The organism is Streptomyces sp. NRRL F-5630 (assembly GCF_000719475.1).
Lineage (GTDB): Bacteria > Actinomycetota > Actinomycetes > Streptomycetales > Streptomycetaceae > Streptomyces.
Genome location: NZ_JOGO01000051.1, coordinates 1 through 44,678 on the forward strand (window position 1 = coordinate 1; position 44,678 = coordinate 44,678).

Annotated in this window: 44 protein-coding genes; 17 read left to right on the forward strand and 27 right to left on the reverse strand. The window is 73.0% G+C overall.

Annotation, left to right across the window (positions count from 1 at the left end; translation table 11 throughout):
* Positions 1-498: 498 nt before the first annotated feature.
* Positions 499-1,374 (reverse strand): GntR family transcriptional regulator, encoded by an 876-nt coding sequence (locus IF99_RS0121770; RefSeq protein ID WP_030998361.1) that lies wholly within the window; start codon positions 1,372-1,374, stop codon positions 499-501.
* A 465-nt stretch (positions 1,375-1,839) separates the two neighbouring features.
* On the opposite strand from IF99_RS0121770, the gene mshD reads away from it, so the two are divergent.
* Positions 1,840-2,790 (forward strand): mycothiol synthase, encoded by a 951-nt coding sequence (gene mshD / locus IF99_RS0121775; RefSeq protein WP_030998362.1) that lies wholly within the window; start codon positions 1,840-1,842, stop codon positions 2,788-2,790.
* Positions 2,791-2,840: 50 nt separating this feature from the next.
* Here the strand turns inward: mshD and IF99_RS0121780 are convergent, their stop codons facing one another.
* Both IF99_RS0121780 and IF99_RS0121785 read right to left on the reverse strand, forming a co-directional pair.
* The gene (locus IF99_RS0121780; protein ID WP_030998365.1) at positions 2,841-3,365 is read right to left on the reverse strand and encodes a DUF7144 family membrane protein; all 525 of its coding nucleotides are present in this window, start codon (positions 3,363-3,365) and stop codon (positions 2,841-2,843) included.
* Positions 3,366-3,581: 216 nt separating this feature from the next.
* A complete protein-coding gene (locus IF99_RS0121785) occupies positions 3,582-4,631 on the reverse strand; it encodes a zinc-binding dehydrogenase (protein WP_030998367.1) in 1,050 nt (349 codons plus the stop codon).
* 196 nt (positions 4,632-4,827) lie between these two features.
* Here IF99_RS0121785 and IF99_RS0121790 point away from each other — a divergent pair, with 196 nt between their 5' ends.
* The 5 genes from IF99_RS0121790 to IF99_RS0121810 all read left to right on the forward strand — a co-directional run bounded on the left by IF99_RS0121790 (position 4,828) and on the right by IF99_RS0121810 (position 10,797).
* Positions 4,828-5,364, forward strand: coding sequence for a TetR/AcrR family transcriptional regulator (locus IF99_RS0121790; RefSeq protein WP_234340802.1), 537 nt, complete (start codon positions 4,828-4,830; stop codon positions 5,362-5,364).
* Positions 5,365-5,858: 494 nt separating this feature from the next.
* The gene (locus IF99_RS0121795) at positions 5,859-8,156 is read left to right on the forward strand and encodes an RNA degradosome polyphosphate kinase (protein WP_030998371.1); all 2,298 of its coding nucleotides are present in this window, start codon (positions 5,859-5,861) and stop codon (positions 8,154-8,156) included.
* Complete coding sequence (locus IF99_RS0121800; RefSeq protein ID WP_030998373.1) at positions 8,137-9,231, forward strand: CHAD domain-containing protein; 1,095 nt, start codon at positions 8,137-8,139, stop codon at positions 9,229-9,231. Before IF99_RS0121795 ends, IF99_RS0121800 begins: the two co-directional genes overlap by 20 nt.
* Entirely contained in the window at positions 9,228-9,641 is a 414-nt protein-coding gene (locus tag IF99_RS0121805) for an NUDIX hydrolase (protein ID WP_030998375.1), read from the forward strand. The genes IF99_RS0121800 and IF99_RS0121805 overlap by 4 nt, the downstream gene beginning before the upstream one ends.
* Before the next feature lie 220 nt (positions 9,642-9,861).
* Complete coding sequence (locus tag IF99_RS0121810) at positions 9,862-10,797, forward strand: serine/threonine dehydratase (protein ID WP_030998377.1); 936 nt, start codon at positions 9,862-9,864, stop codon at positions 10,795-10,797.
* 12 nt (positions 10,798-10,809) lie between these two features.
* On the opposite strand, the gene IF99_RS0121815 is transcribed toward IF99_RS0121810, so the two are convergent.
* The 5 genes from IF99_RS0121815 to IF99_RS0121840 form a co-directional block, all read right to left on the reverse strand.
* Positions 10,810-11,436: a hypothetical protein gene (locus IF99_RS0121815; protein WP_078655201.1), complete on the reverse strand. Its 627-nt coding sequence runs from the start codon at positions 11,434-11,436 to the stop codon at positions 10,810-10,812.
* 161 nt (positions 11,437-11,597) lie between these two features.
* Positions 11,598-12,299, reverse strand: a complete 702-nt coding sequence (locus IF99_RS0121820) for a hypothetical protein (protein WP_051703613.1) — start codon at positions 12,297-12,299, stop codon at positions 11,598-11,600.
* A 373-nt stretch (positions 12,300-12,672) separates the two neighbouring features.
* Entirely contained in the window at positions 12,673-13,122 is a 450-nt protein-coding gene (locus tag IF99_RS0121830) for a hypothetical protein (protein WP_234340799.1), read from the reverse strand.
* Positions 13,123-13,335: 213 nt separating this feature from the next.
* Positions 13,336-15,330, reverse strand: coding sequence for a DUF6571 family protein (locus IF99_RS0121835; protein ID WP_051703615.1), 1,995 nt, complete (start codon positions 15,328-15,330; stop codon positions 13,336-13,338).
* 71 nt (positions 15,331-15,401) lie between these two features.
* Positions 15,402-15,734 (reverse strand): hypothetical protein, encoded by a 333-nt coding sequence (locus IF99_RS0121840; protein WP_030998388.1) that lies wholly within the window; start codon positions 15,732-15,734, stop codon positions 15,402-15,404.
* A 419-nt stretch (positions 15,735-16,153) separates the two neighbouring features.
* Between IF99_RS0121840 and IF99_RS0121845 the strand changes: the two genes are divergently transcribed.
* The gene (locus IF99_RS0121845; protein ID WP_030998390.1) at positions 16,154-16,588 is read left to right on the forward strand and encodes a VOC family protein; all 435 of its coding nucleotides are present in this window, start codon (positions 16,154-16,156) and stop codon (positions 16,586-16,588) included.
* 18 nt (positions 16,589-16,606) lie between these two features.
* On the opposite strand, the gene IF99_RS0121850 is transcribed toward IF99_RS0121845, so the two are convergent.
* From IF99_RS0121850 to IF99_RS0121865, 4 genes are all read right to left on the reverse strand, one after another.
* Positions 16,607-17,533 (reverse strand): hypothetical protein, encoded by a 927-nt coding sequence (locus IF99_RS0121850; protein WP_078655200.1) that lies wholly within the window; start codon positions 17,531-17,533, stop codon positions 16,607-16,609.
* A 749-nt stretch (positions 17,534-18,282) separates the two neighbouring features.
* Positions 18,283-18,528: a DUF397 domain-containing protein gene (locus tag IF99_RS0121855; RefSeq protein WP_030998395.1), complete on the reverse strand. Its 246-nt coding sequence runs from the start codon at positions 18,526-18,528 to the stop codon at positions 18,283-18,285.
* 179 nt (positions 18,529-18,707) lie between these two features.
* A complete protein-coding gene (locus IF99_RS0121860; RefSeq protein ID WP_234340800.1) occupies positions 18,708-18,923 on the reverse strand; it encodes a DUF397 domain-containing protein in 216 nt (71 codons plus the stop codon).
* Positions 18,920-19,801 (reverse strand): helix-turn-helix domain-containing protein, encoded by an 882-nt coding sequence (locus IF99_RS0121865; protein ID WP_030998400.1) that lies wholly within the window; start codon positions 19,799-19,801, stop codon positions 18,920-18,922. Before IF99_RS0121865 ends, IF99_RS0121860 begins: the two co-directional genes overlap by 4 nt.
* A gap of 394 nt (positions 19,802-20,195) precedes the next feature.
* Between IF99_RS0121865 and IF99_RS0121870 the strand changes: the two genes are divergently transcribed.
* Positions 20,196-20,654, forward strand: a complete 459-nt coding sequence (locus tag IF99_RS0121870; protein ID WP_030998401.1) for an ATP-binding protein — start codon at positions 20,196-20,198, stop codon at positions 20,652-20,654.
* A 375-nt stretch (positions 20,655-21,029) separates the two neighbouring features.
* Positions 21,030-21,755: a dienelactone hydrolase family protein gene (locus IF99_RS0121880; RefSeq protein WP_030998404.1), complete on the forward strand. Its 726-nt coding sequence runs from the start codon at positions 21,030-21,032 to the stop codon at positions 21,753-21,755.
* Between the two features lie 123 nt (positions 21,756-21,878).
* Here IF99_RS0121880 and IF99_RS0121885 read toward each other — a convergent pair whose 3' ends face one another.
* The 4 genes from IF99_RS0121885 to IF99_RS0121900 form a co-directional block, all read right to left on the reverse strand.
* Complete coding sequence (locus IF99_RS0121885) at positions 21,879-23,735, reverse strand: bifunctional metallophosphatase/5'-nucleotidase (RefSeq protein WP_030998405.1); 1,857 nt, start codon at positions 23,733-23,735, stop codon at positions 21,879-21,881.
* Positions 23,736-23,874: 139 nt separating this feature from the next.
* Positions 23,875-25,101: a GNAT family N-acetyltransferase gene (locus tag IF99_RS0121890; protein ID WP_030998406.1), complete on the reverse strand. Its 1,227-nt coding sequence runs from the start codon at positions 25,099-25,101 to the stop codon at positions 23,875-23,877.
* Between the two features lie 53 nt (positions 25,102-25,154).
* Positions 25,155-26,120: an asparaginase gene (locus IF99_RS0121895; RefSeq protein ID WP_030998408.1), complete on the reverse strand. Its 966-nt coding sequence runs from the start codon at positions 26,118-26,120 to the stop codon at positions 25,155-25,157.
* A 98-nt stretch (positions 26,121-26,218) separates the two neighbouring features.
* Positions 26,219-26,938, reverse strand: a complete 720-nt coding sequence (locus IF99_RS0121900) for an ABC transporter substrate-binding protein (protein WP_234340801.1) — start codon at positions 26,936-26,938, stop codon at positions 26,219-26,221.
* A 306-nt stretch (positions 26,939-27,244) separates the two neighbouring features.
* Between IF99_RS0121900 and dtd the strand changes: the two genes are divergently transcribed.
* Positions 27,245-27,670, forward strand: a complete 426-nt coding sequence (gene dtd, locus IF99_RS0121905) for a D-aminoacyl-tRNA deacylase (RefSeq protein ID WP_030998412.1) — start codon at positions 27,245-27,247, stop codon at positions 27,668-27,670.
* Positions 27,671-27,853: 183 nt separating this feature from the next.
* On the opposite strand, the gene IF99_RS0121910 is transcribed toward dtd, so the two are convergent.
* The 3 genes from IF99_RS0121910 to IF99_RS0121920 all read right to left on the reverse strand — a co-directional run bounded on the left by IF99_RS0121910 (position 27,854) and on the right by IF99_RS0121920 (position 30,053).
* On the reverse strand, positions 27,854-28,834 hold the full coding sequence (locus IF99_RS0121910) for a YgfZ/GcvT domain-containing protein (protein WP_030998414.1): 981 nt from the start codon (positions 28,832-28,834) through the stop codon (positions 27,854-27,856).
* 34 nt (positions 28,835-28,868) lie between these two features.
* Positions 28,869-29,396, reverse strand: a complete 528-nt coding sequence (locus tag IF99_RS0121915; protein WP_030998416.1) for a Fur family transcriptional regulator — start codon at positions 29,394-29,396, stop codon at positions 28,869-28,871.
* Positions 29,397-29,480: 84 nt separating this feature from the next.
* Positions 29,481-30,053 (reverse strand): FABP family protein, encoded by a 573-nt coding sequence (locus IF99_RS0121920; RefSeq protein WP_030998418.1) that lies wholly within the window; start codon positions 30,051-30,053, stop codon positions 29,481-29,483.
* Between the two features lie 525 nt (positions 30,054-30,578).
* On the opposite strand from IF99_RS0121920, the gene IF99_RS0121930 reads away from it, so the two are divergent.
* Complete coding sequence (locus IF99_RS0121930; protein ID WP_030998420.1) at positions 30,579-30,941, forward strand: DsrE family protein; 363 nt, start codon at positions 30,579-30,581, stop codon at positions 30,939-30,941.
* 53 nt (positions 30,942-30,994) lie between these two features.
* Here IF99_RS0121930 and IF99_RS0121935 read toward each other — a convergent pair whose 3' ends face one another.
* The 8 genes from IF99_RS0121935 to IF99_RS0121965 all read right to left on the reverse strand — a co-directional run bounded on the left by IF99_RS0121935 (position 30,995) and on the right by IF99_RS0121965 (position 36,858).
* Positions 30,995-31,282 (reverse strand): DUF3099 domain-containing protein, encoded by a 288-nt coding sequence (locus IF99_RS0121935; protein ID WP_030998422.1) that lies wholly within the window; start codon positions 31,280-31,282, stop codon positions 30,995-30,997.
* Positions 31,283-31,525: 243 nt separating this feature from the next.
* Entirely contained in the window at positions 31,526-31,813 is a 288-nt protein-coding gene (locus IF99_RS0121940) for a DUF1416 domain-containing protein (protein ID WP_030998424.1), read from the reverse strand.
* Between the two features lie 68 nt (positions 31,814-31,881).
* Complete coding sequence (locus tag IF99_RS0121945) at positions 31,882-32,727, reverse strand: sulfurtransferase (RefSeq protein WP_030998426.1); 846 nt, start codon at positions 32,725-32,727, stop codon at positions 31,882-31,884.
* A 190-nt stretch (positions 32,728-32,917) separates the two neighbouring features.
* The gene (locus IF99_RS35800; protein ID WP_356236317.1) at positions 32,918-32,998 is read right to left on the reverse strand and encodes an Ms5788A family Cys-rich leader peptide; all 81 of its coding nucleotides are present in this window, start codon (positions 32,996-32,998) and stop codon (positions 32,918-32,920) included.
* An 87-nt stretch (positions 32,999-33,085) separates the two neighbouring features.
* Positions 33,086-33,820, reverse strand: a complete 735-nt coding sequence (locus tag IF99_RS0121950; RefSeq protein ID WP_030998428.1) for a DUF2993 domain-containing protein — start codon at positions 33,818-33,820, stop codon at positions 33,086-33,088.
* Between the two features lie 158 nt (positions 33,821-33,978).
* Positions 33,979-35,391 carry a hypothetical protein gene (locus IF99_RS0121955; RefSeq protein ID WP_030998430.1) on the reverse strand — a complete coding sequence of 471 codons (1,413 nt, stop codon included), beginning with the start codon at positions 35,389-35,391 and terminating at the stop codon, positions 33,979-33,981.
* A 10-nt stretch (positions 35,392-35,401) separates the two neighbouring features.
* On the reverse strand, positions 35,402-35,656 hold the full coding sequence (locus tag IF99_RS0121960; protein ID WP_030998432.1) for a MoaD/ThiS family protein: 255 nt from the start codon (positions 35,654-35,656) through the stop codon (positions 35,402-35,404).
* Positions 35,657-35,700: 44 nt separating this feature from the next.
* A complete protein-coding gene (locus tag IF99_RS0121965) occupies positions 35,701-36,858 on the reverse strand; it encodes an alpha/beta hydrolase (RefSeq protein WP_030998434.1) in 1,158 nt (385 codons plus the stop codon).
* A 287-nt stretch (positions 36,859-37,145) separates the two neighbouring features.
* On the opposite strand from IF99_RS0121965, the gene IF99_RS0121970 reads away from it, so the two are divergent.
* The 6 genes from IF99_RS0121970 to IF99_RS0121995 all read left to right on the forward strand — a co-directional run bounded on the left by IF99_RS0121970 (position 37,146) and on the right by IF99_RS0121995 (position 44,530).
* Positions 37,146-37,946 (forward strand): response regulator transcription factor, encoded by an 801-nt coding sequence (locus tag IF99_RS0121970; RefSeq protein ID WP_030998436.1) that lies wholly within the window; start codon positions 37,146-37,148, stop codon positions 37,944-37,946.
* A gap of 145 nt (positions 37,947-38,091) precedes the next feature.
* Entirely contained in the window at positions 38,092-39,114 is a 1,023-nt protein-coding gene (locus IF99_RS0121975) for a LacI family DNA-binding transcriptional regulator (RefSeq protein WP_030998438.1), read from the forward strand.
* Between the two features lie 497 nt (positions 39,115-39,611).
* Positions 39,612-40,664, forward strand: coding sequence for a S1C family serine protease (locus tag IF99_RS0121980; RefSeq protein ID WP_030998439.1), 1,053 nt, complete (start codon positions 39,612-39,614; stop codon positions 40,662-40,664).
* A gap of 122 nt (positions 40,665-40,786) precedes the next feature.
* Complete coding sequence (locus IF99_RS0121985) at positions 40,787-41,521, forward strand: response regulator transcription factor (protein ID WP_030998441.1); 735 nt, start codon at positions 40,787-40,789, stop codon at positions 41,519-41,521.
* The gene (locus IF99_RS0121990; RefSeq protein WP_030998443.1) at positions 41,518-42,972 is read left to right on the forward strand and encodes a HAMP domain-containing sensor histidine kinase; all 1,455 of its coding nucleotides are present in this window, start codon (positions 41,518-41,520) and stop codon (positions 42,970-42,972) included. The genes IF99_RS0121985 and IF99_RS0121990 overlap by 4 nt, the downstream gene beginning before the upstream one ends.
* A 196-nt stretch (positions 42,973-43,168) precedes the next feature.
* Positions 43,169-44,530: a DUF2993 domain-containing protein gene (locus IF99_RS0121995; protein ID WP_030998445.1), complete on the forward strand. Its 1,362-nt coding sequence runs from the start codon at positions 43,169-43,171 to the stop codon at positions 44,528-44,530.
* The last annotated feature ends 148 nt before the right edge of the window (positions 44,531-44,678 follow it).

The following is a 44,678-nucleotide window of genomic DNA, read 5'->3' on the forward strand; positions in this document are numbered from 1 at the left end:
GGGTCCCCGGACGGTAAGGACGGGGGAGGCGGGATCGGCGCGGGGGCGGGGGCGGGCCCAGGTGCCGACGCGGGCTCGGCCCCGGGTGCGGGCCCATGTTTCGGCGCCGGTTCCGGCGCGGCGGAGGGGCCCTCGGCGGCCCGGCCGGGGCTCGGGGCCGGCCCCGGGGACGCGACAGGGTTCTCCTCGCTCACATCATCACCGTACAACTTCATGCCACCTCACGGGAGTTGTCGGCAGATGAGCGGAAAGCGCGGGCCAACGGCCCACAGCCAGGACCTTCTTTCCGCCAACTCCACCTTCCACACCCGCTCCCGGCACTCGGTCACGCCCGCTCCCCACGACGGTCACGTCCACTCCCGGCATCCGGCCACACCCGCTGCTGGTGCCCGGCTCCCGCACCCTTCCCGCCACTTGCCGCCGCGCCCCCGTACCGCCGCCTCACGCCGCCCCCGTACCGCCGCCCGCCCCCGCGCCCCTGCGACTCGCCCCCACCGCTCACGTGAGCCGCAAGGGCGCGCTGATCGTGTTCCACAGCCCGTCGAACCAGGCGGCGGACTGGCTGACGAAGGCGGCGTCGCGCGGGCCCGCGTCCCGCTCGAACGCGAAGAGCGTCGCCTCCGTGCCCTCGGCGTCGAAGGTCTCGACGTGCGCGGCCCCGTAGTCGGCACCGCGCCGCGCGAGCGTGTAGTACGCGAAAAGGGCCTCCTCCTCGTTGAGGAGGTAGAGCTTCACGGGCGGTGTGAAGGGTATGGCGCGGTACTCGACGTGGACGTCCATGCCGTGCGAGGAGCGCAGGGCGAGGAGGTGGTGGGCGAGGACCTTGCCCTGGGCGTTGCGCTGCGCGAGCCAGTGGCGGTGCACGAGGTCGTGGTCCCGTGCGGCGGTCCCCGCCGGGGCGCCCGCACCCCGCTCCGCCGCGACCGGCTCCACCGCGGCCGGGAAGGCGAGTCCTATGTCGCGGTCGGGAAGGAGCACGCGCAGGTCGACGCGCTCCGGTTTCAGCTCGCCCGCGTGGATCTGGCGCAGGGGCTCGCCCATGGCGAGGGTGAGCGAGACGGAGGTGAGGCAGAGCGCGCGGATCTCGACGTGCGGCTGTTCGAAGGCGGTGGCGATACGAGGGCCGAGCGCCGCGGTCGTGGAGCGCGGCAGCGCGCCGGGACCGCCGGGCCCGCGCGCCGCGTGGTCGGCGACGGCCGGGGGCGCGCCCTTGGTGGCGTGGGTGAGGAGGCGCTCGGCGCGCAGGACGCGCAGGGCCTCGCGCACGGTGCCGCGCTCGACGCCGAACTCCGCGGCGAGCCGGGCCTGCGTGGGCATCCGGTCGCCAGGGAGCAGCGCCCCGGACCTGATCCGGGCGCGCAGTTCGTCGGCCACCTCGCGGTGACTCGGCCGCGGCCGGGTGCCCCCGTGCGGAGCGCTCGCGCCGTGGGCACGGTCCGTACTCACAAGCTCACCCTACAACTTCACGCCAAGTTGAGGGAGTTGCCGGTTCGCTGGTCACTGCACGCGACCAAGCGGGGAGAAGTGGGCGCGCTTGGTCGCCAAGTGGGCGGTTGGTCGGACGCGGAGTCACCGCCGACGCGGCGAGCGCTGGGACGGGCGTGGCGAGGGGGAGGGGACACACGGCGTGGGGTGGAGGGGCCAAGGCGTGGGGTGGCCCGGACACGGCCTCGGGTGGCCCGGGCACGGCGGGGGACAGCCCGGACACGGCGAGGGACGGTCCGGCGCCGTGAGAGAGGGCGCGAGCGCCCCCGGGGGACGGTCCGGCCGCGTGACGGCTGGTCCCGACGCGGTGAGGGGCGGCGGCGTGGGGCCGCCTCGTCCTCGTACGCTCGCAGCATGAGCAGCGAAACGAACACCCCCACCGGGCCCGCCACCCCCGTACCCGCGCGCCGGATCGAGGTCTTCGACGTCCTCGACGAGGAGCAGGCCGCCGCCGTCGGCGAGCTGATCGCCGCGGGCGTGCGCGAGGACGGGCAGTACGCCGTCTCCGAGCAGGGGCGGCTGCATCTGCGCGGCGGCGAGCGTCCCGGCGTACGGCACGTCCTGCTGCGCCTGCCGGACGGCGCCCTCGCCGGGTACGCGCAGCTCGACGGCTCAGACCCCGTCGAGTCGCCGGCCGCCGAACTCCTCGTCGCGCCCGGACTGCGGGCGCGGGGCCACGGCCGGGCGCTCGGCCAGGAATTGCTGCGGCTCACCGGGCGGCGGCTGCGGATCTGGGCGCACGGCGGACATCCCGCGGCGCGGCGCCTCGCGCGCGGGCTCGGCCTGCACCTCTTCCGCGAGCTGCGCCAGCTGCGCCGCCCGCTCACCGGGCTCGACCTGCCGGAGCCGGTGTGGCCGGAGGGGATCGCGGTGCGCACGTTCGTGCCGGGGCGGGACGAGGAGGCGTGGCTGGAGCTCAACGCCGCCGCGTTCGCGCACCACCCCGAGCAGGGCGGCATGACGTCGCGCGACCTCGCCGACCGCGAGGCGGAGCCGTGGTTCGACCCGGAGGGCTTCTTCCTCGCGGTGCGCGAGGACGACGGCGAGCTGGTCGGCTTCCACTGGACGAAGGTGCACGCGGAGGAGGAACTCGGCGAGGTCTACGTGGTCGGGGTCCGCCCCGGCGCCCAGGGCGGCGGCCTCGGCCGCGCCCTCACCACGACGGGCCTGCGCCACCTCGCGCGCCGCGGCCTGCCGACCGGGATGCTCTACGTGGACGCGGACAACGTCCCCGCGGTGACGGTCTACGAACGCCTGGGCTTCACGACGTACGAGACGGACCTGATGTACCGCACGGAGAACTGAGCCGGGGGCCGCGGGAACCCGTCCCGCGGCCCTCCACCTGTCCCCTCCTTTTACCGTCCCCCGACCCGGTGCGCCGTCAGCGCCCAGATCACCCAGGCGTCGATCGCGATCACGACGAGGGCCCAGACCGGGAAGTACGGGAGCCACAGGAAGTGGGCGACGATGCTCAGCGAGGCGAGGAAGACGCCGACCACCCGGGCCCACAGGGCGTCGCGGAAGAGTCCGAGACCGACGAGGACCGCGACAGCGCCCATGATCAGCAGCGTCCAGCCCCAGCCCGTCGACGTCCAGCGGAAGACGTAGTCGTTGACGTGCGTGTAGACGTCGTCCTTGGCGATGCCGCTGATGCCCCGGAGGATGTCGAGCACCCCGTTGACGAGCAGCAGCACCGCGGCGAAGACCGTGCCGCCCACCGCCCAGCCGCTCTCGGCACGCCCACGCCGCCGGTGCGCGGTGCCGTCACCCGGCGCGTTGCCGCCCGGTCCGTGGCCGCCCGGCGTGTTGCCGCCCGGTCCGGCGGGCCGGCCGGTGGCCGGGCCGGTGTCCCGGCCGGGCGTCTGATCGGGGTACGACATGGTGGCCTCCTCCGTCCCCCGGTACGCGAGAACCTCTCCGACCCATCCACCATCGGCCCGCTCCCCGCCCCTCGCCACTCGGCGCCACGGCGGCGGGAGCCCGCGAAGAGGGGCGGGCCCCCGAAGAGGCGCGGAACCCCGAAGAGGGGAGCGGCGGCAATCGGCGGCCGGGCACAGGAACCGCCCGCACCCCGCGCCCCTCCCCGTGCCGCGCGCCTACGGCCGCAGTACCAGCTTCCCCACGTGCCCCCGCCGCTCCAGCTCCTCCTGCGCCCGCGCCGCGTCCTCCAGCCCGTACGAGGCCGCGATCACGGGCCGCACCGCGCCCTCGCGCGCCAGGTCCATCAGGCGCGCGAAGTGCGTGCGCGTGTGCATCGCGGAGCCGATGACCTGCGCGTTGTGCAGGTACAGGCGGCGCACGTCGAGCGTGATGCCCCAGCCCCCGAGGGCCCCGGCGACCACCCAGCGGCCACCCTCGCGCAGCAGCGGCAGGCTGTCGCCGAGCAGTTCGCCCGCGACGACGTCGAGCGCCACGTCGATGCCCTCGGGCGCCGCTTCGCGCAGCAGCGCGGGCACGTCCCCCGCACGGTCCACGACCACGTCGGCCCCCGCCTCCCGCACCGCCGCGAGCTTCGCCCCGCTGCTCAGCGCGATCACCCGCGCGCCCCGTGCCCGCGCGAGCTGCACCGCCGCGAGGCCGACGCCGCCCGAGGCCCCCGTGACGAGGACCGTCTCGCCCCCGGCGAGCCGGCCGCGCTCGATCATGCCGAGCGCCGTGCCGTACGCGGTCGGCAGGCTCGCGAGCTGGGCGTCGTCGAGCGGCGCGTCGGTCACGTCGTGGAGCTGGGCGGCAGGGGCTGTCACGTACTCGGCGTAGCCGCCGTCCCGTTCGCTCCCCATGAGCCCCACGGGGTGCGCCTGGGGCCCCTCGCCGTCGTAGAGCGCCGGGTCCACGACCACGCGCCGCCCGAGCAGCCCCGCGTCCACCCCCGCGCCGACCGCCGCGACCCGTCCCGCGACATCGGCGCCCTGGATGCGCGGGAAGTCGATCGGCCCGCGCCACCCGGAGAGCGCCCCGGGGTCCTCGGGCGTGCCGTAGGCGCCCTGCCGCGTCCACAGGTCGGTGTTGTTGAGCGCCACCGCGCTCACCTCCACGAGCACCTCGTCCGCCCCGGGCACGGGGACGGGCACCTCGGCGAGCCGCATGACCTCCGGCCCGCCGTGCCCGGTGATCCGTACCGCGCGCATCGTCTTCGCCGCAGCCATCGTGCCGCCCTCCTCGCGGGTATACTGATCTGTGTACTCGCGCCACCGTACACCGATCAGTGAAGGAGTGCGCGTGCCGGACAACCCGCATCCCGCGACGGAGCCCGCGCCGTCGCCACGTGAGCCCGTCTCACCCGGGGATGTCTCCGCGCCCCCGCCGGAACCGGAGCGTCCCCTCTCCCCCGCCGGGCGCCGGATCGTCGCGGCGGCCGAGGAGCTGTTCTACGCGCAGGGCATCACGGCGGTCGGCGTCGACCTCATAGCCGAACGCTCCGGTGTCACCAAGCGCACGCTGTACAACCAGTTCGGCTCGAAGGACCGGCTCGTCACCGCCTACCTTTCCGCCCGCGACGCCCGCTGGCGCACGCTCGTGCGCGCCGAGGTCGAGGCCGTACGCGGCACGGACCCCGTCGCCGCCGTCACGGCGCCCTTCACCGCGCTCCGCGTGTGGAGCCGCGCGGACGCGGAACGGGGCTGCGCCTTCATCAACGCCCTCGCCGAACTCCCCGACCCCGCCCACCCCGCGCACCGCGTCGCCGCCGGGCAGAAGCTGTGGCTGCGCACCCTCTTCGCCGAGCTCGCCACCGAGGCCGGCTGCCGCGCGCCCGCCGCCCTCGCGACCCGCCTCCTCGTCCTCCACGAAGGCGCCCTCGCCACCCAGCCCCTCCCCCTCGCCACCCTCACGGAGACGACGGAACTGGCCCGGGAGCTGGTCAGCGCGGCAGCGAGCTGACCACGGGGCGAGGCAGGCGGGCGGTGCGGAGGGCGAGGGCGTACGGAGGCGAGCGCGCGCAGGGCGGATACGCGGACGGGGCAGGCGGCCGCCCACGGGTCGCGCGCGGGCTCCCCGTGAGCCCGTCCCCGTACCGACCCCCCTCCCCGCACGCCCGCCGCCCGCCCCCCGCAAACTCCGCGCCACGTGCACGTAACCCCGCATTCAGCGAGCCTTGCGACGCTCGCCGAATGCAGCCGCCCGCCCCGGAGCCCGGCTCCTCCGGCACGCCCCCCACACCGCCCGCGCCCGTCCCGGCCGAGAGCGCCGAGGCCCGCGCGGTCGCCGACGACTCCCCCGCCGCTCCCCGCACCCGTGGCACCCGCGCCAACGGCCACGGTCCGCGCCCCGGCCCCCTCCGTCCCGCACCCGTGCCCGCGCCCGGCGCGCCCTCTGCCCCAGGAACCTCCCCGCTCCACGCGCCACGACCGCCTTCCAAGCGGAAGAATGGCTCCATGACGCAGCCGAGCAGCAGCCCCCGCGACCCGGTCCCCGCCTCCCCCGACTCCGGCCGCGCCCCCGCCGGGACCGCCGGCACCGGCCGGTCCACCGTCGCCTCGCTGTCCGGCCACCGCCCCACCCCCTCCGGGCAGACCCCGCACGCCGGCACGGCGGGCGCCGGTTCCGCACTCGAACCCGACCTCGACGCCGACCTCGACGCCTACGAGGACCCCGAGGGCATCGAACTGCCCGCCGACCGCTTCCTGGACCGCGAGCGCTCCTGGCTCGCCTTCAACGAGCGCGTGCTCGAACTCGCCGAGGACCCGCGCACCCCGCTGCTCGAACGTGCCAACTTCCTGGCGATCTTCGCGAGCAACCTGGACGAGTTCTTCATGGTCCGGGTCGCGGGCCTGAAGCGGCGCATCGCGACAGGTGTGGCGACACGTTCGGCGTCCGGGCTGCTGCCGCGCGAGGTCCTGGAGCTGATCTGGACGCGCTCGCGCGAGCTCATGGCGCGCCACGCCGCGTGCTTCCAGCAGGACGTCCTGCCCGCGCTCGCCGACGAAGGCGTGCAGCTCGTGCGCTGGGCCGAGCTGAGCGAGACCGAGCAGGCGCGGCTCTTCACGCTCTTCCGGCAGCGGATCTTCCCCGTCCTCACCCCCCTCGCGGTGGACCCCGCGCACCCCTTCCCGTACATCTCGGGGCTGAGCCTCAACCTCGCGGTGGTGGTGCGCAATCCGGTGAGCGGGCACCGTCACTTCGCGCGCGTCAAGGTCCCGCCGCTGCTGAGCCGCTTCCTGGAGGCCGCGCCCGACCGGTACGTCCCCATCGAGGACGTCATCGCGGCGCACCTGGAGGAGCTGTTCCCCGGCATGGAGGTGCTCGCGCACCACAGCTTCCGCCTCACCCGCAACGAGGACCTGGAAGTCGAGGAGGACGACGCGGAGAACCTGCTCCAGGCGCTGGAGAAGGAGTTGATGCGCCGCAGGTTCGGGCCGCCCGTCCGCCTGGAGGTGGAGGAGTCGATCGACCCGTACATCCTCGACCTCCTCGTGCGCGAGCTGAAGATCTCGGACGTCGAGGTGTACCCGCTGCCCGGTCCGCTCGACCTCACGGGCCTCTTCGGGATCGCCTCGCTCGACCGCCCGGAGCTGAAGTACCCGAAGTTCATCGCGGGCACGCACCGCGATCTCGCCGAGGTCGAGTCCGCGTCCGCGCCGGACATCTTCGCTGCGGTACGGGAACGGGACGTGCTCCTGCACCACCCGTACGACTCCTTCTCGACCTCCGTGCAGGCGTTCCTCGAACAGGCCGCCGCCGACCCGGACGTGCTCGCCATCAAGCAGACGCTGTACCGCACGTCGGGCGACTCTCCGATAGTGGACGCGCTCATCGACGCGGCCGAGTCGGGCAAGCAGGTGCTCGTCCTCGTCGAGATCAAGGCGCGCTTCGACGAGCAGGCGAACATCAAGTGGGCCCGCAAGCTCGAAGAGGCGGGCTGCCACGTGGTCTACGGGCTCGTCGGCCTCAAGACCCACTGCAAGCTCTCGCTCGTCGTGCGCCAGGAGGGCGAGACGCTGCGCCGCTACTCCCATGTGGGAACGGGGAATTACCACCCGAAGACGGCCAGGCTCTACGAGGACCTCGGCCTGCTCACCGCCGATCCGCAGGTGGGCGCGGACCTCTCCGACCTCTTCAACCGGCTCTCGGGGTACTCGCGGCGCGAGACGTACCGCCGCCTCCTCGTCGCCCCGCGCTCGCTGCGCGACGGCCTGATCGAGCGCATCGAGAACGAGGTGCGCCACCACCGCGCCGGCCGTCCCGCGCACGTGCACTTCAAGGTCAACTCGATGGTCGACGAGGCGATCATCGACGCCTGCTACCGCGCCTCCATGGCGGGCGTCCCGGTCGACGTGTGGGTGCGCGGCATCTGCGCGATCCGCCCCGGCGTCCCCGGGCTCTCCGAGAACATCCGCGTCCGCTCGGTCCTCGGCCGGTTCCTGGAGCACTCGCGGGTCTTCGCCTTCGGCAACGGCGGCGAGCCGGAGGTGTGGTTCGGCAGCGCGGACATGATGCACCGCAACCTGGACCGCCGCATCGAGGCGCTGGTAAGGGTCTCGGACCCCGCCCACCGCGCGGCGCTCGCGCGCGTCCTGGAGACCGGCATGTCGGACTCGACGGCCTCGTGGCACCTCGGCCCCGACGGCGAGTGGAACCGGCACTCGACCGACCCCGACGGACAGCAACTTCCCAACGTGCAGGAACTGTTGATCGACGCGCGGAGGCGGAGGCGTGGCACCTCGACCCCCTGAGCAGACGGCACGGGCGCAGGGCGCACCGGTCCGCGCCCCCGGGGCCTCCGGCACCACGGTCCCGGGCACCACGGGCCCTGGCGCGGCGGCCCCCGGCGCCACGGCCCCCCGCTCCCCCGGCGACCCCGTCACCGCCTACCTCCAGGAGCAGGCCGGCGCCTTCCTCCGCGCGCTGCGCGCCCGCCGCGAGTCGGGCACCTCGGCGCCCGAGACGGAGGCGGCGGTCCACGCCCTGCGCGGCGCCGCACAGCGCGTCGAGGCGACCCTGCACACCTTCCGCCCGCTCCTGGAGGCCGAGTGGGCGGAGCGCCTGCACGGCGAACTCGGCTGGCTCTCCGCCGTATTGGGCAGCGAGTACGCGTGCGCGCACCGGCTGGGGCGGCTCCTCGGCGCGCTGCGGAGGTTGCGGGACGAGGAGGGGGCACGGTCCGCCGCCGTGCCCGCCCAGGGGCCTCCGGAGGGGCCGCTCCCCATGGGAGCGGCGCGTGCGGGCGCGCTCCTCGACCGGCAGCTCACCCTCGCCCGCAACCGCGCGCACTCGGCCGCGCTCGACGCGCTCGGCTCGGCACGCTTCCACGCGGTCGCGGACGCCGTCGCGCTCCTGGCGAGCGAGGTCCCCTACCGTCGCGGCGCGTCCCCGCGCGACCCCGAAGTCGTCGGCGCGCTGGCCTCGTTGACCTCGCACCGGCTCGCCGACGCGATCGCCGCGCTCCCGCTCGACCGGGCGGGCGCCCCGTACAACGCGGAGGCCGCGGCGCTCGGCAGCGCGGCTCCCGGCGGGGAGCCGCAGGACGCGCCGTGGCACCGGGTGCGGAGCCTGCTGCGGCTGCGGGTGTACGCGGCGGAGGCGCTGGGCGCCGCGCCGGAGGCCCGTACCGCCCCGGGCGCCCGCGCCCTGGACCGGCACCGGGAGGCGGCGGACGCGGCGACGGCCGCGGCGGCGGCTGCCCGTACCCCGCGCATCGCCCCGCCGACCGCCTACGCGCTCGGCGTCCTGCACGCGGTCCAGCGCCAGGAGGTGGAGGCGGCGCGCCACACCTTCCAGCGCGTGTGGCGGGAGGCGGTACGCGTATGAGCGCCCCGGTCCGCGCGGCGGGCTGCGTCCTGTGGCGCCGCTCGCCCGCGCGCGGCGTCGAGTTCTGCCTCGTCCACCGCCCGAAATGGCGTGACTGGTCCTGGGCGAAGGGCAAACTCAAGCACGGCGAGACGGAGTTGGCGGCGGCCCTCCGCGAGGTCGAGGAGGAGACGGGCCGCACCTGCCACCCCACGACGCGCCTCCCACGCGTCCACTACCGGACCCACGACGGTCGCCGCAAGACGGTCGACTACTGGCTCGCGGAGGAGACGGGCGGCGCGTTCGTACCGAACGCCGAGATCGACGAGATCCGCTGGCTGCCACCCGAAGCGGCGGCCGAACTGCTCACGGAGGCCCGGGACCGGGCACTGCTCGCCCAGGCACTGCGGGAGTTGGCGAACGGCGGCTGAACGAGGACCTGTCGGCGCGGCCGCAGTCGGCGCTCGGCAGTCGGCGCTCCGCGTCCGGGGCTTCGCAGCCGGCGCTCCGCGTCTCGCACTCCGCGTCCGGCGTTGCGCGTCCGGCGTTCCGCGCCCCGCCCGGGGCGCGCGGGGGGCGTGCGCCGGGTGGTACCTGCACGGCAGACTGGCCGCGTACCACCCCGTTCGCCGCCCGCCCTTCAGGAGAACCATGCCCCCGCTGACGTACGACGAGATCAAGACGGCGCGCGACAGGATCGCGGGGCACGTGCGCCCCGCCGTCGTCGCGCCCTTCGCGCCCGGCGTGTGGAACGCCCTGGAGTTCACGCAGCACACGGGGAGCTTCAAGGCGCGCGGGGCGTGGAACTTCGTCGCGGCGCACCGCGAGGCGGGCACGCTCCCGGAGGCCGGGGTGACGATCGCCTCGGGCGGGAACGCGGGGCTCGCGTGCGCGTGGGCGGCGCGCGAGGCGGGCGTGCGCGCGACGGTGTTCCTGCCGCAGAACGCGCCACGCGTGAAGGTGGAGAGGCTCGCGGAGTACGGGGCGCGGGTGCGCCTGGTGGGCAGGGAGTACGCGGAGGCGGCGGCGTCCTGCGCGGAGTTCGCCGCCGACTCGGGCGCGCTGCTCTCGCACGCGTATGACAACCCGCTGATCGCGGCCGGTGCGGGCACGCTGCTCGACGAAATCCTGGAGCAGGTCCCCGGCCTGGACACGGTCGTGGTGGCGGTGGGCGGGGGCGGCCTGTTCGCCGGGGTGGCGACGGCGGCGCACCACCACGGCATCCGCGCGGTGGGCGTGGAGCCGGCGCACTGCGCGGCACTGGGGGAGGCGCTGAAGGCGGGCGAAGCGGTCGACGTGGTCCCGGACTCGGTGGCGGCGGACTCCCTGGGGGCGCGCAGGGCGACAGAGTTGGCCCTCCACGCCGCCCGGAACCCCCTGTCCACCCTCCTCACCGTCCCCGACGAGGCGATCATCCGCGCCCGCCGCGACCTCTGGGACCACCACCGCCTGGCAGTGGAACACGCGGCGGCGACAGCCCTGTCCGCCCTGACCACCTCCGTCTACGCCCCCGCCCCGGAGGAACGCGTCGCGGTCATCCTCTGCGGAGCCAACACCGACCCGGCCACCCTCTCGGACAACAGGTGAGCCCCTCGCCCCTCACCCCTCGGGCAGCCGCGAAGGCACCTCGCACCGGGCGTCCTTGTGCGCCTGCCGGGCGAAGTCGACGACAAGTTCCTTCAGCACCGCCCTGGACTCGGCGTCACGGGCTTCGAGCGGTGTGTGGGCGGTGACCGACACCACCAGCCGGTTCATTTCCGGCTCCTTCATGGTCTTCTCGCGACACGTCACCCCGACGACCGCCATCCGCGGCCCCGCCCACGCCTGCTCGCCCGCCTCGAACGGTGCACGTCCCACACCCCACTGGCTCTCGAAGACGTCACCGTCCAGCGCCTCGTCCCAACCCAGCGCGGTGGGGTGCGCCCAGAAGCTCAGCAGCAATTCCCGTTGGGGGCGCTTACCCCCGTAGACATCACACCAGCTCGCGAACAGATCCCGCCCAGGCTCCACCTTCGACGAAAAGGAATACACCGAGTATCGGGGCAGGACGGACCGGAAGGCCTCGGCCGCCCGTTCCCGAGCCGGAACCGTCCGGCAAACCTCACCAGCGGCGATCTCCCCGCGCCCCTCATCGAAGGCACCCTGCCAAGCGGCGACCCCGAGCCCCCCTCCCACGAGCACGGCCGCAAGAACCACACCGAGCAGAATCTTCAACTTCGCGCTCATTGCCGACAGTTTCATCACTTCCCATTTCCTCCCGGTCAACCAGATTCCTCAAGCGAACTCGCGTCGAACCCGCTGACCAGGCCCCCACTCCCCCGCCGGACCCCACCACGGACTGGTCCGCAACCCTCCACGCCCGTCGGTATCCGGCCCCCTCAGCCGCCTCATCCCTCCGGCAACCTCGCAGGCACCTCGCACTCGGCGTCCTTGTGCACCTGCCGGGCGAAGTCGACGACAAGTTCCTTCAGCACCGCCGTCGACTTGGCCTCACTGGCGTCGAGCGGCGTCTTCGCGATGACGGTCACCACCATGCGATTCATCTCCGGCTCCTTCGTCGTCTTCTCCCGACACGTCATCCCGACAAAGGCCATTCGCGGTCCCGCCCACGCCTCGTCCCCGGCCCGGAACGGCTCGAATCCCTTGCCGTACTCCCCCCGGACAACCTCACCATCACGCGCTTCCGTCCAGCCCAGCGCCGTGGGGTGCGCGTAGAAATTCAGCAGATATTTCCGGTCCTTCAACTTGCCGCCGTAGACGTCACACCCACTCGCGAAAAAATCTCTCCCCGGCTCCACCAGCGGTGCGAACGAGTAAGAAGAATCCTCAGGCAGCACAGACCGAAAAATCGCAGCCGCACGTTCCCGATGCGGAACATTCGGGCAGACATCCCCGGCAGCGATATCCCCCCTCCCCTCAGCGAAGGCACCCTGCCACGCAGCGATCCCCAAGCCCCCCGCGACAAGCACGGCCGCAAGGACCACGCTCATCACGATTTTCGATCTAGTGGTCATTGCCGAAAACCTTGCCACTTCCCCACCATCCTGGTCGATCCCGGAGTCATCCCCCGACATGGCGTCCGGGTCCATGCGCTTCCCCTCCCTCTCAGCACCTTTTCAGCGCATCCTCCGGTTGCGGATCATGGCGGGCGCCCCGCCCCGAGTCACCTGCGCGGACAAGGAGTTGATGTACCGCTCTACGTCTTCCAGTACGACATCGATGCGCTTACGCACCTGCTCGCGGTGACCCGCCACATCACCGCGCCACCACTCGGCCCTGCCGCCACGCCGGCCGCCGTGCCGTCACCTTTCCTCGCCGCCGACTCGAAGGCATGCCGACGAGGGGGCAACGAAGGCCCTTCAACGGCTTCGACCACCCGAGGAGTCGAACGCGGTCGGAACTGCCGTCCTGCGGAGTGGTGGCAAACTCCACCCCGCGGGCCACCGGCCCGCTTCGGCCGCCTCACCCCTCCGGCAACCTCGCAGGCACCTCGCACTCGGCGTCCTTGTGCACCTGCCGGGCGAAATCGACAACAAGCTCCTTCAGTACCGCCGTCGACTTGGCCTCACTCGCACCGAGCGGCGTCTTCGCGATGGCGGTCACCGCCAAGCGATTCATCTCCGGCTCCTTCGTCGTCTTCTCCCGACACGTCATCCCGACAAAAGCCACTCGCGGCCCCGCCCACGCCTCGTCCCCGGCCCGGAACGGCTCGAATTCCTCGCCGTGGCCCCACCGAAAGGCCTCATCCTCTCGCGCCTCGATCCCGCCCCGCACCGTGCTGTGCCCGAAAAATTCCACCAGATGATTTTGATCCTGCGGCTTGCCGCCGTAGACGGTACAGAGGCTCATGAAGAGCTCATGCCCGGGTTTCACATCCGACGAGAAAACATACGAAGAGTAATCGGGCAGCACGGATCGAAATATCTCGGCCACACGTTCCCGATGCGAAACATTCGCGCAAACATCCCCGGCGGCTATATCCCCCCTCTCGTCAGCGAAGGCACCCTGCCACGCAGCGATCCCCACACCTCCCGCAAGAAGCACGGCCGCAAGGACCACGCTCATCACGATTTTCGATCTAGCGGTCATTGCCGAAAAACTTGCCACTCTCACACCCCCTCCCGCTCAATCTTCTTCCTCCGGAGAGGCGTTCTCGAACCCACTGACCAAAGTCTTCGCGTCAGCGAGCCCTTCTCCCGCCTGCCTTCCCGAAATTGAAACGGCTGACGAGTCTCCTGTCGCCGCCTTTACAGCCCGTTGCACGGTATAGGTGGCGTCGGATTTGGCTTTGGCATCATGTGCGAAATCCTTGTACACCTGCGTTTTCTCCTTCCCCTCGTCCTCCCCGAACCCCTCAACAATCCCGTTGAACATCTCATCTGCGGCGGTTCCCGCCAACTCACCCACCAGATCGGCTCCGGGGCCGGTGTAACGCGAAGACGCGAGGCCGGTGACAGCACCCACGAGCGGGCCTCCCCACGTGGTCACGGCCTCCTTCCAGCCCTCACTCCTGGCCGCCTCCTCGGCATGCCCCTGCGCAATTTCGGCATTCTTGGCACCGATGATGATCCCTTGGAAGTACCCGGAGTCATAGGCGAGCTGATCGATCGTCTCCTTGAGATTTCCCGGGTAATGACCCATATCAGCACCATCATTGAACGCCTGCATGAGCTGTGCGGAGTAGGCATGTTCGCCTATGTTCAGCCTGTCGAACCCCTCCTTGTTCTTCCCCACCGTGTACAGGAAGAGGGCGGCATCGGGTTCGTCCTGCTTGAGCGGAGCTCGCGCCCCCGCCACCGCGTAGAGCTCCTCGGCGAAATGGTGGTCATTACTGATCGCTGCCTTGAGTTCCGGCATGTATTCAGCCGCCATGTTCGCCATGCTGTCCGACAGGAAGCCGCGATCCAGCAGGAGGTCGCGGTCGTGCGCGACCGAACTCACGATGCTCCCGAACAAGTCCGCCTGCGCCTTCGAGTGCTTCAAGTGGTCCGCCGTCGCGACTTCCCCCGGCCGGTGTCCGGTTGTCGCCGCCTCCAAGGCGTGGCCCATGGAGTTGGGGCCTGTGACGCTTTCCTCGCCCGGGGCGCTGTCGTCGGGCCATTTCCGGGTCTCGAAGAGGTACGTGAAATTGGACTGCTTCTTGTCCTTGGCGTCCCTGCCCTCGGCCGTGAAGAATTTCGTGGCCGCATCCGGGCTGTTGGCCAGGGCCTTCATGAAGCCGGTCATGGGGTCGTTGCCCCGGTCATTGCCGACGTGGTTGGAGACGCCGCCACCCATCGCCGCGCCGTGGTAGCCGAGTCCCCGGCTGAACTGGGTCTCGCGGTCCTTCTTCACGAGCGCCGTGCCGTAGTCCGTCAGGAAGGCATCGTCGAAGTCGCCGTAGCGCATGAGGTTGCTCATGACGACGAACCCGTCCGGCCCGGCGCCGGCCACCGTGTCCCCCTCGCGTATCGGACTGCCGCCCAGCGCGATGATGTCTCTCTTCCACGCCTTCATGACAGGCGTGTCGGAGTTCGTGGCGGCGGCGAGAGTGAGGCTCAGGTTCCGCTGGAAGTCGCCCAGCCGTTCCTTTCTCGCCGCGATCCCCTCGCCCCCGCCGCGCGTGGGCGTCCCCGCGTTGGACACCCCGTCCCAGAACAGCAGCGTCCCCTTCGCGCCCAACGCCGTCACGAACGTCTCGGCGAAGGGGTATTCGTCGCGGTTGTCCGCCAGCAGGGCGTTCAGTTCGTCGAATTCGGTCGCGCTGAGGTCGTTCGGGTCCTTCTTCGCGAGGGCGGCGGCGAGCTTGGCCGCCTTCCTCGCCTCCTTCACTGCCGCCGGGTTCACCAACGCCTCGTTGACGCGCACCATGCCCTCGTGCCCGGCGAATCCCGGTGCGCCCTCGGCGAGGGACAGGTGGTACCGCTGCTTGAGCAGCGGAAGCTCTTCGCCCGCCCATGTGGCGACGTGCATGATGTCCTGAAGCTCGGTCTGCCCGAGCCCGAACCGCGCGAGCTGCCTCTTGAAATGCGCGGCGCGGTTCCCCAGCGTCTCGCGCCCGTCCTCCACCGTACTGATGACTTTCCGCAGCCTGTCCGGGTCGATCCCGGAGAATTTCCCCGACGTGGCATCCGGGTCCAATTTCGTGCTCCCCCTCCTTCTCAGCGGCCGGCCAGCCTTCCCGGTGGCCGGTCCGCCCCCTCCGTGGCCGGTCAGTCCATCGGCCGGACGCGGCTCATCGCGACGGCTTCCTCCTGGGTGACCTGCGCGGGCATCGCGTCGATGTAGCGCTGCACGTCCTCCATGACGGCGTCCATCCGGTCCCGCACCTTGGTGCGCTGCCGTGCCACCTGGCCGTGCCACCGCTCCGCCGTCTCGCCCACCCACGCCATATCGGCGGTGGCGCTCCCCTTGCCGATCTCCTTCGCCGCCAGCTCGAAGGCGCTGACGAAACTCCCGCGCTCTTCCTTCATGCGCGCGAGCAGGGCCACGAGCCGTGCGCGATCGGGATTTTCGACCTTCGGCTTCGCTTCTTCGGCGGCCATCGTTCCCCCCGGACTCCGGCGTTGCTGGTACGCACCGAAACTAGCCGGGCACACCGCGTGCCCGCCAGGGGTCAAGAACCCGCAGCCTCAAACACGTCCCAAAACTTCACGAGAACCACGGGCGCACCGACTCCCCCACCACCCTCGCGAATTGCCCCGGCTTGCCGAGCAACGTTGGCGCCCGCACTCCGGTGCGCCGCAGTCCGGTGCGGCACGGTTCGCGACGCCCATCGCCCGCCGCGCCTCCGAGCCGAGGACTTCACCGCCCCCTCCGCAGGCGCCTCCTCCACCTCATCCGCGCCACGGACGAGGTCGAACCGGCCTGGCTGATGGGGCCCTCGCGGAGCCGGACCCGGCGCGGGACCCGGGCCCCGCAAAACCGGGTGAGCGTCCAGCCAGGCCCCTGTTACCTTGCGCCCATGCCTGCGCTCCGACAGCTCCAGATCACCATCGACTGCGCGGAACCGGCCCGCCTCGCCGCCTTCTGGTGCGAAGCGGCGGGGTACGTCCTCCCGCCGGTCCCCGAGGGCTTCGCGAGCTGGGAGGAGTACCACCACTCGTTGCCCGCCGAGGAGCAGCCGTCCTACTTCGCGTGCGGCGACCCGACGGGCGTGGGTCCGCGCCTCCTCTTCCAGCGCGTCCCCGAGGGCAAGACGGTCAAGAACCGGGTGCACATCGACGTACGGGCGGGCCAGGGCCTCGTCGGCGACGAGCGGCTCGCGACGCTGCGGGCGGAACAGGCCCGGCTGGAAGCCCTCGGGGCCGTCCACCTGTACACCCAACTCGCCGACGACGAGAACGAGTCGTGCGTCACGATGCAGGACATCGAGGGCAATGAGTTCTGCCTCGACTGAGTCCCGGCGCCCGACGGCTCACCACCTGTCGGCAGCGGCACCCCGCTCCGCCTGACAGTCCCGGCACCGCCCCGGCCCGTAGCGCAAGGCCCGCTCGCAGACGTCGCAGCTGTGCCACCACGTGGAGGGCCGCACGTCGGGGAGGTTCGACGGCTCGACGGGCGCGGAACCGGCCCTGAAGGTGGTCGGCAGCTTCGCGGGCCGCGCGGGCAGGTCGGTGACGAGGCGGTGCGCGAGGAAGGCGGCGGGGCGGTGGATGTGCTGCGGGAGGTGCGCGAGGAGCGCGGTGCGCAACGCGTCCTGGTGCACGTCCCGTTCCAGCCACGCGGCGGCGAGCGGCGTGAGCCGCGCGAGGTCCCTCTCGGGGAGGACGAGCCGGGGGTCCTCCCGGTGGAGGGTCGAGAGGACGTGGGCGGCGACGCCGTGCGTACGGGGCGGCGGGGCGGGAGCAGGTGCTGCGGGCGCGGTGTCACGTACGGGAGCGGGCGCGGCCTTCGGCGCGGCGCGCGCCTCCTCCCGTACGGACGCGCGGGCCTCCTCACGTACGGGTGCGGCGGGCTCGGCCGCGATGGGCTCGACCCGCACCGCCTCCGGCGCCTCGTCCCGCACCGGGACGGTGTGGATGAAGGTGCGCGTGACGATGCGGCCGGTGGGGAGCCGGGAGGTCTCACGGCGCAGGAAGCCGACCGCTTCGAGCCGCCGGAGGGCGCCGGAGATGGCGTGTTCGCCGTGGCGCGGGTCGCGTTCCGTCAACGCCTTGATCGAGACCCTCGTCCCTTCGGGGACGGAAAGCATGTACGTGGCGATGCCGATCGCGAGGTAGTCCAGGTTCCTGTGCTGGGCCAACGCGTTGGAGACGACGCAGAACTCGCGGTCGAGCCGGGTCCGGACGTGCGTAACGCCCCGCGAGGCACGCCGACGGCGGATAAGCTTTGAGGCATCCATGGGGAAGTTTCGGTTCCTTGTGGTCATCCACGGGGGGAAGTTCTCGCTTCCTTCGTGGTCGGCCCCCGCCTCGGGATCGTGACTCCCGACGGGGGCCATTTTTCATGGCCGTTGGCCGGAACATATGCCCGCAGAACCCCAGTTAGGTCCGATATCCGGATCTATCACCCAACAGAGTGAAGCCTCCCGCGCCGACGCCTACGCACGCACCCCCACGCCAGCGCCCGCGTGAGTCCCGCACGTACAAGACGGCGGGCCGGAAGGCAGGTTGGTTCTTTCTGCCAGTCCTTTGAAAGAAGGCGCGAGCCGATCCGGGTCCCGGCTTCCCCGGCCCGTACGGCCGTACCGGGTCCCGACTTTCACGGCTGGTCCCATCTGCGGAAACACGGAAGAGCCCGGACCGTGTCATCCCGCAGGGACCAGGGCTCGCCGCAGCTCGCGCAGCCGAGGGCGATGGCGGAAACGTCCAGTCCGGTCTTCCCGAGCTCGATGTATCGCCGGGTCCCGAAGCCAGGGGCTGGAGCGCGCTGCAACGCAAGCGCTGAGGCGGGTCCCACCGGGCGGCGACCGCACCGGCCCCTGAGACCGGCCCCCGGCCACCCGCCGAGTCGTTCCCTCTTCACACGGTACGGTCCCAAGCCACGCCCACCGCGACTCTGCCCCGCCTCCGGCCCGGTCCAGCCGGCCGGTGGGGCGCTGGGGCCGAATACAGAGCGAGGCGAGTGGACCGCGCCCACGCGGGCGGTGGCTCAGAGCGCGTCGGCGGCGAGGGCGGCGCAGAAGTCGGCCCACTGCGAGGCGGGATAGCGGAGCGAGGTGAGCGCGGTGTCCTTCGAGTCACGGATGGCGATGGCATCGGGCAATGGCGCAGCTGCAACGCACTGCGCGGCGCCATTGCTGTAGGAGGACTTGAACCAGGCCGCCTCGATGCAGCTGTTGGCGGCGTTGCTGTAGGAGGACTTGAACCAGGTGAGGTGTGGAGCGGGATCGGTCATGATGCGTCCCTCCTGCTGACGGGGCAGTCACGCGCCGGTGTTGGCGACTGAGCCGTAGCGCCATGACAGCACCCGGACAGACCACCGGCAAGAGTGCCTCGCATACCTGGGGCCGGGGGCATGACAGGGGGCCCTCCCCTCTTACTCCGAGGAGGGCCCATCGTGAGGTGGTGCGGTGATCAGAGGGCGCCGGAGACGATCCCGTCGCAGAACGCGGCCCACTGGGAGGTGGTGTAGCGGAGGGGGGTGAGGGAGGTGTCCTTGGAGTCGCGGAGGGCGATGCCGCCGGGGAGGCCGGCCACCTCGACGCACTGCGCGGCGCCGTTGCTGTACGACGACTTGGTCCAAGCGGCACCATCAAGGTCCCGGGAATGCACGGTCGTGTTCTTGCTCACTTGGCGTATCCGTTCATGATGTCCGTCATTTTCGCCCTCGACTTGTCCACGGGCAGAGCCGCGGCCACGATCTGATCGAAGGCGCGCTCGTACACCGCCACGTTAGCGTCGCCCTCCAGGAAGAAGCCGCCCGTCAAGGTGTCCAGGTTGACGACCGTGGGCCAAGGGTCAGAGAACCTCACAATTTCGAAGAGGTTGAGCTGCCCCGCATTGGCGGTCGCGTGCATGTCCATGATCTGAACAGTGATGTTGGGCAGTTCGGTCACGTCCAGGAGGTGCCGGATCTGGTCGCGCATCATGAGCGGACTCACGGCGGAATCCTGGTACAACGAGGATTCGTGGAGCACCGCCCACAGCCGCAGCGGCTCCCGACCAGGGCGGTGGTTGAAGACCGCCTTCCGACCCATTCGTAGTTCGGCGAGCGCGTTCACCTCGTCCGGCGTGAGCCACGCTCCGGTCGCGGCGATTATTTCGCGAGCGTACTGAGCCGTCTGGAGCACGCCCGGGATGACCTGCGGGGCGTTGACCCGAACCTCGCTCGCGTCCGCCTCCAGCGTGAGGTAGTCGCCGTAGTTGCTCCCTACGACCCTGCCGTACGCCTGCCACCAGCCGGCCTTGTGCGCATCCCGCGCAAGGGCCTCCAACGACTGGACAACGGCGGGGTCCTCGACCCCGTAGACCCGAAGCAGTGGCCCGACGTCCTTTGCGAGTAGACGTGCGTTGGCGTTCTCAATGCGCGAGAGCTTGGTGTCACGCCAGCCAGGCCCCATCTCGCGTGCTGCGGCTTCGAGGCTCAGGCCGGCCGCATGGCGCAGCTCTCTGACCGCTCGGCCGAGGCGGCGTCGGCGCAGGTTGGGGACCGGTCTCTGGTTCGGCACGTGCCCACCTCCATCGGAGCTGAAGGGTACGGAAGTTGATCCTGTAGGTGCGAGTTGAATCCTACGGGTGCAGATTGCCACCCAGATGGTCAACTGACCACCCAACCGTTCGAATAGCTACCCGATATTCCGAGTTCGCCAAATCGGGTTACAAGGTTGCAGCAGACGCCGCGAGACTTCACACTCGCATGAGCGGACAACGTGACGAGCCCGACGCGTTCAGTCACATTCGCGCTGCTCCGACGCGCCGACTACGAAGTCGAGGCCCTCCATGCACCAGCGCCCACCCCTCCCCGACCAAGCCGCCGGGGCCGAACCCCCCGCCCGCGCCCGCCCCTTCGTCCCGCCGCCTCATCCGAACGGTGGACAACTCACCGCTTGGGAGCGGAGCGACGTGAACGAGTACGACGACCTCGCGCCCTGCTCCGGACATGCCCCCGGCGGCTTCGCCCCTGGCGCCTTCGCCTCCGGCGTCGGCGTGCCCGCGTACAACGAGGTGTTGCCCCGCACCGGTGAATCCGCCGCCCCCGCGCGGCGGTTGGTGCGGCTGGCGCTCGCGGTGTGGGGGCTCGACGCGCTCGCGGACACCGCCACGCTCGTCGTGTCGGAACTCGTCGCGAACGCGGTCACGCACGCGCGGGGCGAGACGATCCGGGTCGTGGTGGCGCGACTCGACGCGAGAGGCGCGGAGATCGCGGTCTCGGACTCCTCGCGAGCCCGCCCCGTACTGCGCCCGGCAGGGCCCGAAGCCCTCGGCGGGCGGGGGCTGTTGCTCGTGGAGACGTACGCGACGAAGTGGGGAACGGAGTCCAAGCCGTGGGGGAAACGGGTCTGGGCGGAGGTACGGGGGTGAGTGCCGACCGGGGCCGGGAGGAAGTGTGCGTCCGGTGCACAGAGTTGAGACGCCAGGAGGTGGCCGCCGAGGCGGTCGGGGACTACTCCCGGGCCACCGACTGCCGCGTCCTCATCAAGCGGCACCCGCACGAAGGGGGCGGGCGAGCACAGTGAGGGCGGTCGCCCCCGACCGGTGGTGGGGGCGCCTCGCGGTGGGGTCAGTGGCCGGAGGGGTCCACAACGTTGCCGTGGGAGCGGTTGTTCCTGTGGCTGCCGGTCCAGCCGCCGTGCCTCCGGCCTCGCGCCCAGCGCGCCCGTACGGCCGCGCTCCGCCGTCGTCCGCCCGTGGTGAACCCGCCCCCAGCCGGGCCGCGCGGCTCGTAACGTGCCCCGTATGACAGAGATCCGCACACGCGCCGTCGCGTACGACGCGGACGGGCTGCGCATGACCGGGCACCTCGCACTGCCAGGCGGTGCGGGGCCCCGGCCCGCCGTGCTGCTCGGGCCCGAGGGGCCCGGCCTCAGCGACTTCGAGCGGGGCAGGGCCGAGGCACTGGCCGAACTCGGGTACGTGGCGCTGGCCTTCGACCTGCACGGGGGGCGGTACTTCCACGAGCCCGAGGACATGCTCGCGCGGTGTCTGCCCCTCCTCGCCGACCCGGGGCGGCTGCGCGGGATCGGGCGCGCGGCGCTCGACGTCCTGACCGCCGAGCCCCGTACCGACCCCGGAAGGATCGGCGCGATCGGCTACGGGACCGGCGGGGCGGTCGTGCTCGAACTCGGCCGTGACGGGGTGCCGTTGAAGGCCATCGGTACGGTCAACGCGCTGGTGACGGGAGGCGTCGCCGAGACCGCCCGCATCCGCTGTCCGGTCTGGGCCGGGTTCGGCTCCGAGGACCCGGTCATGGCCCCCGCGCAGCGCGAAGCCTTCGCCGCCGAACTCCAGGCGGCCGGCACCGACTGGCGCCTCACCGTCTACGGCGGCGCCCACCACGCCTTCCCCTACCCGCCCGTCGGCCACCGCACGGTCCCGGGCGTGGCCCACCATCCCGCGCACGCGGCCCGCGCCTGGCACGACCTGGTGGACCTGCTCGGGGAGTGCCTGCCGCTGACCCCCTGAGCCGCCCGGCGGCTCCCGCGCACGCGGCCCGGCGGCTCCCATCGCGGTCCGCCTCCCCCGCGCGAGAGTCCCGCCGCCACGTGCGCGGGGCGGGACCCTCGTCGGTTCAGCCGGCCGAAGCCGTCACTTGACCACCGTGATCCGGTCCGCCTTCGGCGGCGTCAAGGGGGTCGCCGCGGAGGAGTTGGCCGTCAGGTAGTCGTTGAGGGCCCGCAGGTCGTCGCTGCCCACCAGCGGGTTCGTGCCCTTGCCGAGGGACGTGAAGCCGTCGCCGCCGCCCGAGAGGAAGCTGTTCATCGCCACGCGGTAGGAGGCCGCGGGGTCGATCTCCTTGCCGTTCAGGCGGATCGAGGACGTGTCGATCCGGGCCGCCCCCGACTTCGTCAGGTCCAGGGTGTACGTCAGGCCGTCCGAGACCTGGAGGATCTTCGGGGACGCCTCGTTGGGGCCGCTGACCTGTTCCTGGAGCGCGCTCACGAGCTGCGCGCCCGTCAGTGTCACCAGGTTCACGGTGTTGCTGAACGGCTGCACCGTGAACGCCTCGCCGTACGTCACCACGCCGTCCCCCTCCGCGCCGCTCGCCGCGTGCACGAGGTCCGCGCGGATGCCGCCCGGGTTCATGAGCGCGAGCGAGGTGCTCGGGTCGAGGGTCTTCGCGTGGGCCAGCTGGGCGTCCGCGATGAGGTCGCCGAGCGGCTGTTCCGGGCTCGTACCGCGCGGGATGTCCGCCGAGATGTAGCCCACCGGCTGGTTGGCGACGGGGGCCGCGAGGGTGTTCCAGCGGCTGATGAGGGCCGTCATGTCGGCGGCCTTCGGCTGCGTGCGGCTCACCACGTGGTTCGCGGAGCCCACCTTCGTACGGACGATGTCCCGCGTGCGGCGGTCGTACGTGAGGGTGGTGTCCGTGTAGAGGCGGCCGAAGGACGAGGCCGAGGTGACCAGGCGCGGGTTCCCGGCCGGGTCGGGGATCGTGCACACGTACGCGTTGTGCGTGTGCCCCGTCACGAGCGCGTCCACCTTGGGCGAGATCTTCTTCGCGATGTCGACGATCGGGCCCGAGATCCCGCCGCCGGCCGCGGGCGAGTCGCAGTCGTAGTTGTACGCGCCGTTCGCGGGCAGTCCGCCTTCGTGGAGGAGCGCCACGATCGACTTCACGCCCTGCTTGTCGAGTTCCTTCGCGTACTTGTTGATCGTCTCGGCCTCGTCGTGGAACTTCAGGCCCTTGACGCCCTCCGCCGTGACGATGTCCGGGGTGCCTTCGAGCGTGACGCCGATGAAGCCGACCTTCACGCCGTTCTTCTTCCACACCCAGTACGGCTTCAGGAGCGGCTTCCCGGTCTTCTCCTTCGTCACGTTCGCCGTGAGGTAGGGGAAGTCGGCGCCCCGGAACTTCTTGCCCTTCTCGTAGCAGCCGTCGGTGGGGTGGCAACCACCGTCCTGCATCCGGGCCAGCTCCGTGGCGCCCTCGTCGAACTCGTGGTTCCCGACGCTCGTCACGTCGAGACCGAGCTTGTTCATCGCCTCGATCGTCGGCTCGTCGTGGAAGAGGCCGGAGAGCAGGGGGCTCGCCCCTATGAGGTCCCCGGCCGCCGCCGTCACGGAGTACGGGTGGCCCTGGCGGGCCGTGCGGAGCGAGGAGGCGAGGTACTCGACGCCGCCCGCCGCGACCGTCTTCGTGGTGCCGTCCGGCTGGAGTTCGGAGACGGAGCCGGAGGAGCCGGCCGGGGGTTCGAGGTTGCCGTGGAAGTCGTTGAAGGAGAGCAACTGGACATCGACGGTGCGGGAGTTGTGACCGTGCCCCGGTCGATCGTGCGACGGCTGGCCGTGACCGGGCCGGTCGTGCGACGGGTGGCCGTGGCCGGGATGGCCCTGCGCCGTCGCCGGGCTCGCCGCCGTCAGCGCGGCGACGGTGGCGAGCCCGGCGGCAACGGTCAGCAGACGGCGGCCTCTTCGGGACGGGCGGAATGGCGTGGCGGGCATAGGGGTCCCCTCGTGCGCTCGGGAGATGCGCGGAGATGCGCTGTGCGGAGCCTGTACGGACGCGGTGCCCGTACGGGCGGCAGAATACGGTCAACGCGCGTAGCACGGCGAGGGCCGCGGTGAAGCGGAGCTGTACGGCTCAGAAACCGTCGGGGCACCACGGACGGCGGGCGGTGCGCAGCAGCCGTTCGGCACGGGCCGCCGCACCGTGCGCCCGCTCGTCGAGCAGCCCCGCGTCCGCCAGCGCGAGCGGCGAGCCGTCGCCGAGCCAAAGCCGCGCCAAGTCGCCCACGTCCACGAGGACTTCGGGTTCCTCCGCAGTCCGCTCGACCCGTCCCGTGCCGTCCGCGTCCGCCGTCAGCCGGTACGTGCCGCCCGCCGGGCCGCTCGCGTCGGCCACGCCGATGACGAGGCTGCCGGGGGCCTCGTAGGTACGGGCCTCGAAGGCGGCGACGACATCCAGGACGCGGACCCACAGGAAGTCCGCCGCGCGCGCGACCCGCGCGGCGCGCGGGTCGGGCAGCAGGAGCGGGAGGATGTCGTCCGGCGGCCGGTGGTACACCTCCACGTGCGCGACGTGGTCGATCGCGCACAGGTACGTCCACAGCGCGCGCCGGGCCGCCGCGGTCGTGGTGAGGAGGTCGTGGACCTTGGCGGTACGAGAGGCGTCGTCCACCTCGTAGCAGAGCAGCCCCGCCGGTGTGCCGTCCGCGTCGCGGTGCAGGACGTACACCGGCTCCTTCCAGCCGGGGGCGCGCCAGCCGGTGCCCGTGAGGGTGCGCCACCAGGCGGCGTCCCTGCTGACCGCGCCGGGCCGGCCGGCGAGGAAGCGGGCGTGCAGCGCCGGTCCGTGCGCGAGGACCGTCTCCGCGTCGACGAGCGCGAGCCGCCCGTCGCCGGGCGGGAGCGCGCGTTGCCGGTCGATGCCCGTGGCCGCGACGTCGACGCGCCAGTCGAGCGAGTGCGTCGCGGGGCCGAAGCCGAAGCGGCCGTAGATGGGGTACTCGGCCGAGATGAGCGTCGCGACGGCCTCGCCCCGCGCGTGCGCGGCGGCGAGGTCCGCGCCCATCATGCGGCTGAGGACGCCGCGCCTGCGGTGCGTGGGCGCGACGGACACGGCGGTGACGGCGTTGGCGGCTACCCGCGCGCCACCGACCGCCGTGACGCGCTGCGGGAAGGAACGCAGCGTGCCGACGCAGCCGCCGTCCTCGAAGGCCCCGGTGAAACGTGACTCCGCGAAGGAGTCGGCGACTTCGGCGAGACGCTCGGCCGGGACGGTGGGAGGTTCGAGGAAGGCGGTGCGCACCACCCTGAGCCAGTCGGCGAGTTCGTCGGGGCTGGTCAAGGCACGGATGTCGAGGGGCATACCGGCAGGTTAGGCGGGGCATCCCGCCGGGGGCCATCCGGTTTCCGGGACGCTCAGAACGTCGCCCGGACCTCCCCGACCACCACGGAGCCGCCCGTCAGCGGCACGTCGCCGATGCGGTCCACCACCGGGTCGTCCACGCCCAGCATCTCCAGGGCGCGCGCGAGGACGGCCCGCAGGGCACGGCCGCCGCCGTCGTCGATCTTGAAGGCGAGCGCGGAGCCGTCGGGGAGCGCGACCGCCTGCACGGCCTCCGCGCCCATCTTGGAGAGGACCCCGGGAACGGCCCGCATGAGCCACGTGTCCGGGCGGCGCGTGCCCGCCACGTACTCCGGGTGCGCGCGCATCGCGGCGGCGACGCGGCCCTCCGCGCTCGACGGGTCGGCGAGGACGAAGGAGCGGAAGGCGCGCGCGAGGCCCGTGAGGCTGAGCGCCATGAGCGGCGCGCCGCAGCCGTCGATGCCGAGCGCGGAGATCTCCTCGCCCGCGGCCTCCTCGACGCAGTCGCGCACGAGGAGCTGGAGGGGGTGCCCCGGATCGAGGTACGTGTCGGTCGGCCAGCCCGCGGCCTCGCAGGCGGCGAGCATCGCGGTGTGCTTGCCGGAGCAGTTCATGGTGATCCGCTCCCTGACCTCCCCGGACGCGAGGTACGCCTCCGCCTCCTCGGGGTCGAGGGGCAGGTCGGGCGGGCACTGGAGCCGCGCCGGATCGAGCCCGTGCTCGTCCAGCATCGTCCGTACGAGCGAACGGTGGAAGGGCTCTCCGGAGTGGCTCGCCGCCGCGAGGGCGAGCCGGGGGCCCTCCAGGCCGAGTCCGGCGCGCAGCACGGCCGCCGCCTGCATCGGCTTGTTCGCCGAGCGCGGGAAGACCGGGGCCGCCGGGTCGCCCAGGGCGGTACGGACCGAGCCGTCCGGGGCGAGCAGGACGAGGCTGCCGCGGTGCCTGCTCTCGGGGAAGCCGGACCGTACGACCTCGGCGAGTACGGGGGCGACGACGGAGTGCGACGGGGTGGTGGTCATGGGGGGTGGTACGGCCTTCCGGGCGGGCGGCCCGCCCCCTCGGCCCCCGGCCGCGCGCCCACGGGGGCACGGCCGGGGACGGCGGGTTCACCGCCTCGTCACAGGAGCAGGTCGTCTACTTGCGCTTCTCCCTCACGGTACCTGCGGGCGATCTCCGCGCTGCACCCGTCGGCGGTCCGCTGGAGGGCGAGACGGCGGCGCGAGACGTCCGCCTCGTAGGCGAGCAGGCGGGCCCGGCCGCGTGACAACTCCTCGTCGGTACGGGCCCCGAGGTCGGAGAGCGAGACCTCCTGGAGGATCGCCCCCGCGAGCCGCTCGGCCTCCTTCCCGTCCGGCGTCCCGACGCTGAGGTGCCGGACCGAGGAGCGGTGGCGGGCCGGGCCGTCCCGCAGGATGCCCGCGAGGCGCGCCACGACGTCGGCGTCCCCGGGACCCGCGACGGCGGGAGGCGCGGAGCGCGGCACGGCGGGCGCTTGCGGCGCCTGGCGCCCGGCGGGCGCGGGGGGCGCCTGCCGACCGGCGGGCGCGGGCGCGGGCGCGGGCGCGGTGGTGCGACCGCGGATCTCGGCGGTGAGGATGTCGATACGGCCGTGCAGCATCCGCCGTACGTAGCTGAGTTCGGCCTCCTCGCGGCCCGACACCCGGCGCAGTTCCCGCAGTTCGGGCAGCGTGAGCCCTTCGAGGCGGACCGTGGGCGCCTCGGGTTCCTCCTCACGGGGGCGGGGCGCGCGGGCCGTGGCCCAGGCGTGGGCGGTGCCCTCGGTGCGCGTGGTGGGGGCCGCGAGGGCCCCGGGTTGTTTCATGGCTGAGCTGTTCATGTGTTTCCGTCCCCTCGACGCGCCTCGCGGCGCTGGATGCATTCTGCTCCCGCGAGGCGGCCCTTGTGTCCAACTGGCCGCATTCGCGGGTTGTTGAACCGTTAGCGACCGCTTTATGTGCGCACGTCCGGAGGGGAATCGGGAAGGGAGGAGGGCTGCCGGGAAGCAACCATGTAGCGCAGCGCACGAGGGCGTACGGAGTGGAGCGGGGGCCGCACGGGGGGGCGGCCGAACCCGGGGTCTGTGCGCCCCCCGGGCGCCCCCCTTCCCGGCCGCCGTCCGGCCCGGCACGGTTCAATGGGGCGTATGCGTGCAGTCGTGCAGAGGGTGGACGGGGCCGGTGTCGTCGTCGCGGGCGAGGTCGTCGGCGAGATCAAGGGCGAAGGACTGTGCGTCCTCGTGGGGGTGACGCACGAGGACACCCCCGCCAAGGCCGCTCAGCTCGCGCGGAAGTTGTGGTCCCTGCGGGTGCTGAGCGACGAGAAGTCGTGCTCCGACACCGGCGCCCCGCTCCTCGTCGTCAGCCAGTTCACGCTCTACGGCGACGCGCGCAAGGGCCGCCGCCCCACCTGGAACGCGGCGGCCCCCGGCGAGGTCGCCGAGCCCCTCGTGGACGAGGTCGTACGGTGCCTGCGCGACCTCGGGGCGCACGTCGAGACGGGCCGCTTCGGCGCCTCGATGCGGGTCTCGCTGACGAACGACGGCCCCTTCACGGTCCTGCTGGAGATGTGACCGCCGGGGCCCCGGGCGCGAACGCTCCCGGAGCCCCGGCAGGGCCGACCAGCGTCGGCAGAGCCGAAGGGAGCGCGACGGTGTCGAGGCGCCCGTCGCGCGCAGGCCGTGAGGAACGAGCGGCCGAGCACGTCGGGTGACTCGGCACCGGCTCCGGCGCTCCCGGAGGCGAAGCCGACGCGATCAAGAAGTGACCACGGCTTCTTGCGCCGCCGCTGTCTCCTCGGCCAGCAGCGGGGCGTCCACCGGCACGTTCCGCTTGATGAGGCCCAGGGCGATCGGGCCCAGCTCGTGGTGGCGGGCGGAGGTCGTCACGAAACCGAGGACGCGGCTCTCGGGGCCCTCCGCCGCGAGGCGGAGCGGGGCGCCGTGGGGCGGGAGGTGGACCTCGCTGCCGTCGAGGTGGAGGAAGACGAGACGGCGCGGCGGCTTCCCCAGGTTGTGGACACGCGCGACGGTCTCCTGGCCCCGGTAGCAGCCCTTGTCGAGGTGGACGGCGCTCGCGAGCCAGCCGACCTCGTGCGGAATGGTGCGGTGGTCGGTCTCGAAGCCGAGCCGGGGGCGCCGCGCCTCGACGCGCAGGGCCTCCAGGGCGAGCAGCCCGATCGCGGGCCCGGCGGCCTCGGCGAAGGCGGCGAGGTCCGTACGGGGCAGGAAGACGTCCCGTCCGTCCGGGGTCTCCCGTACGGCGGCGCCCTCGGGTGTCGGCGTGATCGATCCGGCGGGCAGATGGACGACGGCGTACTCCTCCGTGCGGTCCACGACCTCGACGCGGTAGAAGAACTTCATGCTCTCCAGGTAGCCCGCCAGGGCCTCGCGGGTGCCGGGCTCGACGTGGAGCCACGTCGTGGTGCCGTCGTCGACGAGGGAGAGGTGGTGCTCGACGTGGCCGTTGGCGGAGAGGACGAGGGCCTCGGTGGCCTGCCCGGCGGGCAGTTCGCTGACGTGCTGGGTGAGCAGCAGGTGCAGCCAGGCGAGGCGCTCGGGCCCTTCGACGGTGAGCACGCCCCGGTGCGAGAGGTCGACGAAGCCGCGCCCGTCGGCGAGGGCGCGTTGCTCGCGGAAGAGGTCGCCGTAGTGCGCGGCGACCCCGGCGTCCACGCCTTCGGCGGCGACGGCTCCGGGAAGGGTGAGGAGCGGGCTCTGCGACTCGGTCGTCTTCATATCCACGAAGGGTACGACCCCGGCGCGGCCCCGGTTATTCCGGCAGGGAGCGGGCGTGCTCCGGGTGCCCACCCGGTGGGCGCCCGGCACGGTCACCCGGCGTGTGCCCGGCCCGCTCGGCGTCGTCACCGGGTCCGTACTCGCGGTCCTCGCTGCAGTTGCGGCAGCGACCGAAGATCGCGAAGTGCTTGAGGTCGGTCTCGAAGCCGAACTCCTCGCGGAGCTTGCGCGCGAAGGCGTCGGCGCTGGAGACCTCGGTCTCGATGACGTCGGCGCAGTCGCGGCACACGAGGTGCAGGTGGTCGTGCCGGTCGGCGAGGTGGTACGTGGGGGCGCCGTGGCCGAGGTGCGCGTGGCTGACGAGGTTCAGCTCCTCCAGGAGCTCCAGGGTGCGGTAGACGGTCGAGATGTTGATGCCCGATGCCGTCTTGCGCACCTCGCAGAGGATGTCGTCGGGCGTCGCGTGTTCGAGCGCGTCGACGGCCTCCAGGACGAGCTGGCGCTGCGGCGTCAGCCGGTAGCCGCGCTGCCTGAGGTCGCTCTTCCAGTCGGTGCTCACCACACCACCAGTGTAGGCGCGGGCGCGGCAAGCGGGACCGGACCGCGAAAGGCGGCCCCGGCCCCGGGGGACGGCCCGCTCGAGGGCCTACTTGAAGAACGCGATGCCGTCGTCCGGCATGTCCGGCAGGTTGCGGGCCATCTCGGCGACCTGCTCGGGGCTCACGACCTTCTTGAGCTGCGCGGACATGTACGGGCGCAGGCTGACCTCGGGGGTCTGCTTCTCGCCGACCCACAGCAGGTCGCCGTTGACGTATCCGTACAGGCGCTTGCCGCCGCTGTAGGGCTCGGCCGCCTCGACGCGGGCCACGGCGTCGGTGACGAGGTCGATCTGCGGCTTGCCCTCGGCGAGCTGCCCGTACCAGACCTCGACGACCCCGGTGTCACGCGTCATGACGGTCTCGACCTGGCGGTCCTTGCCGATCCGCCAGAAGCCGGACTCGGACTCCAGCGGGCCCACCTTGTTGCCGTCCTTGTCGAGCACCCAGCTGTGCGAGGTGTACTCCAGGAAGTCCCTGCCGTCGTGGCGGAAGGAGAGTTCCTGCCCGAAGTTGCACTTCTCGGCGCCGGGGAAGTCGAAGACACCCGCGCCGGCCCAGTCGCCGAGGAGCCAGGCGAGGGGGACGAGGTCGCGGTGGAGGTCGGAGGGGATCTCGATCATGGCGTGCGTGCTCAGCGATCTCTCGGTGTACGGCGGTGGGAGCGGCGGGACGCGGTCAGCGCTGGCCCTGGTACAGCTTCTTCAGCGAGAGACCGGCGAAGGCGAGGACGCCGACGCAGACGAGCACGAGGAGAGTCGTGTAGATGGCCTCAAGCATGGAGCGCTCCTTGGAAGGGGCGGACCCCGCGAGCGCGGGACCCGGTGGTCGGGCGGCACTCAGCTTAATCGGAGGCGCGGGCAGGGGTGGGGCGAGGGCGGCCGGGCGGGGCGGCCGGCCGCCCCGCATGGGCTGTGCGGGGCAGCCGGCCACCGTCGCACGAGCCGGACGCGGCCTCGGCCGCCCTCGCACGAGCCGGACGGGGCCTCGGCCGCCCTCGCACGAGCCGGGGAGTCAGGCCAGGAGCTGGCGCATGGTCTTGAACCAAGAGGCGGGCGAGATCTCCTTGCCCCGCATCGTGCAACCATGCACACAGGAGACCCGCAGTCCCCCCGGGGGGTTGTACACCGCGCCGTTACGATGCGGCCATGGCAGACAAGCTGGTGGTCAAGGTGACGGCGGGCGCGGACGCGCCCGAGCGCTGCTCGCAGGCGTTCACGGTCGCCTCGGTGGCGGCGGCGAGCGGGGTCGAGGTCTCGCTGTGGCTCACGGGCGAGGCGGCGTGGTTCGCACTGCCGGGCCGCGCGGCCGAGTTCGCCCTCCCGCACTCCGCACCGCTGCCCGACCTGATCGAGGCCATCCAGGCGGGCGGCACGATCACGCTGTGCACGCAGTGCGCGGCGCGCAGGGACATCGCGCAGAAGGATGTCCTGGAGGGCGTGCGGATCGCCGGGGCACAGGTCTTCGTCAGCGAGATCATGAAGGACGGCGTCCAGGCGCTCGTGTACTGACGGGCTCAGCCGCGGGCGGGCTGAGCGGCGGACGGGCTCAGCGGCGGGCGGGCTCAGCAGCGGCGTCGGCCCGGGTCCGGGTCCTCGCGCTTCCTGCCGCGCCCCTCTTCCCTGCCCACCGTGTCCTCGCCGTTCTCGCCGTCCTTCTCGTCCCACCAGCGGTCCTCGGGGCCGCGCCGGTTGGCGACGATGGCGGCGACGGGCGGGATGACGAGGGCGACGACGCACACGCCGATGGCCGCCGGGACGGACCAGATGCGGACGAAGGCCCAGGCGGAGACGAAGAGGACGAGGCAGATCCCCATCATGAGGAAGTAGGCCCGCCTCCGTCGCGTGTACATCCCTCCACGGTAGGCCGCCCGGCGGAGGACGGCACGCCTTGCGGGCCGTCCGGGCAGGCCGGGCGCGCGACCGCGCGAAGGGCCGCGCCCGGCCCGGACGGCGCGAAAGACCGCGTCGGGCCCGGACGGCGCGAAGGGCCGTGCCCCTGTCAGGAAGCGTCCAACCCCCTGGGACACGGCCCTCCGGCCGTCCGTGGCCCCCGCGCGTCACCCGCGAGGGGCCGTACCTCTGCTCGGTACCGCTCAGACCGCGATCGCGACCTCGGCGAGCCCGCCCTGCTGCGCCACGACGGTGCGGTCCGCCGTGGCGCCGGGGACGAGGGCGCGTACGGTCCAGGTCCCCTCGGCCGCGTAGAAGCGGAACTGCCCGGTCGCGGAGGTCGGGACCTCGGCGGTGAACTCGCCCGTCGCGTCGAGGAGCCGCACGTACCCGGCCACGGGCTCGCCGTCGCGGGTCACCTGCCCCTGGATCGTGGTCTCACCGGGCTTGATCGTCGAGGCGTCGGGGCCGCCGGCCTTCGCTCCACACATGAACTACTCCTGTAGCGGGTCGGGGTGGGTACGTGGGGACCGCGCGGGAGTGCGCGGTCCCCGGGGTACTACTTCGCTGCGCCGAGCTCGATCGGCACGCCGACGAGGCTGCCGTACTCGGTCCACGAACCGTCGTAGTTGCGGACGTTCGGGATCTCCAGCAGCTCGTGCAGGACGAACCACGTGAGGGCCGAGCGCTCGCCGATGCGGCAGTACGCGATCGTGTCCTTCTCCAGATCGACCTGCTCGTCGGCGTAGAGGGCCTTCAGCTCCTCGTCCGACTTGAAGGTGCCGTCGTCGTTGGCGTTCTTCGACCACGGGATGTTGCGGGCGCTCGGCACGTGGCCCGGACGCTGCGACTGCTCCTGCGGCAGGTGCGCGGGGGCGAGCAGCTTGCCGCTGAACTCGTCGGGCGAGCGGACGTCGACGAGGTTCTCGGCGCCGATCGCGCTCACGACGTCCTCGCGGAAGGCGCGGATCGAGGTGTCCTGGGGCTGCGCGGTGTACGTCGTCGCCGGGCGGGACGGGACCTCGGAGCCGTCGACGAGGTCGCGGGAGTCCAGCTCCCACTTCTTGCGGCCGCCGTCGAGGAGCTTGACGTCCTGGTGGCCGTAGAGCTTGAAGTACCAGTACGCGTAGCTCGCGAACCAGTTGTTGTTGCCGCCGTAGAGGACGACGGTGTCGTCGTTCGCGATGCCGCGCGCGGAGAGCAGCTTCTCGAAGCCCTCCTGGTCGATGAAGTCGCGGCGCACCGGGTCCTGGAGGTCCGTCTTCCAGTCGATCTTGACGGCGTTCTTGATGTGGTTCTTGTCGTAGGCCGAGGTGTCCTCGTCGACCTCGACGACGACCACCTTCGGGTCGTCGATGTGGGCCTCCACCCAGTCGGCGTCGACCAGGACGTCACTGCGGCTCATACTCTTCTCCTCCGTCGTGCGGGATGCGTGCGGGCTGTGCCCGGCAAGGGGGCGCGAAGTGCGGATGTACGGGCGATGCGGCCGTACGAGCGGGAGCGCGGTCCGCGCGGGAGGGGGGCCGAAGGCGTCACGCACTGCTGTCGCGTACGGCTTCTAAGCCCCCGGAACGCGAGCGCGGCTCGCGCGGGCGTCAGGAAAGGCGACAGAGCATGGCGGCGACGCGGCACAGGTCCACTGCCCGCCGCTTCGTGAGGTCCGCCTGGTGCGTCATGCGTCCGATCGTAGGGACCGATTCCGGGGCATGTCACCGTCCGTTCGCATAATGAGACGATGTTGTCCGCCATGCGGGCACCGCAGCTCAGCGCGCTGCCTCGCGCAGGTCGAGGTCCTTCCCCGAGAACCGCAGGCGCATACCGTCGCTCGCGGCCCGCACCGAGTCCAGGCGCACCCCTTCGGGCAGGTCGTCGGCCTTCTGCTCGATGTCGAGGCCGCGCCCGGCCTTCCCCGGCAGCGGAATGCCGAGGTCCGGGAGGCTGTCGGCGTGGAGGACGAAGCGGTCGCCGTCCTTGACCGAGACGGTGCACAGCACGGTGAAGGTCCCCGGGAGCGCGTGCCCGAGGACGCTGCCCTCGATGCCCACGGCGATCCGGCCCTCGCCGCCGTCCTTGAGCGAGGCGATCTTCGCGGAGACGCCGGAGGCCACGCTTATCTCCTCGTCGCCGAGGGACTTCACGAGGTCCCGGTACGCGATCCGGGCGCTCCCGGACGCCTTGTCGACCCGCGCCCGCTCGTAGTCGTCGTCGAACCGGACGCCGCGCAGCGCGGCGTCCACGCGCGCGACCCTGACCCGCCCCTGCTCGGTCCGCGCCCGGTACCCGTCCAGGCGGACATCGACGCGCTCCATCCGTCCGGAGACGGCCTGGGTGAGGAAGGGGAACCCCTGGATGTCCACGGCGGCGTGCTCGACGCCCTGCCGCTCCTCCACCCGCCGGGCGGCCTCCTCCTCGGCCCGGTGGTGCGTCCACCGGTCGGCGACGAGACCGCCCCCACCGAGGAGGACGACGAGCACGACGACTATTCGCAAGAGACGCATGACGAGCGCCTACCCCCAATCTCCAGCCCCGCGGCACCCGGCGCGCAGCCCCGGAATCCCCCGCCGGGGCGCACCGGAAAACCAGCCGCACCACGAGAACGAGCCCCTCGGACGAGTCCTTCGGCGGAGCCGGGACGGAGCCCGCCCCGCCGAAGGACTCACGCCACGAGCGCGCCCAGCCACCACACGAGGGGAGCCGCAGCGGCGAGCGGCAGGGCGACCCCCGCCGTCATGTGCACGAACCGCGACGGGTAGTCGTACGAGGCCACCCGGTGCCCCACGACCGCGCAGAGCGCCGCCGCGAGCCCGACGACCGCGCCCGCCCCGGCCCCCAGGCCGCCGAGGGCGCCACCGGCGGCGCCCGCCACGACACCCACGACGACCGCCGCGAGGAAGGAGGCCGGCAGCGGCAGCCGCACGCTCCGCGCCACGATCGCCCCCGCCACCCCGAGGGCCCCGGCGACCACGGCCCCCGGGTCCGCCGCGAGGAACCCGGCCCCGCACACGGCGAGCGCGGAGGAGACGACGGTCGCCATGAGGCCGTACAGCCGCTCGTCCGGCGAGGCGTGGCTGCGCAGTTGGAGCACGACGCACAGCAGCACCCACACCCCCGCCGCGCCGATGATCGCCCCGGGCCCGGAGTCCGCCGAGAGGACCCCGATGTCGGCGACGACCCCGCCGAGGAAGGCGAGCGCGATGCCCTGCCGCGCGGGCCACATGCCGTTGAGCCGGAACCACCCGGCAGCCGTGACGGCCTGGAGCACGACGAGCGGGAGGAGCAGCCCGTAGGAGCCGAGCGCCGCGCCGCCCGCGAGGAGCAGCGCGAGCACGGCGGTGAGCGCGGCCGGCTGCGTGCCCGGGTAGATGATCGGCGAGCGGCCCTCGGCGCGGGCGCGCTGCGCGTCGGAGATCCGCGTGTTCCCCGCGAGCGTCGCGGGACCGAAGCCGGGCCCGCCGTCCGCCGGGGCGGTGACCGGCTCGGCGGGAGCGGCGGGCGGTACGGGCGCCGCGGCGGGCGTCACGGGCGGTTCCGTCACCGGCGCGGCGGGCGGTACGGGCGAGGGTCCGGGCGGCGGCGTGTACGCCCCGTACTCGTACCCGTGCCCCTGTTGCTCCTGCCCCTGCCCCTGCCGGCCGTACGCCTCCGGCTGCCCGTACGCCTCCGGCTGCCCGTACGCCTCCGGCTGCCCGTACGACGGGAAGGCGGTCCCGCCCTGCGGGAGGCCGGTCCCGCCCTGCGAGACGTAGGGGTCCTCGCTCCCGTACGGCCCCGGCGACCGGTGCTCGTAGGAGACGGCCGGAGCGGGCTGGGCGGGCGGGGCGAACGGCGCGTGCGGGACGGGCTCGGCGGGCTGGGCGGGCGGCACGGGAGGCAGGTACGCCGTCGCCTCGGCCGCCGACTCGGGCGGCACGACCGGCTGCACGGAGGTCTCCCAGGTCGGCGCCTGCCAGGTCTGGGTCTGCTGCATGTCGTCCTGCTGCTGCCCCTGGCCGGGCTGCTGCCCGGTGGGCCACTGCTCCGGGGGCTGGGGGCGCGGGTGCCCGTAGGGGTCGTACGGCTGGTTGCTCATGGTGTGCGGTTCACCCTCCTGCGAACGGCGGGAGCACCTCGACCGTGCCGCCCTCGGCCAGACGTACCGTCTCATGCGGACGGCTCCCCACGGGATTCCCGTCGACGAGGAAGGAGGAGCGGTCCAGGACCCGGACCAGCTCTCCCGGATGGCGGACGCGTACCGCCTCCAGGGCCTCCGCCAGCGTCGTCGCCTCGTACGGTTCCTCGGCGATCCCCGCCGCGGCCTTCGCCGCCGCCCAGTACCGCACCGTGCCCACTGCCACGCCGCGCTCCTCTCCTTCCGCGCCCGCACCCCGCGGGGCGTCCATCATGCCCCCGCCGCCGCGCCCGTCCGCTCCGCCCACCGCCACAGCCTCCCGAGCAGCGCCTCGTCCGTCGCGTTCTCCGCGTGCCCCATGCCCCGCTCGATCCACAGCTCGCCGTGCGTCCCCGCCGCCCGCAGGAGGGCGCGCGGGTGGTCGAGCGGGAAGTAGGGGTCGCGGTCGCCGTGCACGAGCAGGAGCGGCACGGGGGCGATGTACGGGGCGAGCGCGGTCGGCGAGAGTGGCACGGGGTCCCAGTCGCCCGGCCTGATCCGGGTGCGGAAGCCGAAGCGGCCCACGGTGCGCCCGAGCCGCCGGGTCACGAGCCAGTGCAGGCGCCGCATGGGCGCCGTGCCCCGGTAGTACCAGCGGGCGGGGGAGCTGACGGCGATGACGAGATCGGTGCGGTCGGCGCGGCCTCCGGCGACGAGGAGGCGGTCGGCCTCGGAGAGGGGCGCGGGGAGGGCTGCGGGAGCGGGGGCGGGTACGGGGCCGGGTGCGGGGCGGGGCGGGACGTCGTGTCCGGCGGGGGCCTCCGGCGGTGCGAGAACCTCCGGCGGTGCGGGGGTCTCCGGCGGTGCGGGGGTCTCGGGCGTGGCGGGGGCCTGCGGCGGGGTTTCCGCCCCCTGTGCTCCGTTCCGCGCTCCCGTGCGCCCTTCGTTCGTACCGGGCGCTGCTCCCGGCGTGACAGGGGTCGATTCCGCCATGCCGGGCTCCGCCGACCGTCGCCGAGCGAGGCCGTGCAGACCCGCGTGGCGCAGGACCACGGAGCCGCCCATCGAGAAGCCGAGCGTAATGACGCGGCTGTGTCCTAGCGAGCGCGCCCAGGTGACGGCGGCGGCGAGGTCGAGCACCTCGCTGTCCCCGACCGTGGAACGGCCCCCGGAGCGCCCATGCCCCCGGAAGGAGAAGGTCACGACCGCCGCGTGCCGGGCGAGGAAGCGCGCGGCACGCCGTACGTGCGGCCGGTCCAGATCGCCGGTGAAGCCGTGCGCGAGGACCACGACGGGCCCGCCGACCGGCCCCGGCCCCGGCTCGTACGCCGCGTCGATCCGTACCCCGTCCGCCGCCCGCAGACTGGCGCGCGCCCGGCGCGGGGCGGGTGCCCCGGCCCCTTCCGTGACCGGTCCTACAGGTCCGGAACCTGCCCTCGTCGCGCTCATGTGGGCTATTCTCCTCGGCAGAGGACCTGGGCAGCGAAGCCCCCGGGTCCTTTCGTGCTTTCCGGCGCGTTGTATACAACCGGCCCCCACCGGCTGTGTGCAGCGGGCCGTGAGAACACGGGGCTCCCCGGGGACGCGGGGGCCCGAGGCTTCCCCGTACGAAGAAGTGCCGCATATCCCGGCCGCGGCCGGGGACCCATCGGTACCGAGGAGGAACCTGTGATGGGCGAGCGAGACGCACACCATTCCAGCCGGCCCCGCACGACCACGGAGGCAGGTGGCCTCCGATGAGCTCCCTGCTCCTCCTGACCAACGCCCTCCAGCCGTCCACGGAGGTCCTGCCCGCGCTGGGCCTGCTCCTGCACAACGTCCGCGTCGCGCCCGCCGAGGGGCCCGCGCTCGTGGACACCCCCGGGGCCGACGTGATCCTCGTCGACGGCCGCCGCGACCTGCCGCAGGTGCGCTCCCTGTGTCAGCTCCTGCGCTCCACCGGACCCGGCTGCCCCCTCCTGCTCGTCGTCACCGAGGGCGGCCTCGCGGCCGTCACGGCGGACTGGGGCGTCGACGACGTCCTCCTCGACACGGCGGGCCCCGCCGAGGTCGAGGCGCGGCTGCGGCTCGCGACGGGCCGCCGCCAGAACGCGGGCGACGACAGCCCCATGGAGATCCGCAACGGCGACCTCTCCGTCGACGAGGCCACCTACAGCGCGAAGCTCAAGGGCCGGGTCCTCGACCTGACCTTCAAGGAGTTCGAGCTCCTCAAGTACCTCGCGCAGCACCCGGGCCGCGTCTTCACGCGCGCCCAGCTGCTGCAGGAGGTGTGGGGCTACGACTACTTCGGCGGCACCCGCACCGTGGACGTCCACGTACGGCGCCTGCGCGCCAAACTCGGCCCCGAGCACGAATCCCTCATCGGCACTGTCCGCAATGTGGGATACCGCTTCGTGACTCCTGAGAAGCCGGAACGCGAACGGACGGAGAAGAGCGCCGCCGAGCGGTCCGCCGACGACGGGGCGGCGAGCGCCCCGCAGGACACCGCGGCCGCGGAGAAGAGCGAGGTCAGGGCCACGGCCCCGGCCAAGAGCTGAACCGCCGCGCGCCCCGGTGGCGGGGGCGGTCGTCCGGTCTCCGCCGGAGGGCCGCCCCCGCCCCGGGGTTTACGTCCCTTTTGCGCTCCCGGGCCGCTCTCCGGGGCCCCTGGGCAGCGCTTTCCCCCCGCGTAGACTGCGCGGCGTGGCCAAGGTGACGCGGGACGACGTGGCGCGGCGGGCGGGGACTTCGACCGCCGTCGTGAGCTACGTCATCAACAACGGACCCCGGCCGGTCGCCCCGGCGACGCGCGAGCGCGTGCTCACCGCGATCAAGGAGCTGGGCTACCGGCCCGACCGGGTCGCGCAGGCCATGGCCTCGCGCCGCACCGATCTCATAGGGCTCATCGTGCCGGACGCGCGCCAGCCGTTCTTCGCGGAGATGGCGCACGCGGTCGAGCAGGCGGCTTCCGAGCGCGGGAAGATGGTCCTGGTCGGGAACTCGGACTACGCGGACGCCCGCGAGGTCCACTACCTGCGGGCCTTCCTCGGGATGCGCGTCGCGGGGCTCATCCTCGTCTCGCAGGGCCCGAGCGAGACCGCCGCGGCCGAGATCGACGCGTGGGACGCGCGCATCGTGCTCCTGCACCGCCGCCCCTCCCCGATCGACGACGTCGCGGTCGTCACCGACGACATCGGCGGCGCGCAGCTCGCGACCCGCCACCTCCTCGAACACGGCGCCCCCTACGTGGCCTGCCTGGGCGGGACGGAGCAGACCCCGGCGGAGGGCGACCCGGTCTCGGACCACATCGAGGGCTGGCGCCGCGCGATGACGGAGGCGGGCCTGCCCACCGCCGGCCGCCTCTTCCAGAGCCCGTACAACCGCTACGACGCCTACAAGGTGGGCCTCGAACTCCTCGCGGGCCCGGACAGGCCCCCGGCGCTCGTCTGCGCGACGGACGACCAGGCGATCGGCATCCTGCGGGCGGCCCGCGAACTGCGCATCGACGTCCCGGGCGAACTCGCGGTGGCGGGCTTCGACGACGTCAAGGAGGCGGCGCTCACCGACCCGCCCCTCACGACGGTCGCCTCCGACCGCACGGCGATGGCCCGCGCGGCCGTCGACCTCGTCCTCGACGACGCCCTCCGCGTCACGAGCCCCCGCCGCGAACGCCTGCGGGTGTACCCGTCGCGCCTGGTGATCCGGCGCTCGTGCGGGTGTGGGTGAGGGTGCGGGGAGTGGGGTGCGGGTGCGGGGACGGCGGGCGCCGGGGCGGGTGCGGTGAGGCTGCGGGGGCGGGCGTAGGCGGGGGTGAAGCTGCGGCGCGGGCCCGGTTGAGGCTGCGGGTGCGTGTGCGGGCGCGGCGCTTCGCGCACACTCTCCTCATCCGATCGAGTGGCGGGATTTTCGACTTCGGGGAAGTTATCCACAGATTCGCCGGGATGGTCGGGGGACGCGGGCGGTTTGCGGAAGACTGATAGCAGGGGAGCCCCCCAGGGCGGGTGGGGGCTGTCCCGCCCACCCCGTCACGCGCACCCAGGGCGGGCGCAGGCTGTCCGCCCACCCCGCCACGCGCCCCCGGCCCGGCGGGGCCCCCTTTCCCCGCCCCGCCACGCGTACCCCGGCCCGGCGGGCCCCCCCTTTATCCACGCCAAACAGCCTTCTGCCACCCTTCTCAGCCCCGTCTCAGGGACCTCTCATGATCCGCGGACACGCTGAGACACATGAGCGAGAACCCGTACGGCCCCAGCACCCCGTCCGCAGCGACCCCGGCCTCGTACCCGCCGCCGCCCGCGTACGAGCCCGACCCCTACGCCTACCCGGTCGAGCCCCCCGCGGCCCCGGCCCGCTCCCGCGGGCGGCTCCGGCTGCGCGGTCCGGGCGGCATCCTCACAGCCGTCGCGGTCGCCGCCGCGGTCGTCGGCGGCGCCACCTCGTACGGCCTCCAGCAGCTCGGCGGCGACGGCGGCGACACCGTCAGGACGGTGAGCGGCACAACGGTCTCCGAGTCGAGCAAGGGCACAGTCGCGGGCGTCGCCGCCGCCGTGAGCCCCGCCGTCGTCGAGATCAGCGCCACGTCGAACGGGGGCGAGTCGACCGGCGCGGGCGTCGTCATCACGTCCAACGGCGAGATCGTCACCAACAACCACGTCATCTCGGGTGCCCAGCAGATCAAGGTCGCGCTGAAGAGCGGCAAGACGTACACGGCCGAGGTCGTCGGGACGGACAGCTCCAAGGACCTCGCGCTCATCAAGCTGAAGAACGCCTCCGGCCTCAAGACCGCGACACTCGGCAACTCCGACAACCTCCAGGTCGGCGACAACGTCGTGGCGATCGGCTCCCCCGAGGGCCTGAGCGGCACGGTGACCAGCGGCATCGTCTCGGCCCTCGACCGTGATGTGACGGTCGCGAAGGAGAACGGCGGCTCGCAGGGCCAGGGGCGGCAGGGGCAGGGCGGCGGCCAGGGCTCCGCGGGCGGCGAGGACTCGTGGCCCTTCCAGTTCGGCGGAGAGCAGTTCAACGGCGACACGGGCGAGAGCACCACCACGTACAAGGCGATCCAGACCGACGCCTCGCTGAACCCGGGCAACTCCGGCGGGGCCCTCATCGACATGAACGGCGCGATCATCGGCATCAACTCGGCGATGTACTCCGCCTCGTCGAGCGGCGGCCAGTCCTCCTCCTCGGACGCCGGCAGCGTCGGCCTCGGCTTCGCGATCCCGGTCAACACCGTGAAGGCCGACCTGGCCAAGCTGCGCTCCGGCGCACAGGACTGAACGGCTCGCCGGGCCCCGGGCGTGGCAGGCTGGGCGCCGTCGTCACCGGCGCGTACGCCGTGACGGCCGCCCCGCGCACCCACCCGCGCACAGGACCCGAGCAGACCGAGGAGCAGGAAGCGATGAGCCCGCAGGAAGGCGACCGCGAGCAGCGGCAGCAGCGCATCCTCGTCGTGGACGACGAACCCGCCGTCCGGGAGGCGCTGCGCCGCTCGCTCGCCTTCGAGGGATACGGCGTCGAGGTCGCGGCCGACGGGCACGAAGCCCTCCAGAAGGCCGCGGCGACCCCGCCCGATCTCGTCGTCCTGGACATCCAGATGCCCGGCATGGACGGCCTCACCGCCGCCCGCCGTCTGCGCGCCACCGGCTCGACCGTGCCCGTCCTCATGCTCACCGCGCGCGACACGGTCGGCGACCGCGTGACCGGCCTCGACGCGGGGGCCGACGACTACCTCGTCAAGCCCTTCGAGCTGGACGAGCTGTTCGCCCGCATCCGCGCCCTGCTGCGCCGCTCCTCGTACGCCGTCGCCCAGCAGGCCGCCGACGACGAGGAGACCCTCGCCTTCGGCGACCTCCGCATGAACCTCGCGACGCGTGAGGTGACACGCGGGAGCCGCGCCGTCGAGCTGACCCGTACCGAGTTCACGCTGCTGGAGATGTTCCTCGCCCACCCCCGCCAGGTCCTCACGCGCGAGCAGATCCTGAAGACGGTGTGGGGCTTCGACTTCGAGCCCTCCTCCAACTCCCTCGACGTCTACGTCATGTACCTGCGCCGCAAGACCGAGGCGGGCGGCGAACCGCGCCTCGTGCACACCGTGCGCGGCGTCGGGTACGTCCTGCGCGGCGGCGGCGAGTGAACCGCGTCGTCCGCCGCTTCCGCGCGCTCCCGCTGCGCTCGCGGCTCTCCCTCCTGTCCGCCGCCGCCGTGGCCATCGCGGTCGCCGCCGTCTCGGTGACCTGCTGGTTCCTCGTCCGCGGCAAGCTCTACGACGAGGTCGACTCGCAGCTCAAGGACCAGGCGAGCCGGGTGCACCTGTCGTGGGTGCAGGCGGTCGCGGGGCCCTGTCCCTCCGAGCCGCCCGCGCAGGACTCCTCGCAGCGCCCGCCGTCCGCGCCGATGTACCTCCAGATCGTCAGCGTCGACTACGACCACCCCTGCGTGGCGGACGGTTCGACGGGCGTCGTCCGCGTCACCGACGCCGACCGCGCGCTCGCCGACGACCCCGAGGGCCGCGGCCCGCAGACCCGCGACGGCACCACGACGGACGGCCGGGACGTGCGCGTCCTGACCCTCCCCGTGGCGCTCAACAACCAGCAGCTCCTCGCCGGGCGCGCCGTGCAGATCGCCGTGCCGCTCAAGGACACCCGCGACACCCTCAACGAACTCGCGCTGATCCTGCTCCTCGTCTCCGGCGTCGGCGTCATCGGCGCGGGGGCCGCCGGGCTGTGGGTCGCGCGCACGGGGCTGCGCCCGGTCGACGACCTGAGCCGCGCCGCCGAGCACATCGCGCGCACCGAGGACCTCACGACCCGCATCCCGGTCGAGGGGGACGACGAGATCGCGCGCCTGTCGCGCTCGTTCAACAGCATGACGGCCTCGCTCGCGGCCTCGCACGAGCTGCAACGCCAGCTCATCGCGGACGCGGGACACGAGCTGCGCACCCCGCTGACCTCGCTGCGCACCAACGTCGAACTCCTCGTCCGCAGCGAGCAGACAGGCCGCGCGATCCCGCCGGAGGACCGCCATGAGCTGCTCGAATCGGTCAAGGCGCAGATGACGGAACTCGCGGCGCTCATCGGCGACCTCCAGGAGCTGTCCCGCCCGGACGCGCGCCAGCAGGGCCCCTTGGAGATCGTCGGTCTGCACGACGTGGCGCAGACGGCGCTCGCCCGCGCGCGGCTGCGCGGCCCGCACCTGACGATCGACGCCGAGCTGAGCCCGTGGTTCGTGCGCGCGCACCGGGCACCGCTGGAGCGCGCCGTGGTCAACATCCTCGACAACGCGGTGAAGTTCAGTCCGGAGGGCGGCGTGATCCGCGTCCGCCTGGAGCACGGCGCGCTGACGGTGCGCGACCACGGGCCCGGCATCGCCGCCGAGGAGCTGCCCCACGTCTTCGACCGCTTCTGGCGCTCCCCCTCGGCCCGTTCCCTCCCCGGCTCGGGCCTCGGCCTGTCCATCGTCGCCCGTACGGTGCAGGACGTCGGCGGTACGGTCACGCTGGCCCCGGCCCCGGACGGCGGGCCCGGCACCCTGGCGACGATCACCATCCCGGGGGCTCCGGTCCGCCCGCCGGGCGAGGCCGAGTAGCGGGCCCCTCCGCGCGTACCCGCACGGACTCCACCGCGCGGGCACTGCCGTCCGTCCACCGCCGCACGGACTCCGCCACGGTTCCGGACGAGCCGCGAAGACCTCGTGACGACTCCGCGTACAGGGGCCCGGCATATGCGGACAAGGGAGGAAGCGCGCTTGCGGCCGCCACCCGCCCCTGTGGTGGACTGCGCCGATGCGTTCCCCCCACCGCATGACCGACCGCACCACCGCTGACCAGCCCGTCACCGCCCACCGGAGCACCGTCCCCCGCAATCCCGCCCACCCGTCCGGGCCCGCGCACGAGCCCCCCACCCCGGACACGCGCCCGCTGGAGCCCGCCCCCGGCCCGTACGGAGGCGGCCCGGCCCCCAACCCGTACGAGGAACTCGGGGAGCTGGCCGGACCGCTCGACGGCCTCCTCCGCCCCACGGAGCCGCCGTTCGCGGACACGGACGACGACGGGGCGCCCTGGACCGCGCCCGACCACCGGCGCGCGCCCCGGCGCAGGCGCCGCCCCTTCCTCCGCTTCGCGGGCGTCCCCTTCACGCTCAAGGCGGTCGTCACGCTCGTCGCGCTGCTCGCCTTCCTCGCGCTCGGCGACCGCTGGGCCGTGCTGTACGCGGAGCACGCGGCGGCGGAGAAGCTGAAGGACACGATGCGCCTGGAGGCGACGCCCGAGGTGAGCATCGGCGGGTTCCCGTTCGTCACGCAGGTGCTCGGCAAGCACCTCGACTCGGTCACGGTGACGGTCCCGGACGTGGCGGCCGACCGCGTCTCGCTCGCGAAGGTCAGCGCGACGGCCGAGGACATCCGGCTCAGCGGAGACCTGCCGACGCGGCTGAAGGGCGCGTACGCGGGGACGGTGCGCGGCGAGGTCCTGCTCTCCTTCGACGACCTCCACCGCGAGCTGGGCGCCGGCCAGGTCACGTTCACCGGCACGGGCCGCGACCGGGTCCTCGCCCGCGGCACGCTGCCGGTCGCGGGGCACGACGTACGGGTACGGGCCGATGCCCGCATCACGCGCGACGGCGCCCGGGGCATCCGCACCGAGATCGGCGGTATCCGGCTGAGCCTGGGCGACCTGGCCACCTTCCAGCCGGGCACGGGCCCTTCGGACGGGCTGCACCTCACCGAGAAGGGCGCGAAGGCGCTGCGTGAGCGGACCGCGCGGGTGAAGGCGCTCTTCGGGGTGCGCGAGATCACCCGCCGCCTCGGCGTCCCGCGGTCGGCGGCCGACGCCGCGCTGCGCAGCGACGACAAGCTCCGCGAGGTGACCGGCACGCCCCGTTTCGTCCACGACCTCATGCGGGTCAACCTCGTCGACGCGGCCCTCGGCCATCCCGGTCTCCTGAGCCGCCTCGGCTTCGACCCGGGCCTGCTCACCTCGCTCTCCGCCCTCACCCGCCCCCAGCTCGCCGACCGGCTCACGCTCGGCTTCCGCCTCCCCGAACTGCCCACCCAGAGCGGGGACGTCACCCTCTCCAATGTCCGGGTGACGAAGGAGGGCATCCACGTCCGCCTGGCGGGCGACGGCGTGGGAGTCCGCACGCAGTAACGGCACGCAGGCCCCGGCGGAAGGCCCCCGGCGGAAGGTCCCCGCACCCGGCCCTCACCCCGGCGGGAGGCCCCCGCGCCGGGCCTTCACCCCCGCCCGCCTCCGGCCACCCGTCCGCCGACACCCCGCCCGCCGACACCCCCCCCCA

What these genes read in the sequence shown, in the direction of transcription:
- IF99_RS0121795 (WP_030998371.1), top strand. Translation starts at nt 5,859, where the DNA reads ATGACGCAGCCGAGCAGCAGCCCCCGCGACCCGGTCCCCGCCTCCCCC.
- IF99_RS0121845 (WP_030998390.1), top strand. Translation starts at nt 16,154, where the DNA reads ATGCCTGCGCTCCGACAGCTCCAGATCACCATCGACTGCGCGGAACCG.
- IF99_RS0121985 (WP_030998441.1), top strand. Translation starts at nt 40,787, where the DNA reads ATGAGCCCGCAGGAAGGCGACCGCGAGCAGCGGCAGCAGCGCATCCTC.
- IF99_RS0121970 (WP_030998436.1), top strand. Translation starts at nt 37,146, where the DNA reads ATGAGCTCCCTGCTCCTCCTGACCAACGCCCTCCAGCCGTCCACGGAG.
- IF99_RS0121945 (WP_030998426.1), bottom strand. Translation starts at nt 32,727, where the DNA reads ATGAGCCGCAGTGACGTCCTGGTCGACGCCGACTGGGTGGAGGCCCAC.
- IF99_RS0121895 (WP_030998408.1), bottom strand. Translation starts at nt 26,120, where the DNA reads ATGACCACCACCCCGTCGCACTCCGTCGTCGCCCCCGTACTCGCCGAG.
- mshD (WP_030998362.1), top strand. Translation starts at nt 1,840, where the DNA reads ATGAGCAGCGAAACGAACACCCCCACCGGGCCCGCCACCCCCGTACCC.
- IF99_RS0121840 (WP_030998388.1), bottom strand. Translation starts at nt 15,734, where the DNA reads ATGGCCGCCGAAGAAGCGAAGCCGAAGGTCGAAAATCCCGATCGCGCA.
- IF99_RS0121995 (WP_030998445.1), top strand. Translation starts at nt 43,169, where the DNA reads ATGCGTTCCCCCCACCGCATGACCGACCGCACCACCGCTGACCAGCCC.
- IF99_RS0121920 (WP_030998418.1), bottom strand. Translation starts at nt 30,053, where the DNA reads ATGATCGAGATCCCCTCCGACCTCCACCGCGACCTCGTCCCCCTCGCC.
- IF99_RS0121815 (WP_078655201.1), bottom strand. Translation starts at nt 11,436, where the DNA reads ATGAGCGCGAAGTTGAAGATTCTGCTCGGTGTGGTTCTTGCGGCCGTG.
- IF99_RS0121810 (WP_030998377.1), top strand. Translation starts at nt 9,862, where the DNA reads ATGCCCCCGCTGACGTACGACGAGATCAAGACGGCGCGCGACAGGATC.
- IF99_RS0121930 (WP_030998420.1), top strand. Translation starts at nt 30,579, where the DNA reads ATGGCAGACAAGCTGGTGGTCAAGGTGACGGCGGGCGCGGACGCGCCC.
- IF99_RS0121785 (WP_030998367.1), bottom strand. Translation starts at nt 4,631, where the DNA reads ATGGCTGCGGCGAAGACGATGCGCGCGGTACGGATCACCGGGCACGGC.
- dtd (WP_030998412.1), top strand. Translation starts at nt 27,245, where the DNA reads ATGCGTGCAGTCGTGCAGAGGGTGGACGGGGCCGGTGTCGTCGTCGCG.
- IF99_RS0121910 (WP_030998414.1), bottom strand. Translation starts at nt 28,834, where the DNA reads ATGAAGACGACCGAGTCGCAGAGCCCGCTCCTCACCCTTCCCGGAGCC.
- IF99_RS0121940 (WP_030998424.1), bottom strand. Translation starts at nt 31,813, where the DNA reads ATGTGTGGAGCGAAGGCCGGCGGCCCCGACGCCTCGACGATCAAGCCC.
- IF99_RS0121880 (WP_030998404.1), top strand. Translation starts at nt 21,030, where the DNA reads ATGACAGAGATCCGCACACGCGCCGTCGCGTACGACGCGGACGGGCTG.
- IF99_RS0121850 (WP_078655200.1), bottom strand. Translation starts at nt 17,533, where the DNA reads ATGGATGCCTCAAAGCTTATCCGCCGTCGGCGTGCCTCGCGGGGCGTT.
- IF99_RS0121820 (WP_051703613.1), bottom strand. Translation starts at nt 12,299, where the DNA reads ATGGACCCGGACGCCATGTCGGGGGATGACTCCGGGATCGACCAGGAT.
- IF99_RS0121855 (WP_030998395.1), bottom strand. Translation starts at nt 18,528, where the DNA reads ATGACCGATCCCGCTCCACACCTCACCTGGTTCAAGTCCTCCTACAGC.
- IF99_RS0121950 (WP_030998428.1), bottom strand. Translation starts at nt 33,820, where the DNA reads ATGCGTCTCTTGCGAATAGTCGTCGTGCTCGTCGTCCTCCTCGGTGGG.
- IF99_RS0121780 (WP_030998365.1), bottom strand. Translation starts at nt 3,365, where the DNA reads ATGTCGTACCCCGATCAGACGCCCGGCCGGGACACCGGCCCGGCCACC.
- IF99_RS0121965 (WP_030998434.1), bottom strand. Translation starts at nt 36,858, where the DNA reads ATGAGCGCGACGAGGGCAGGTTCCGGACCTGTAGGACCGGTCACGGAA.
- IF99_RS0121900 (WP_234340801.1), bottom strand. Translation starts at nt 26,938, where the DNA reads ATGAACAGCTCAGCCATGAAACAACCCGGGGCCCTCGCGGCCCCCACC.
- IF99_RS35800 (WP_356236317.1), bottom strand. Translation starts at nt 32,998, where the DNA reads ATGACGCACCAGGCGGACCTCACGAAGCGGCGGGCAGTGGACCTGTGC.
- IF99_RS0121805 (WP_030998375.1), top strand. Translation starts at nt 9,228, where the DNA reads ATGAGCGCCCCGGTCCGCGCGGCGGGCTGCGTCCTGTGGCGCCGCTCG.
- IF99_RS0121935 (WP_030998422.1), bottom strand. Translation starts at nt 31,282, where the DNA reads ATGTACACGCGACGGAGGCGGGCCTACTTCCTCATGATGGGGATCTGC.
- IF99_RS0121890 (WP_030998406.1), bottom strand. Translation starts at nt 25,101, where the DNA reads ATGCCCCTCGACATCCGTGCCTTGACCAGCCCCGACGAACTCGCCGAC.
- IF99_RS0121885 (WP_030998405.1), bottom strand. Translation starts at nt 23,735, where the DNA reads ATGCCCGCCACGCCATTCCGCCCGTCCCGAAGAGGCCGCCGTCTGCTG.
- IF99_RS0121955 (WP_030998430.1), bottom strand. Translation starts at nt 35,391, where the DNA reads ATGAGCAACCAGCCGTACGACCCCTACGGGCACCCGCGCCCCCAGCCC.
- IF99_RS0121980 (WP_030998439.1), top strand. Translation starts at nt 39,612, where the DNA reads ATGAGCGAGAACCCGTACGGCCCCAGCACCCCGTCCGCAGCGACCCCG.